A 54,886-nucleotide genomic window follows, 5' to 3' on the forward strand; every position below is an offset into this window, starting at 1 on the left:
AACTTTCGCCTGTGGCCGGGTCCTGTACCCTTTGAGTGCTCTTGCACCGAAGGAGATGGAAATTGCGCGACCCCCGCTATGATATTCTGTTCGAGCCGATGAAGATCGGCCCGCTCACCGCCAAAAACCGCTTTTACCAGGTGCCCCATTGCAACGGCGGCGGCTACCGTGACCCCTCTGCCGCGGCAGCGATGCGGGGCATCAAGGCCGAAGGCGGATGGGGCGTCATCTTCACTGAACAGTGCGAGATGCATCACACCTCTGAAATCACGCCTTTCATCGAATTGCGCCTGTGGGAGGACAAGGACATCCCGCAGCTCAGGAAGATGTCGGAGCGGATGAAGACCCACGGCGCACTGGCCGGTATCCAGCTGGCCTACTCCGGGATCAACGGTCCGAACCTCTATTCCAAGGAGGTGCCGCTGGCGCCCTCTGCGCTGCCGATCCGCACCTTCACCAACGACCCGGTGCAAGCCCGCGCGCTGGACAAGCAGGACATCAAGGATCTGCGCCGCTGGTTCGTGAATGCGGCTAAGCGGTCCAAAGAGGCCGGGTTCGACCTGATCTGCCTTTACGGCGCGCATGGCTTTGGCATCTTTCAGCACTTCCTGAGCCGGGCGACCAACCAGCGTTCGGATGAATACGGCGGCTCCTTGGAAAACCGGGCGCGTTTCAGTCAGGAAGTGATTGCCGACATGCGCGATGCTGTGGGTGACACCATGGCGATTACGCTGCGGGTGTCGCTGGACGAGACTATCGGCGAGCTGGGTTTCTCCAACGCTGAGGTGCGTGACTATATCGAGATGAACAAGGACCTGCCGGACCTTTGGGACCTGGCACAGGGCACCTGGGAAGACTGCTCGGGCCCGTCGCGCTTCAAGGAAGAAGCCGCGCAGGAACAGCTGGTGCGGGGCATTCATGAGCTGACCGACAAGCCTATCGTTGGCGTCGGCCGCTTCACCAGCCCGGATGTGATGGCCAAGATGGTGAAGTCCGGCACGCTCGATTTCATCGGCTGTGCGCGCCCCTCGATTGCTGACCCCTTCCTGCCAAAGAAGATCGAGGAGGGCCGGATCGAGGACATCCGTGAATGCATCGGCTGCAACATCTGCATCACCGGCGACATGACCATGTCGATCAGCCGCTGCACCCAGAACCCGACCTTCATGGAGGAATGGCGCAAGGGCTGGCATCCGGAGAAGATGAATACCAAGGGTGACAGCTCCAACGTGCTGGTGGTCGGCTCCGGCCCTGCCGGCCTTGAAGCCGCCTGGGCGCTGTGCCGCCGCGGTTATGATGTGGCGGTGGCAGAGGCCAAGGATGTGATCGGCGGGCGTGTGACCCGCGAGCGCACACTGCCAGGCCTCAATGCCTGGGGCCGCGTTGTGGATTACCGCGACTACCAGCTGAGCCAGCGCCCCAATGTGGAGATCTACCGCGAAAGCCCGCTGGATGCGGACAGTATCCTTGAGTTCGGTTTTGAGAACATATGTATCGCCACCGGCTCCACCTGGCGCCGGGACGGAGTCTCGCGCCAGCACGTAGTGCCAATGCCGATTGCAGAAGGGGCCAAGGTCTATACGCCGGACGACCTGATGGACGGCACCATCCCCGAAGGCCGCGTGGTGGTCTATGACGACGATCACTATTACATGGGCGGCGTTCTGGCCGAACTGCTGGCCTCCAAGGGCGCGCAGGTGACGCTGGTCACGCCCTCGGCCTTTGTCAGCGACTGGACCAACAACACGCTGGAACAGGTGGCGATCCACCCGCGCCTGGTCGAGGCCGGGGTGGAGATCGTGCTGAACCGCGGGGTGACTGAAATCCACGCGGGCCATGTGGTCAGCAACTGCACCTACACGGACCGCACCTGGAACATCGAGGCGGATGCCGTGGTGATGGTCGCCTCGCGCACCGGCAACGACAGCCTCTACGAAGAGCTGCGCGCCCGCGAGGCGGAATGGGCGGATGCCGGCATCAAGTCGGTCAAGATCATCGGCGACGCCAGCGCGCCTGGTCCGATTGCATGGGCGACCTACGCGGGCCACCGCTATGCACGTGAGCTTGACGGCCCGGACATCGGCGATGCGCTGCCCTTCCGCCGCGAGATCACCGAGCTGGCCCTGGACTGACAATGACAGCGACGCTGCACATACTGGAGCGGCTGACCGGGTTCGACACGGTCAGCCGCAACTCCAATCTGGAGCTGGCTGCCTATGTGGAGGGCTTCCTGGTTGAGCGGGGCTTTGCCGTGATGCGGCTGCCCTCGCCGGATGGCTCCAAGACCGGGTTATATGCAGAGAAAGGTCCGGGGGGGCAGGGGATTCTGCTGTCTGCGCACACGGATGTGGTGCCGGTGGACGGGCAGGACTGGACCCGCGACCCGTTCCGTCTGACCCGTGATGGCAGCCGGGTCTATGGCCGCGGGTCCACCGATATGAAGGGCTATGTTGCCAGTGCCTTGGCTTTGGCTGATCGGGCGGCGAAAGCAGAACTGAAAGAGCCGCTGAAGATCGCGCTGTCCTATGACGAGGAAGTCGGCTGCGTCGGTATCCAGGAGATGCTGGAGCGCCTGGCGCTGCTGATCGGCAAGCCGCGGGCCTGTTTCGTGGGGGAGCCGACGGAGATGAAAGTCGCCATCGGCCACAAAGGCAAGGCTGCCTTGCGTGCGGTTTGCCATGGCCAAAGCGGCCACTCCGCACTTGCCCCGAATTTAACCAACGCTTTGCATCTGGCTGGAGACTTCCTGGCCGAACTGCGGGCGCTGCAGGAGGATTTTGCTGCCAATGGCGCGCGGGATGCAGCTTACGCAGTGCCGTACTCGACCGTGCATGTCGGCAAGATGATCGGCGGCACAGCGCTTAACATCGTGCCGGACCGGGCAGAGCTGACATTCGAATACCGCCATCTGGCGGCGGACCGCGGCGAGGACATCCTGGCCCGCATCCATGCTGCCGCCGAGCGGGTCAGCAGCCGTTTCCCGGCGAAGGCCTGCATCGAGGTCGAGCAGTACAACGCCTATCCCGGCCTCGACGTGTCCGCAGACAGCCCTGTCGTCCCTTTTGCCCAGAAGCTCGCCCAGAGCCACACCACCACCAAGGTCGCCTTTGGCACTGAGGCCGGGTTCTTTGACCAGTTGGGTATCCCCACGGTGGTCTGCGGTCCGGGTTCGATGGAGGGGCAGGGGCACAAGCCCGACGAGTATCTGGAGCTGAGCCAGCTCAGCCAATGCGACGCGATGATGGACCGGATTCTGGAAGATCTGACAACTTAAGGAATGTGACATGGCAATGACCGCCTATCTGCAAACCATGGAACGCGGAGACCTGGAGCCTTGGGGCACGCCGGAGGACATCGGTTCGGAAACCATTGAAGGCACGCCTGAATGTGCGGGCAGTTTTGCGCTGGGCACTCCCGGTGATCCGGTGTTTGGCGGTTTGTATAGCGTGACCAAGGGCAAGTACCGCGTCACTTACGGCTTTCACGAGCACGCTACCTTGCTGGACGGTGAGGTGGCACTGACCAATGAAGCCAATGGCGAAACCGTGATCTATGGACCGGGTGATAGCTGGATCATTGCCAAGGGCACCCCTGTCCTATGGGACATCCGCAGCAACATTGCGCGCAAATCCTATCTGGCGGTGACCACGGATCTTCCCGTGTGATGGCGGAAATCACCTGGTTCGACGCGCTCGGGCTTGCCGGCTCGGTGATCATCGTTGCGGCCTATTATCTGGCCACGCGTGGTGCGCTGCCTGCGGACAGGATCCCGTTCAATGCCGCAAATATCGCGGGCGGTGCGCTGGTGATGCTGTCGCTGGTCTACCGCCCCAACCTCGGCGCCATCGTGATCGAGGTGATGTTCTTGCTGATTGCTGTGCTTGCCATCCTGCGGAACCTGCGGGCCAGAGCTTAACGCTCCGGCCCGTTCAGCGTGGCAGCGGGTGACAGGATTTCATAAATCCTGTCCGCAGGCAGGCTGCCCTCTTCCTCCAGTACGGCGCGGATGCTGCGGCCCGAGGACAGCGCTGCCTTGGCTATCCTGGCGGCGGCGTCGTAACCTAGATGCGGGGCAAGAGCAGTGGCCAGCACCAGGCTGTTGTCCAGCAGGGCGGCGCAGCGGTCTGCATTAGCAGTAATGCCGTTCACGCATTTCTCCGTTAGCACGTCAACGGCGTTTCTCAGGATGCGGATGGATTCTAGCAGGTTGTAGGCGACCACCGGCTCCATTGCATTCAGCTGCAGTTGCCCTGCTTCCGCAGCCATGGTGATGGTGAGGTCATTGCCAATCACCTGGAAACAGACCTGATTGACCACCTCTGGGATTACAGGGTTCACTTTGCCCGGCATGATCGACGACCCCGCCTGTACCGCGGGCAGGGTGATCTCGCCAAGTCCGGCGCGGGGGCCGGAGGACAAAAGCCGCAGGTCATTGCAGATCTTCGAGAGCTTCACCGCCACCCGTTTCAGGATGCCGGAATAGGCGACAAAGGCGCCTAGGTCGGACGAGGCCTCGATCAGGTTGCCCGCTTGCTGTAGCTCAAACCCGGACATTTCCGACAGATACTGCAGCGCCAGCGGGGCATAGCCGGGTTCGGCGTTGACGCCTGTGCCGATCGCGGTGCCGCCCAGGTTAACCTCGGTCAGCAGGCGGCTGACATCGCGCAGCCGGTCGACGTCCTCGCCCACGGTGACGGCAAAGGAGGCGAATTCCATGCCCAGAGACATCGGCACCGCGTCCTGCAGCTGGGTGCGGCCAACCTTGGGGATGCCGTCAAAGGCCTCTGCACGTTCGCCGAATGCCTGCTGCAGCCGGTGCAGCGCCTCGCACAGCGGTTCGGTGCTGGCCAGCACCGCCAGCCGGATCGCGGTCGGGTAGACGTCATTGGTGGACTGACCGTGGTTCACGTCGTCATTCGGGTGCAGATGCGCGTAGCTACCGGGCGGGTGCCCCATATGCAGCAGCGCCAGATTGGCGATCACCTCATTGGCGTTCATGTTGGTGGAGGTGCCCGCCCCGCCCTGGATCATGTCGACGCTAAAGTGCCGGTGGTGGCGGCCGCGCACAATCTCCTTGCAGACGACGGCAATTGCCTTTGCCTTCTCCGTCACCAGGCCGCCGGTTTCCTCATTGGCGCGGGCGGCGGCGGATTTCACCATCGCCAGCGCCCGCACCAGTGCAGGGAAATGCGACAACGGCACCCCGGTGATCGGGAAGTTCTGCCGGGCCCGCTCTGTCTGGATGCCGTGCAGGCAATCTGCGGGCAGCTCAACCTGGCCGATGGAATCCCGTTCCGTGCGCGTTTTTTGCATTGTCTGCTGTCCTGCTGCTGGGATGTCTTCTGTGACCTTAACAATATCTGCTGCCGCGCCAAAGCTGTGGTTTCCGCTGCGCGGATTAGGAGCTGCCGAAGCAGGCGCAGGACTGGTCTGGGAGTGGTCAATTCATTGATTTTGAAGTTATTTTAAAAGGTTAGGCAAAGGCTAACATTTGCTGAGGGAGTCAATTCTTAAGCAAGCCCCCCGGCCTTCCTATGCTGGTTCAAACGACACGCGGCAGATGGGGAGGCGCAAGTGCCTGGCAACAAGACAGATGCGATTGATGTGCGGAATGCGGTCAAACGCTATGGGGACTTCACCGCCCTTAAGCGGATCTCGCTGACCATCAAGGACAATGAGTTTTTCACTCTGCTGGGCCCTTCGGGTTGCGGCAAGACCACCCTCTTGCGGATGATCGCCGGGTTCGAGGATGTGACCGAGGGTGAGATCCTGCTTTACGGCGACGAGATCGAAAGCCTGCCGCCGCATCAGCGCCCGGTGAACACCGTGTTCCAGAACTACGCGCTGTTCCCGCATCTGACCATTCTGGACAACGTGGCCTTTGGCCTGGAGATGCGCGGCAAATCCAAAGCCGCCGCCCGCAAGCGCGCGGGCGAGATGCTGGAACTGGTCCAGCTGTCGCAATTCGCTGCACGCAAACCGTCCCAGCTCTCAGGCGGCCAGCAGCAGCGTGTGGCGCTGGCGCGTGCGCTGGCGCCACAGCCTAAAGTCCTTCTGCTGGACGAGCCGCTGTCGGCGCTCGACCTGAAGCTGCGCAAGGCCATGCAGCTGGAACTGAAACATCTGCAGCGGGAAACCGGGATCACCTTCATCTTCGTGACCCACGACCAGGAAGAAGCGCTGACCATGTCCGACCGCATCGCGGTGATGTCAGCGGGCGAGATGCAGCAACTGGGCACCCCGACCGAAATCTATGAACAACCGCGCAACATGTTCGTGGCGGATTTCATAGGCGAGACAAACCTGCTGGAAGTCTCGGTTGATCAAGTCATGAACGGCCGCGCGCTCTGCCACCTGGGCGGCGGCCACGCGCTGACCTGTAACTCGGTCGAGGGCATCGGCGAAGGCGCCAAGGTGCATATGTCTGTGCGGCCGGAACGGCTGTTTATGTCCGATGTGCCGGTGGAGACCGAGAGCCTCAAGGGCCGGGTTGCAGAGAACATCTTTGTCGGCACCGACATCAGCACGCTGGTCGATCTGGCCGAGGGGCCGCAGTTCATTGTGCGGACCTCCAATTCCGACCGCGGCAATAAGCGGATCTTTGAGCCGGGCAGCGAGATTTTCGTCAACATGGAGCTGGGGGCCGGGCGCCTCCTGATGGACTGATGGCAGCAGGCGCAGCAAGCGGCGGTTCAGCCCGCGCAGACACATACAAGGACGCCCGCGGCTGGCTGCTGCTGCCGTCCTGGGCGGTGCTCGGCATCTTTGTGCTGGGTCCCGTCTGCATGATGCTGATCTATTCCTTCCTGACCAAGGAATTCCGCGGTGGAGTGATCTGGGAGTTCAGCCTCGCGGCCTATGACCAGTTCTTCTTTGACCGCGGGTTGTTCGGGGATGAGCCCCCCAGCATCGAATGGACCTATATCACCATCTTCTGGCGTTCGATCTGGCAGGCCGGGGCGGCGACGCTGCTCAGCCTTCTGATCGGCTTCCCCACCGCCTATTTCATCGCCACGCGGCCCGAAAATGTGCGGCCTGTCTGGGTGTTCCTGATCACCATTCCCTATTGGGTGAACCTGCTGATCCGCACCGTTTCGATGAAGTTCCTGCTGCGCGATCAGGGGCCGCTGAATGATTTCCTGATCGGCACCGGGCTGATCGACAGCCCCATTCACATCGTCAACACCAACTTTGCGGTGCAGCTGGGCCTGTTCTACTCCTACCTACCGTTCATGGTGCTGCCGGTCTATGCGGCGGTGGAACGCTACAACTTCTCGCTCAGTGAGGCTGCGGCGGATCTCTATGCCAGCAAATGGACCACCCTGCGCCGGATCGTGCTGCCCGCGGTGAAACCGGGCGTCGTAGCGGGCTGCATCCTGGTGTTCGTGCCGTCGATGGGATCCTTTCTGGCGCCCGATCTGCTGGGCGGCGCCAAGAACTTCATGATCGGATCGCTGATTGAGGAGCAGTTCAAGGGCAACGCAGGCAACTGGCCGTTCGGCGCCGCCGCCTCAATGATCCTGCTGACCATGGTGCTGATCATTCTGATGTTCTCCGCCCGCCAGCAGGCCAAAGCAGACAAGACAGAGGGCTGAGCCATGGCGCATGTGAATGACAATATCAAAGCCTACAAGGGCTTCCGCTCCGTCACCCTGCTGTGTCTGGTGGTCCTATATGCCCCGCTGGTGATCGTCACCATCTACAGCTTCAACGCCTCCCAATCGATCACCAACTGGGAAGGGATTTCCCTGCGCTGGTACGCCGATGTGTTCACCGGGCCGGAAAGCGAGAAGTTCAAAGTCGCAGCCTTCAACAGCTTCACCATCGCGATCATTGCGGCCACTTGCAGCACTGCAATTGCGACACTGGCGGCCACAGCGATGGTCCGCGGCGGCAACTTCAAGCTGCGCACCGTGTCTTTCGGCCTGATCTCACTGCCGTTGATGGTGCCGGAGATCGTGACTGCGGTGGCCACGTTGATCTTCTTCAATTCGATCGGCTTCACCCGCGGCTACATGACCATCCTGGTTGCTCATATCGCCTTTTGCATACCCTTCGCCTACCTGCCGATTTCGGCCCGGATGCAGGGGATCGAGGACAGCTTCGAACAGGCGGCGATGGATCTTTACGCAACCCGCAGGCAGGCCTTCACTAAGATCCTGATGCCGCTGATGGCACCGGGTATCATCTCCGGCTTCCTGCTGGCCTTCATCGTCTCGCTCGACGACTTCATCATCACCAACTTCGTCAAGGGCGCGGGTATCGAGACACTGCCCACCGCGATCTTCGGCTCCGTCAAACAGGGCATCAAACCCAACATCATGGCGATCTCGACCATGCTGCTGAGCGTCTCCATCGTGATGGTCACCATCAGCTACTTCGTCAGCAAGTCCGACAATACAAAATGATCCAACCCGGAGGAAAACACATGAAAAACCTGCTGATAGCCAGCGCCGCAACCCTTGCTTTGAGTGTTGCCGCCAATGCCGCCGCGGCCGAGGGCAAACTGGTCCTCTACCACTGGTTCGAATACATGCCGCAGGAGGTGCTGGACAAGTTCACAGCGGAAACCGGCATCGAGGTGACAATGGACACCTACGATTCCAATGAATCCATGCTGGCAACGCTGAAGGCTGGTGGCATGGGCACCTATGATCTGGCAGTGCCGGGCGACTATATGGTCAGCATCATGGCAGGCGAGGGCCTGCTGGACACCATTGCCGACGGCGAACTGGCCAACAAGGGCAACATCGCCCCGGAGTGGGCCGACCCCAGTTTCGACCCGGGCCGCGCTTCCTCGATCCCCTACCAGTGGGGATCCACCTCCTTTGCTGTGAACCGCGACGCCTACAGCGGCGACATCCAGACCACCGACATCCTGTTCAACCCGCCGGCAGAGCTGTCGGGTAAGATCAACATGCTGGACAGCCAGGGTGAGGTGATGGCGATGGCTTCGCTGCATCTGGGGATCCCGCAATGCTCCGCCGACCGGGAACAGCTAAAGGCGCTGAATGCCATGCTGCAGGACGCCAAGCAGCATTGGGCCTCGTTCAACTCAGACACTGCCAAGGAAGTGCTGGTGTCCGGCGACGCGGCAGTCGGGCAGATCTACGATGGCTTTGCTGCCAAGGCGAGAGAGGAGGGCGCCAATGTGGAATATGCCTATCCGACCCAGGGCTACGTCGCCTGGATGGACAATGTGGTTCTGCTGAAAGACGCCCCCAACCGCGATAATGCTCTGAAGTTCATGGACTTCCTGCTGGAACCGGAAAACATCGCCGCCGTCACCAACTATGCGCAGTACAATGCCGGGGTGACCGGGGTCGCCGATTTCCTGGATCCCGCTCTGGCCGCGCAACCGGAAAAGAACCCTCATGCCGATGCGGGCGATGGCGTATTCATTGAGGTCTGCGACCAGGAGACCCAAGCGGTCTACGACCAGATCTGGACCAACCTCAAGAAGTAAGAACCTCCCCTGAATGCCCGCTAGGGCAAACTGCCCCGGGCATGCATCGCCCGGGGTCTTTTGTGTCGGATTGAGAAGCGGTGGCAGTCCTTGGATCTGTTTGGAACGGGGGCCGGTTTTCTGCTTGCTGGCAAACGGACCTGCGGACGGCACAGCAAATACAGCACGCTGCCGCATTGTTGACCGGCAGCTTGTGATCCACCATCCTGCGGTAACGTCCGCCACAAGCGGCTTGGCCCAGGGCGGATATCTTGCGGCGGTCATGACAGTGAGGCCAGCCTAATGCCAAAGGCACAGCGGAAAGGATATCTGCACGACACTCACCGGCTGTGTGATCCGGCGCAGACGCTGGCCGCTGTCCGCCCGCACCTGGCGGATATGGGCATCACCCGGATTGCAAATCTGACCGGGCTGGACCGGGTTGGCCTGCCGACGGTGATGGTGACGCGGCCCAATTCCCGCTCAGTTGCTGTGGCATTGGGCAAGGGGCTGACGCTGGACGCGGCCCGGGCATCGGGCGTGATGGAGGCCGTTGAGACCTGGCATGCGGAACGGGTCGCGCTGCCCTTGCGCGCGGCCAGCTATCAGGATCTGCGGCAGGAGGCGCGTGTCGCCGATGTCTGGCGGCTGCCGCGCGTGACCGGCGGCAGTTTCGACCCGCAATCCCGTATGCTGTGGATCGAGGGCGCCGATCTTGCAACGGGCCTTGCGCACTGGCTGCCATATGAAATGGTGGACACAGATTACACTACCCGGCCCTGTGGCGGGCAGGGCGCGTTTCCGAGAACGACCAACGGTCTTGCCTCCGGGAACAGCCTGGCAGAGGCCGCCTGCCATGCTATTTGCGAGCTGATAGAAAGGGATGCGATCACCCTGTGGCATCACGCGCCGCCGGGCCCGCGGTTAGACCCGGCAACCATTGACGACCCGCGCTGCCAGGAAGCGCTGAACCTGTTTTCTCAGGCGGGGTTGCTGGCTGGCGTGTGGAATATTGCTTCGGACATTGGTGTTGCGGCGTTTCACTGCATGATTTGCGAAGCCGGTAGTGTGCCCGGCCACATCGGCATTGGCAGCGGCTGCCATCCGGACCGTTCTATTGCTCTGCTGCGGGCGCTGACCGAAGCGGCGCAAACCCGGTTGACCTATATTTCCGGCGCACGCGATGATCTGGACCCGGAGGAGTTCACCCCGGCGGCCTCAGCAGAGCGGGCGCAGTTTGTCCGCAATCTGCTTTCCCGGACACGGGCTTTGGACCGCTTTCAGGATTGCCCATCGTTTTCATCACCTTCCTTCGAGGAAGATCAGGCCTGGCTCCTGCACCAGCTTGCCGGCGCGGGGATGGCCCAGGTCCTTATCGTGGATCTGTCACGCTCCGATTTGGGAATCTCAGTGGTAAGGGCGGTCATTCCCGGATTGGAAGCGCCGCATGACGATCCGGATTTCGTGGCCGGAGAACGGGTGCAGAAAGCAGCGGAGGCTCGGGAGTGAGTGCGGTTGTCTTCGCAGGCCCGACAATCGGGGCCAAGGACGTTCAGTCGGTGCTGGAGGCCACCGTTCTGCCGCCCGCGGGCCAGGGCGATATCTTTCGGGCAGCCCGTCTGGGGGCTACGGCCATCGGGTTGATAGACGGGTATTTCCAAGGTGTGCCCTCGGTCTGGCACAAGGAAATCCTCTGGGCACTGGAGCACGGCATTGCGGTGTTCGGGAGCGCCAGCATGGGGGCACTGCGCGCCGCGGAATTGTCAGCTTTCGGGATGATTGGCGTTGGCAGGATATACGAGGCCTATGCCGCGGGGGCGATCAGTGACGATGACGAGGTGGCGGTTCTGCACAGCCCGGCGGAACTGGGGTTCGCACCTTTGAGCGAGCCGATGGTTTCCATCCGCGCGACGGTGGAGAGCGCGGTCAGCAGTGCTGTCCTGGATGCAGATCAGGCGGCAGCGGTGCTGAAAGCCGCCAAGGCGCGGTTTTATCAGCAAAGAACCTGGCGGAACATCCTCGCGGATATTCCTGCGGCGCCCTGGCTGGACCGGTTTTCGGCCTGGGTGAAGACCGGGCAGGTAGACACGAAACGCAAAGATGCTCAGGAGATGCTTGCCCGGATGGCGGCGTTCCTAAACGGCGAAGACCGTGTGCCAGGCACAGCTGCAGAACCGATGGAGTACACCTTGGCCTGGAAGGGGCTGGTCCGGCGCGTCGAGGCGCAAGAGCGAGGTTTGCAGTATACAGACCGGCGGGTACTGGATGAACTGCGGCTGGACCCGGAGCGTTTCGGCCTGTTCCGGACCCGGGCTGCATTGCGATTGCTGGCATTGAAAGAGGCCCGCCGTGAGGGTGCCCAGGCCGAGCGGCAAGAAATCCTGACCCAACTGAACAGCCACCGGCAGGCGCAGAGACTGTTCCGCAGCAAAGACCTGCAGAACTGGCTGCAAGAGAACGGGCTGACGGCTGCGGAGTATGAAGACCAGATGGAGGAGACAGTCCTTGCCGGGGCTGCCATAGATGCCCGCCAACAAGACTTGGAGCCGCACTTGCTGGCCGAACTCCGGCAGGCAGGCGCCTTTGCCGGGCTGAAAGCGCGCGCGGCCGATAAAGAGCTGCAGATCGCCGCAATAAGTGAGCCAGGCAAGCCAGAGACTGATGCAGGCCGCCTGCAGCTGGCGGTCTGGTATTTCGAAACGCGCCTCCACCGGGACGTCCCCGAGGACTTCGGCGCTTATGCTGAGTCCATCGGCCTCAACGGTGCGGAAGAATTCTTTGAGCTGATCCGGCGTGAATTCATGTATCATCAGGGGTGCAAAACACAATCTGCTCGAAAAAGCAGGGGCTAGGCAGGGCAATCGGGCGAAACCTCCGCAGGGTTGGAGGACCGAATGGAAGACCCGTACGAGATGGCGGAGGAAGCTCCGGGAACCCGCTTTTTGCTGTTTCCGCAATCCCCTTTCCGAAACGAGGACCCGGTGCTGGAACTGGTCGAGATTTCCGCGCCGCCCGGCTCGATTGGCCCGGGGCCGTCCGGACCGCGGATGTACACGGTCAACGCATTGGGCAAGACAATCCCTTATGGCGCGATTGTACAGGGGCCTGCCGGACCGGGCATGTACCTGCCGCCCTGGCACGGAGAGCTGCAGGCGCCGCCGGAACCGGATGATGATGGGCATTTCCTTCATATCACGCCGTCCGATCCGGGGTTTGAGGCCGCGCATCTGTTTGCCGCCGCGCATTTCACCCTGGATGTGTGGGAAGAATATTTCGGTCATGAAATCCCCTGGCATTTTGCCCGAGATTACGACCGGCTGGAGTTGTCCCTGCTGCCGAGCCTGGACAATGCCCATATCGGCTGGGGGTTTCTGGAGACCGGCGGCACCAGTGAGCATGGCGGGGAGTACCGCGCATACAGCCTGAATTTCGATGTGGTTGCTCATGAAATCGGCCACGCCATCATCTACAGTATGGCCGGAATGCCGGTAACCGAGAATGTTCCGGGTGAGTATTACGGCTTTCACGAATCCGCGGCGGATATGGTGGCGCTGATCGCATCCCTGCACTTTGGTTCAGTTGTCGAGGAGCTGCTCGAAAACACCAGCGGCAACCTTTACACCTTCAACCAATTGAACCGTTTTGCAGAGCTTGCCGGGAACGCGCAGATCCGGATGGCAGCGAATACACGGACGCTGCAAGACTTTGTCCGCGGCTGGAGCAGCGAGCATGCGCTGTCTGAACCCTTGACCGGAGCGATGTTCGATATCCTGGTGGATATCTTCCATGAGCGTTTACTGGTGCATGGTCTTATCACGCCGGAGATGGAGGATCTCTCCGACCAGCTGGAGGAAAGCCCCTACTACGGAGAGGTCATGCAGGCGTTATTCGACACCCGCTATGCCGCTGATCCTGAAGGTTTTCGCTTGGCCCTGCTGGAAGCCCGGGACATTCTGGGCTCTTATCTCGCGGCAGCGTGGAGCATGCTGGAGGCGGAAACCCTCACCTATGCAGCAGTAGAGCAGGCGCTGCTTATGGTAGACCGGAAATCGACAGGCGGCGCGTTCCAGTCGATCATTGAAGGCAACTTCCGGATGCGCGGCATTGGCCTGGTCCAGGCAGGCCCCCGGCTGGATGAACCGGACGAGGACAGCCATGCGCATTCGGTGCGGACAAGAGTGCCGGGCAACTGATGGGCCTATTGGCTGTAAATTTTGGCCGTTTTGTGCTACTTTCCTCCCTAGGGGGACTTTTCCGGAAATTGGGGCAGCGCCAATCGTGCCCGCGGAAATGTGAAAAGATCTTCTGGTGTTGTTTCCATAGCCACGGGAGTGTGAACGGTGGCCGAGTCATTACTGAGTTTTTCCGAAGTGCTGTTATTTGGACGTTTGATCGACGACATCAGGCTGGTTCCTAAAATCGCAGGAGCCGCTGTTGGCACAGTTAACAATCTGCCTAACTTGCGCGGTACTGCTGTGAACGGTGAGACTGTTGCACCAGGAGACCGGGTTCTGGTTATGGCTCAGACCGACAAGGGGCAAAACGGACTCTATGAAGTCGGCAGCGGGAACAACAACCCTTGGCTGCATCAGCAGCAATTCCCCAAGGGAACCGTGATTGAGATTACGCACGGCCCCCGTCAGGGCTTGTGGAAACAGGTCGGTGATTTCAGCGCAGGGGAGCAGGAGTTTTCCCGCGCACGGAACCGGCGGCAGAAGGGGCGGGGGCGCAACAACTTCCTGGGGGATCAGCTGAGCGAAGATGCGAAGCTCGCGCGGATCTACGGGTTCTCTTATGAAGGCACATATTTTGAGCTGCCAGAGCCGGTGATATTCCTAGTGCACGGTGACGGCGAGAGTGCAACAGGTGGGAATAGTCCCGCAGGTCAGGCAGCCCGCGCTCCTCTGGATCCTTCTGTGACAGGGGTCGCCTCAGCCGAGTACCAGATCGCAAACGACATCCGGGTCTGGGACTATGACAAGGCCGATTACTCGATCCGTATGGACGTGATGACCGGCATGCTGGAGCAAGTGCTTCTGGATGTCTATTTCGGTGGTGGTCCTGATATCAGCGGCGCCAAGGTCAGCGGAGCCAAAGTCAGCGGTGCTAAGGTTAGCGGCGCCAAAGTGAGCGGCGCGAAAGTCAGCGGTGCCAAGGTGAGCGGGGCAAAGGCGCGCGGTTCAGGCGACTGAACCACTGCGTAATTAAAACCAGCGGCAGGTCGGAGGGACCGGCCTGAAGTGCTGCCGCCCGTCAAAACCCCGCTTTCTTCAACCCTTCAACGAAATGCTGGGTGTCTTCTTTGAGCCGGTCGGGCTGCACCTTGGCCCAGCGGTCCAGCGAGAAATTCGGATGTGCATCGTGGTGCCGGGCTGCCATCTCGCGTGCCAGTTCCATCTTGCCAAGCTGGGCATAGCTGGCAGCCAGCATGCGCTGGCCCTCAGTCGGGTTGTTCATCCTCGTCAGAGTGTCGATCACTGCATCATATTCTTTGAGATTGTAATATGCGCCGCCCAGGTGCCACAGATACTGATCCGGGAAATACGGGTTGAGCCGCATCGCCTGCTTCAGGTTGCTGATCGCCGTTTCATTGTCTCCGGAATGGGCCAGTGCATCGGCGTAGTCCGACAGGAGATCGGCATCATTCGGGTTGAGCGCCAGGGCGCGCCGGTAGGCACCGATCGCAGCATCATGCTCCTTGCGGTAAAGATGCACAAACCCAAGCTCGCCAAAGCCGCGGGCATCGGTCGGATCCAGCTCCACCGCTCTTTGCGCAAAAGCCAGCGCCGTATCCAGCGCATGATCGGCGTCCTTGGCCCAGGAATACCGCCAGTCAATGTTCATGGTGCGCGAAATTGCCGCCGAAGCCCGGGCATAGTCCTGGTCGCGGGCCAAAGCCCTTTCATACAGGGACTGGGCCTCTTTGTTGTCCCGCCGCGTATAGCGGAAGATATACTGCTGGCCGCGCAGGACATAGCCGTAGGCGGCCAGGTCGGAGGGGGCGGCCTGCGCCATCCGCTTGCGTTCCTGGGCCTCGATCAGCACAGCCGTCGCTGCGACGATGGCGTCAGTGACCTCATCCTGGATGGCAAAGATGTCATCGATGTCGCGGTCGTAGCGTTCGCCCCAGATCGTCCGTCCGGAATCGGCGTCAATCAGTTCGATGGCAATCCGCACCCGTGCCGCTGCCCGGCGGACGCTGCCGCGGGCGACATACCGCACGCCCAGCTCGCGCGCGGCCTCCTGCGGCGGCATCGACCGCGCCTTGAAAAAGAATGCGGAGTTGCGCGCAATAACGAAGAGGTTCTTGAATTTGGACAGGTTCAGGATGATGTCTTCTGTCAGCCCGTCGGCAAACCAGCTGTCAGACTGATCTCCGCCCAGGCTGGTAAACGGCAGAACAGCAACCGAGGGGACGTCCGGTTTTTGCGGATGCACGGGCTGGGTCGCCGGTCGCAGGGTGGCGGCCATGGCCGCGCCTTCGATCTCGCTGCGGACGCAATAGGCCGGGACCGGTTCGGCGATGTTCTTGAGCCGTTGCGGGCCAATGAATTCAAAGCCGAAGCGCAGCCGATTGCGGATCTGTTCGTAAACAGAAGAACTGACGAAGACCCGGCCCGGTTCAGCGATCTCCTGCAGCCGGGCTGCAATATTGACGTTGTCGCCGTGAATGCCGCGGTCATCGACCAGAATTTCGCCCATATGCACGCCGGCGCGAAAGCGCAGCTGCTGGTCCTCTGGACGGGAGCTGTTGTTCTGATCTGCAATGCGGTGCAGCTCGACCCCGAATTTCACCGCATTTGTGGCCGTCTCGAACAGTGCCAGAACTCCGTCGCCACGGACCGCTACAACCCGCCCATCGTGCGCTTGGCACGCTGCTTCAAGTTGTTCCAGGAGGGATTTCAGGGCGCTGTATGTGTCGATTTCGTCATTTCCCATCAGCCGGGCATATCCGACCACATCGGCAAACAGCACCGCTCCCAGCTGGCGCCGGACCTTTGTTGTCTTGCTTTTGCCGCTCACAAGCTGTCCTCCTCCTGTGAGTATGGGCTGATACCGGCTGCCATTCTGGGCCGGTGTTCTGCTGCTGCCGGGCCGGATGTTGTATCTCTGCTCACCCGGGGCGGGCTTGCGGGCCGGGCGGCCATGACCACCCGGAGACGCCGGCGCCTCGGAAGCTGGCACTGCAGCCGGCGCCAAGCTCCTGTGCCAGCCCCTCTCGGCTGGCAGTCCAGTCCCGGCGCAACAGCCCGACAGTGATCATGTCAAAGTACCGGCCTTCGGCGAACCAGGCTTCCCGCATCCTGCCCTCTGTTTTGAAGCCGGCGCGGGCGGTCATTTGCTGGCTGCGCGTGTTGTCAGCCCGGTAGTAGGATGTAACGCGATTTAGCCCGATCTGGAGGAAGGCAAAGTCCAGAAGCAATGCCATAGACCGGATGCCGATGCCTTGCCGGCGCCGGTTTTCCTCGATGAACAGCGCAATGACTGCATCCCGGTTCACTGGCGATATGCTTTCCAGCCCGGTAATTCCGCAAAGCTCACCTTTTTCCGTGGTGATGGCGAACCAGCACTTGCAGGCGTCTTTTTCCGCATCCATTGCTGGCCCCCATGACCGCTCCAGCTCCGTTGTGTTGAAGGGTGCCCGAACAGACCGGTCAAAGCGCGCCAGGTCGGCGACATTCTGGAACCACCCGGCCATGTGTGGGAGGTCACCGGTCTCCAGTGGCCTGAGCCGGAATGCCGCTGACTGCCGCTCTGGCATCTGCTGTCCCTTTCAATTTGCTTTGCGCCAAGTGTTGCGCAGCTGCTGCGGCTGAAAATGCAATGGTCGGCCAACAGTACCACATTTTCGGCCGGTTCGGGGCATTCGCACCTTGGCATCGTTCTTGCGGGGCACCGCCTATTTTGAGCCAGGCCGGAGAGGCGGTAACCAGCTTCAATGCCCGCAGCGAGATCCGGCGACCTATGCGGCAAGAATTGTTTGAACCAGCGTCTTTTGGGGTTGCGCCCGTGCCGAGCTATGATTAAACCCCGCCGCAGTGGACCGATAGCTCAGCTGGATAGAGTACTTGACTACGAATCAAGGGGTCGGGGGTTCGAATCCTCCTCGGTCCGCCACTTCCTAAATTTCCGGCGCATTGTTTTGCCTGTTGAGGCAAAATATCCTCTCTCTTGGCTTCCATCTTTAGCGATCGCCCTCCCGGCCCGCCGGTCTTGACGAGGCCGTGGTCGCCGTTTTGATCTGCTGCAATCTGCTCGAATGCAAAAAACCTGAATTGCAGCAGCTCTTGCACGTGCCGAATGCGGCGGGCGGAACTTCAGTAATCAATTCAGCTCCCTTGAAAATCGCGCGGACTCTCAGGTCTAGCGCTGCTGCCCCCTCTTCTTTGCGCAGTTGACATGAAAGTTGATTCATGTTTCATGTTTGGCAGGGATGATTTAGGGAGGAGTCCTCATGCTGCGCTATATTGCGTTGACGGTTGCCGGTGCGTTGTTGTCGTCTGCAGCCTCTGCCGAGATCCGGATTGCCCATGTCTATGGCAAAACTGGCCCGTTTGAGGCCTATGCGGCCCAGTCGCACAATGGCCTGAAGCTGGGGCTGGAGTACGCCACGGGCGGCACCATGGAGGTCAATGGCGAGAAGATTGTCCTGATCGAAAAGGACACGCAGCTGAAGCCGGATATAGGGCGTGCGCAGCTGGAGGAGGCCTTCGGCGATGATGACGCCCATATTGCTGTTGGTCCGGTGAGTTCGGGAGTGGCGCTGGCGATGCTGCCGGTTGCAGAGGAGTATGAGCGCATCCTGATCGTTGAGCCTGCCGTGGCGGACTCGATCACCGGCGCGAACTGGAACCCCTATATCTTCCGCACCGGGCGCAATTCATCGCAGGATGCGATTGCCAATGCGGTAGCCCTGGGCGGCGAGGGTGTCACCATCGCAACCCTGGCGCAGGATTATGCCTTCGGGCGCGACGGTGTTGCGGCGTTCAAGGAGGCGCTGGAAGCCACGGGTGCATCCATCGCCCATGAAGAATACGTGCCGACCGACACCACCGACTTCACGGCGGCAGCCGAGCGGATCTTCACCAAGATGGGTGAGGTCGACGGCGACAAGAAACTGTTCATCATCTGGGCCGGCGGCGGCAACCCGATGGGCAAGATCAATGCCATGGAGCCTGAGCGCTTTGGTATTGAGATTGCGACCGGCGGCAACATTCTGGCTGCTCTGAAGGCGTACAAAGAGCTGCCGGGTATGGAAGGCGCGACCTATTACTATTACGAAATTCCGCAGAACCCGGTGAACGAATGGCTGGTGAAAACACATTTCGAGCGCTTCAGCAGCCCGCCGGACTTTTTTACGGCAGGCGGCATGGCATCGGGGCTGGCGATTGTGGAGGCAATCAAGAAGGCCGGCGGCGCTGAGGACACCAATGCGCTGATAGAAGCAATGGAAGGCATGGCCTGGGAGACGCCGAAGGGAACCATGCAATTCCGCGCTGAAGACCATCAGGCGATGCAGCCCATGTATCATTTCCGTACCGAGATTCAGGACGGCAAGGACTACGGTGTGCCGGTGCTTGTGCGCGAAATCGGCATGGAAGAAATGAGCATACCGATCCGTAACCAGTAACTGGCGGGGAATTGCCCGGCAAACCCGCGGGGGGCAAGCAGCCGCCCCGCGGGCAGGACAAAGATCAATGACCCAAAAACTTCTGGAAACCCAGGCTCTGACCGTGCGGTTCGGCGGTCATGTGGCTGTCGACGCGGTGTCCTGCAGCTTTCACGCAGGTGAGCTGACGGCCATCGTCGGCCCCAACGGCGCCGGAAAGACGACCTATTTCAACCTGATCTCGGGTCAGATCCCGGCAAGCTCCGGGACGGTCAAGCTGCTGGGGGAAGATATCACCCGGTTAGGCGTTGCCGCCCGCTGCCGCCGCGGATTGGGGCGCGCCTTTCAGCTGACCAATCTGTTTCCCAGCCTGTCAGTTCTGGAAAACGTGCGTCTTGTGATCCAATCCCGCCAGCACAAGGGGTTCGGGTTGTTCTCTATGGCGGACAGCCACACCGAGCTGACCGTCGCTGCGATGGCCATTCTGGAACGGGTCCGGCTGGACACCCAGAAGGAGCAACTGGTGGCGGAACTGTCCCACGGCGATCAGCGCAAGCTGGAAGTGGCGCTGCTGATCGGACTGGACCCGATGGTTTACATGTTCGACGAGCCCACGGCAGGGATGAGCGTGGACGAGGCGCCGGTGATCCTTGACCTGATTGCCGAGATCAAGGCGGACCGCGAGCGCACGGTGCTGCTGGTCGAGCACAAACTGGATGTGATCCGCAGCCTCGCCGACCGCATCATCGTTCTGCACAATGGCGCCTTGGCCGCCGATGGCCCGCCTGCCGAGGTTATGGCATCCGCAGTGGTGCAAGAGGCCTACATGGGCAAGGAGCTGGATCATGTCTGACCCGATCCTGTCGCTGAACGCGGTGCATACCGACATCGCGCAGTACCACATCCTTCAGGGGGTCGACCTTGTTGTGCCGCGGGGGCAGGTGACGATGCTGCTGGGCCGCAACGGCGTGGGCAAGACGACCACGCTCAAGACCATTATGGGTCAGTGGGGTGCAAAGGCCGGTCAAATTCTGTTTGACGGCCAAGACATTACCCGTTTGCCGGTTCCGGTGCGCGCAAGGGCCGGCATAGGGTTCGTGCCAGAGGATATGGGGATCTTCCGTGATCTGACGGTGGAAGAGAACATGGTGCTGGGCTGTACCTCCGGCCCGCTGGCCCCCAAGCGCAAGGAATGGCTGCTGAGCGCCTTCCCGGCGCTGGGAACCTTCTGGAATAGCGAGGCGGGCAACCTGTCCGGGGGGCAGAAACAGATGCTGTCAATTGCCCGCGCAATGGCCGAAGAGCGCAAGCTTTATCTGATCGACGAACCCACCAAGGGGCTCGCCCCGGCAATCGTGTCGACCATGGCCCAGGCGTTGCGGGAGTTGAAGGCGCAGGGCGCGTCCATTCTTCTCGTGGAGCAGAACTTCTCGGTCGCCAAAGCGCTGGGTGACAGCGCTGCCGTTATGGATGACGGGCGGGTGAGCTGGGCCGGAGAAATGGCCGAACTCGCCGGAAACAAGGACCTTCAGGAACGCCTGATGGGTCTCAGCATGGAGGCGCATTGAGATGACCGCAGCCCCCGATCACAGACCGACCTTTGCGAGCATCAGCCTGACGGAACGGCTGGATGGGGCGATGCCTGTATTGCTCATCCCCTTGCTGGTGCTTCTTGGTTTCTTTGCTATCGGCGTGCCCTCGTCCTGGCTGACGCTGACTGTGTCGGGCCTGGCCATGGGGATGATGATCTTCATCATGGCCTCTGGGCTGACACTGGTCTTCGGGCTGATGGACGTGATCAATTTCGGCCACGGGGCGTTCGTGTCGGTCGGCGCGTTTGTCGGGGTTTCCGTGCTCATAACGCTAGGCGAGTGGACCGGCACCGCATCGCTGCTCCTCAACATGTCTGCCGTGTTTCTGGCCGTAGCAGCCGCCATGGCCGCCACGGGAGTCATGGGCTGGGGATTTGAGCGGATCATCGTGAAGCCGGTTTACGGGGCACATCTCAAACAGATCCTTGTCACCGTCGGCGGGCTGATCGTCATCGAGCAGCTGATCCATGTCGTGTGGGGCCCGGATGAAATCTTCATCAACCGGCCGGAAACGCTGAAGGGCGCAATCACCTTTGCCGGTGCCGCGATGGAGAAATATCGCCTGATGGCGGTGGGGATCGGGCTGGTCCTGTTCATTGCCATGCGCATGGTTCTGCGCCGCACCAAGATCGGCCTGATCGTGCGTGCCGGGGTGGAAAACGGCCCGATGGTCGAAGCGCTGGGCTACCGGCTGCGCCTGGTCTTTGTCGGCGTATTCATTGCAGGGTCTGCCCTTGCCGGGTTGGGCGGGGTGATGTGGGGCCTGTACCAAGAGGTCATCACCGCAGGGATGGGCGAAAAAATGATGGTTCTGGTCTTCATCGTCGCCATCATCGGCGGTCTTGGGTCGGTCGAGGGAGCCTTTATCGGGGCGCTTCTGGTTGGGCTGCTGCAGAACTATGTGGCCTTTCTGGAACCGAAGCTGGCGCTGGTGTCGAACATCGCGCTGATGACTGCAATCCTGATGTGGCGGCCGCAAGGCATGATGCCAGTTGTGAAGGCGAAATAAGATGATCGTCAAATTGCTCTCAGGGGACAAGCCGCGCTCCGCCGTTCTGACGGCCTTGCTGATGGTGATCCTAATCTGCCTGGCCGGGGCGCCGTTCTTGTTTGATGGTGTGCGCCCGCTCGATACTGCTGCTCGGATCTGCATTTTCATCCTGCTGGTGGCAAGCTATGACCTTCTATTGGGTTACGGCGGGATCGTCAGCTTTGCCCACACGATGTTCTTTGGCCTTGGCGCCTATGGTGTCGCGCTGGCATCCACGCATTTGGGGCGCGGGTTTGACGCACTTCTGGCCGGGACGGTGTCCGGCGCCTTGGCGGCGGTTGTTCTGGCCCTGCTGATCGGCTTGTTCAGCTTGCGGGTGCGGGCGATCTTCTTTGCCATGATCACACTCGCCGTTGCTTCAGCAGTTGCTGTCCTGGTGTCGCAGTTCTCGGGGATCACTGGCGGTGAAGACGGGCTGACTTACAAGATCCCGCGGGTGCTGACCTCCGCCAACCGCATGGGTGAGTTTCTCGGAACCCGGATCAGCGGCAAAACCCTGAACTACTATCTGGTGTTCACCGCCTCTTTGATCCTGTTCCTTTTGCTGCTGCGTATCGTGAATTCGCCTTTCGGCCGGGTGCTGCAGGCAATCCGCGAGAACGACTTCCGGGCCGAGGCAATCGGCTACCGCGTGGTCTGGTACCGCACCGCCGCAACTTGCCTGTCGGCAGCGACCGCGGCCTTTGCCGGAAGCCTCTTTGCCATCTGGCTGCGCTATGTCGGGCCGGATACCACGCTCAGCTTTGAAATCATGCTCGACATTTTGCTGATGGTGGTGATCGGCGGCATGGGAACAATGTATGGCGCTGTTGTCGGGGCAACGCTGTTTATCCTGGCGCAGACTTACCTCCAGAACTTGATGGGCACCGCCTCGGAAGCTACCTCTGCCCTGCCGCTGATCCCGGACCTGCTGAACCCTGACCGCTGGCTGATGTGGCTGGGCATACTGTTCATCCTAAGCGTCTACTTCTTCCCAACCGGCATCGTCGGCAGGCTGCGCGAACGGCGCGCGTCATGACTGTTCCTGTTCTCTTTCTGCACGGCTGGTCCATGAACGGGGCCGTGTTCGATGACATGGCGCAACGGCTGGGGACCGGCTTCACCTGTTATGCTCCGGATCTGCCTGGGCATGGAAACAGGCTGGAGGATGACGCCAGCCTGGACAGCTGCGCGGCGCTTGTAAAACGGTGGATCGACCGCCTGGACCGGCCCATTCTGGTCGGCTGGTCCATGGGGGCCGGGGTTGCCTGGCGTTATGTGGCGCAGCATGGGACATCCGGCCTGCGCGGGCTTGTCACCATTGACATGAGCCCCCGGATGCTGCCGGGCGCGGACTGGGAACATGGTTTGATTGGGCAGAGTGCCGAAGCCATCCTGGAAACTTCCGGCAGGATTGTGCCGGAGTGGCCTCGTATCGCCGGCAGCATCGTGCGCAATATGTATGCCCGCAATAGCGCTCCGGCCCTGAGCCGCGAGAGTGTTGAAGAATTTCTGCTGGTGCAAGACCCGGCGCGCCTGCGACCGCTTTGGGATGACCTGGCCACCATGGATGAGCGGCAGACGATCCCCCTGATCGACATCCCGTATCTTGTCTGCTGCGGCGCACAGAGCCGGCTTTACAGTGTTGAAACAGCGCGTTTTATCGCTTCGCAGGCACAACAGGCGCGCGTGGAATGCTTCCAGCATTCAGGGCACTCGCCCCATTTGGAAGAGCCGGAGGCCTTTTGCAATGCCATCCGAAGCTTTGTTGCGGCAGAAGGGCTCGCAACAGAAATTCAAGATAAAGAAACAACCTGATGACCAAGCCGACATCCGCCAAACCCAAAACAAAGCGTGGAATGGAGCGCCGGGCGAAGATCCTTGCCGCAGCCGAGCAAGTGATCGGCGAAAAGGGGTTTTCTGCAGCGTCCATCGCCGATATCACCCGCGCTGCCGACACCGCGCTGGGCACTTTCTACATCTATTTTTCCGGCAAGGACGAAGTCTTCCGTGAGTTGGTGCAGGACATGGGCCATGCAACCCGGTCCCAGGCTGCGGAACGGATCGCGGGTGCTGCAAACCGGCTCGAGGCCGAGCGGGCAGGCCTCGAAGCCTATCTGACCGTGGTGCGCGACCGGCCCTTGCAGTACCGCATTGTGGAAGAGGCCCGTTTCGTCGATCCCGAAGCTTACCGCGAGTATTACACCGCATTCGGCAAGGCCTATGCTGACCAGCTGGATCAGGCGGTTGAAAAAGGAGAGATATCGCCCGGCGATGCCGAAGTGCGCGCCTGGGCCCTGATGGGCATTGCCAAGACGCTGGGCGAACGGTTCGTTCTTTGGGAAGACGAGGCCGACATCGGCCGGGTCGTTGCCGAGGCCCACAAGTTCATTTGCAACGGGCTGGCGCCATGACCGCACTGGTGGCTTGTGACAAGGTAGAGCTGCAAAACGGGGAACCGTGTTTCCGGATCGCGCTCAGCGCGCCACGGGCCAATGCGCTGGAGCCTGGCCTCTTGACGGAACTGCACGAGGCGCTTGATGCGCTGGAGCAATCCGGCGTTCAAAAGGCGCTGATCATCGGCGGGCGCAACTTCTCGACAGGCGGCGATATCGGCCGGTTCTTAGAGGCGGCCCAGGCCGGCCGCGCGGAGAACTACGCAGACGTAGTGGTCCCGGTTCTGCAGGACCTGATCATGCGCATGATTGAGATGCCTGTAGTGATTGCCTCGGCTGTACGCGGCGCAGCAACAGGAGGGGCGGCAGGGATCCTGTTTGCCTCCGATCTGGCGGCAGCGGCACCAGACGCTTTTGTGCAGCCTTACTACGGTGTCATGGGATTTGCCCCGGACGGAGGCTGGACTGCGCTTTTGCCGGAACTGACCGGTGCCGGGCCGGCACAGAGCTGGCTGATGGCAAATCACCGGTTCGGGGCACTGGAACTTCAGCGCCTCGAATTGGTACAGGCGGTGGATGCAGATCCGGAAACCCGGGCTTTGGCATTGCTGGGCGGCATCGAGACGGAGTCCGCACTCGCTGCCAAGTCGATGATCTGGAATGACGCACGGCTTGACGGCGTCCGCGCAGGGCTCGACGCGGAAACAGCCGCCTTCCGCAAATTGATCGGGCGGCAGGAAACCCTGTCGCGCATGACAGAATTTCTTCATTCAAACGGATAGGCGTGATGTTTGATTTGATCCCGGATATGGCTGCAAAACGGGCGGAAGTGGCGCCTGATGCCTTGGCTTTTCATGATACCCTTACCGGGCGCGACTGGAGCTTTGCCCAGGTCAATGATGGGGCGAATGCCGTCGCGGCGGGGTTCAGAGAACGGAATCTGTCAGAAGGCGATCGTGTTGCCATCCTCTGCCAGAACCGGGCGGAGTTTTTCATTGCCCTGTTTGCGTGCCAGAAAACCGGGATCATTCTGTGCCCGCTGAACTGGCGCCAGCCGGCGCCGGAGCTGGTGGAAACCCTGGATCAGGTTGGCATCTCGCTGCTGCTGGCCGACGCGGAATTTCAGGCCACAGCCCGCCAGGTCTCGACGGACGCCGGTGCGCCGGTCCTGACAATCGAGGAAGATCTCGCCGGATGGATCAGAGACGGCGGCCCTGCTCTGAAGGCCCCTGTGCCTGCGGAACGGCCCTGGTACCTGCTGTTCACTTCCGGCACCACCGGCTTGCCCAAGGCGGTCATGCAAACCGCACGCATGGCCTGGGCCAATGCTATAAACATCGGGCAGGCCATAGATATTGCCTCAACGGACCGGGCGGTGTGTTTTCTTCCGTTGTTTCACACTGCGGGCATCAACTTATACACTTTGCCGGTTTTCCTGACCGGCGGCAGCTCGTCCATTCTTCCGAAGTTTGAGGCGGAAGCGGTGCAGCGGCTCTTGGCATCCGGGCGGATTAACCAGTTTTTCGGCGTGCCGGCGGTCTATCAGGCCCTGTCGCTGACACCGGGCATGGGGGATCTGGATTGGTCGGCGATCCGCTGCGGCTGCGGCGGGGCGCCGCTGCCCGAGCCGCTGATACGCTTCTTCGCCTCAATGGGCGCCAATGTGCTGAACGGCATGGGGATGACCGAAACCGGCCCAACCGTTTTCCTGATGGACCCGGCCCATGCGGCAGAGAAAATCGGCTCTGTCGGTAAGCCGCAAAGCCTCGTTGAGGTGCGACTGGCCGGCGTGGCGGAAGGTGCTGAAGGCGCGGGAGAGCTGCAGCTTCGCGGACCCGGTGTCACGCCCGGGTATTTCGGCAATCCGGGCGCTACGGAACAAGCTTTCACCGAAGACGGCTGGCTTGCCACCGGCGACGTCGCCCGGCGCGATGCGGAGGGCTACTACTACATCGTAGACCGGATCAAGGACATGTTCATCTCGGGTGGTGAGAACGTCTATCCGGCTGAAGTGGAACGGGTGCTGAACGGGCACCCTGCTGTTCTGGAAGCTGCTGTCATTGGGGTGCCGGACCAAAAATGGGGCGAAGCGGGCGCGGCCTTTGTGATGCTGCGCCCGGATCACACCCTTGCATCCGAAACCTTGCGCCCGTGGTGCCGGGAACGGCTTGCCGGGTACAAAGTGCCTGCGCATGTGAGGATCGTTGACGATTTCCCGCGCACGGCGGCAGGCAAGATATGCAAACCCAAGCTGCGCGAGGCCTTCAGCGATGATTGACCTTCAGGAATACTGGACCCCGACCCAAACAGAGTTCGACGCCTTTGCGGACGTGTCCGGCGATGACAATGCGATCCATGTGGATCCCGGGTTCTGCGCTTCGACGGCCTTTGGACGCACGGTGAGCCACGGGATGCTGATCTATTCCAAGCTTTGGGGAATGCTCAAACGGCATAACGGCGCAATAGCGCAGGTCAGTCAGAGCCTGATGTTCCCGAACCCCGCATTTGCGGGAGAGGAACTCAGCTTGCGGATTGCGGAACAGGCGCCCGGCCGATTGAAGATGTCCGTTATTCGGGTTGCGGATGGGGCGGAATGCCTGGTTGGAGAGGCGAAGATCAGATGCTGAGCGTTGGACAATCGGCGCGGATATCGCGCAGTTACACCCGGGAAAATCTTGCGGCCTATGCCTCGCTGAGCGGCGCAAGCGCTGAAAGCGTGCCGGAGCCGCTGATCGCGGCCCTGTTCTCGTATCTTCTTGGGGTGGAATTGCCGGGATCGGGGACCAACTACCTGAAGCAGGATCTTGCGTTCAAAGCGCCCGCGCCGCTGGACACCGAATTGGAGGCCAAGGTGGAAATCACACGGCTGCGCCCGGAGAAGCATCTTGTGGACCTCTGGGCCTCCTGCACGGCACCGGATGGCACTGTGATCTGCGAAGGGCGCAGCCTAGTCAAAGCCAGGGATGTCGCGGAAGCCTTCAAAGACTAAACCGCCTTGTCAGCTGTCCTGAGCAGGATACGCGGCAGCAAAGGCCGGGTGGTCGGCGCAGGCCGCTTCCACCGCGCAAATCCGCGGCAGGTCCGAGAAATCCGCCTCCCACCGGCGGGCATTGTAGAGCTGCGGCATCAGGCAGATGTCGGCCAAGCCGGGTGTTTCGCCGGTGCAGTAGGGTTCTTGCCTGAAGCCGGCAAGCAGAGCTTCAAACGCCTGCAGGCCGGGGCGGATGAAATGCTGCATCCAGGCTTTGGGCATGTCTTCTGCACCGCCGCTCAGGGCAGTGGCGTGTTTGGCGACCTGCAGGTTGCAGACCGGATGCACATCCACCGCCACGGAATGCGCCAGCGCCCGCGCTCTGGCGCGCTGGCCGGGGTCTTTGGGCAGCAGCCCAAGGCTGCGCGTTTCGTCCAGATAGTCGAGGATTGCCAGCGACTGCGTCAGGCGCAGGCCGTCGATCTCCAGCACCGGCACAAACCCTTGCGGATTGCGGGCCAGATGCTCCGGGCTCTTGTGTTCGCCCTTGACCAGATCGACGGTGACAGAGGTGTAGTCAATACCGGCCAGATTCAGCGCGATGCGCAGCCGGTAGCTGGCCGATGACCGCCAGTAGTCGTAAAGAACCGCGCCGCCCATCGGCGTCCTCCCGTGCTGAGAAGGCAGCCCGCCAGGCTGCCCTCGAGGTTCCGTGCATACTCAGGTCTTGTTCAATTCCTTGGCGTGCAGCCACTCGGCATGTTTGGGGGCCTTCTTGGTCTTGGACCATTCCTCCAGCATCTCCCACTTCACCGCGTCCAGTTTTTGCAGCAGCGCCTCTTCCTCCGGGTCCGGGCAAGCCAGTTCCACCCGGTGGCCATTCGGATCGAAGAAATAGATCGAGTGGAAGATCGAGTGGTCGGTGACGCCCAGCACCTCGACGCCGTTGGCCTCCAGATGCTCCTTGAACTGGATCAGGGTATCGCGGTCCTTCACCTTGAAGGCAATGTGCTGAACCCAGACGGGCGTATTGCGGTCGCGGTCCATCTCCGGCTTGGTCGGCAGCTCGAAGAAGGCCAGCACGTTGCCGTTGCCTGCATCCATGAAGATATGCATGTAGGGGTCCGGCTCATGAGTCGAGGGAACATGGTCCTCGGCAATTGCCAGGACAAAATCCATGTTCAGCATCTTGTTGTACCACTCCACCGTCTGCTTGGCGTCCTTGCAGCGGTAGGCGACGTGGTGGATCTGTTCGATTTTCAAGCGGAGTCCTCCCCGGTTTTCAGCGCGGCAGCCGCCAGCGCCTGTTTCAGGATCGCGCGTTTCCCAATGTGGTTGGCCAGCACCAGCACGAGGCGCGCATTCAGCGCATCGCTTTCGTCTTTGCTGAGGTTCTCGTGCGCGGCCAGGAGATCGGCGTAGAAATCGTCGGCCTGCTCGAGGTTGGCGGTCAGGATCAGGTCTTCTTCAATCATCTTGATCACTCCTTGCCGATGGCCCGGCGGATTGCGTGCCGGAACTGGTTGTCGTCATAGCTGGGGCGGCGGGCGGCGACATGCTGGTCCGGGCGGATCAGGTAGACCCCGCTCTCAAGCTTGCCGAGATAGCGCTCCTGCAGCGCCAATGTCTTGTCATCCTTGATCGACAGAGCCAGGCGGGTGACTTCGATACCTTCTTCCTCGATCACATCAGGGGCGTCGGCGTCGATGGTCAGCAGGACGAATTTATCCCCCAGCTTGTCCAGCAGGAACCCGTCGCCAAGCGGTGCGTCGGGGCAGGAGGATCCGGGGCGGGTGCGTTCCGGCCCGTCCAGTGCGTCTGCGGAATTCAGCGGTGAGCCGTCATAGGTGCAGGGCACCGACAAACGGCCGGAATTCACCAGCGGGCGGGCGAATTCATACTGTTCGGACAGGTCCAGAACCGCGTCGCGCAGCACCCGGCTCATCTCCGACTTGGGTGTGATGAAATCGGTGGAGCGCGAGGAGTTCAGGATGTTCTCGTCGGCGCCATGGATGCGTTCGATATCATAGCTGTCAAGCAGGCTTTCCGGCGCCTTGCCGTCCATCACCAGCTGCAGCTTCCAGCACAGGTTGTCGGTATCCTGCAGGCCGGAGTTGGCACCGCGGGCGCCGAAGGGCGAGACCTGATGCGCGGCGTCGCCGGCGAAAAGCACCCGGCCATGGCGGAATTGCTCCATCCGGCGGCACTGGAACGTGTAGATCGAGACCCACTCCAGCTCGAACTTCACGTCTTCGCCCAGCATTGCCTGCAGTCGCGGGATTACGTTCTCGGGGCGCTTTTCGCGCTCCTTGTCGATGTCCCAGCCCAGCTGCAGGTCGATGCGCCAGACGCCATCCGGCTGCTTGTGCAGCAATGCCGACTGGCCCTTGTTGAAGGGCGGGTCGAACCAGAACCAGCGTTCGGTGGGAAAGTCCGCTTCCATGATCACATCGGCGATCAGGAAGTTGTCCTCAAACACCCGGCCGACGAAATCCAGCCCCAGCATCTGCCGGGTGGGGGAGCCGGCGCCGTCACAGGCGATCAGCCACTCGGCTTCCAGATTGTAAGGCCCTTCAGGAGTGTCGACTTCCAGCGTGACGTGATGCGGGTGGGTGCCGATGGCCGAGACCTTGTTGCGGCCGCGGATCTCGATCGGCGCGCCCTGCTCCTGCAGCTCGCGGACCCGGTTCACCAGGTATTCCTCGAAATAGTACTGCTGCAGGTTGATGAAGGCGGGTCGCTTGTGGCCCTCTTCCGGCAGCAGGTTGAACTCATAGACCTGACGGTCGTCAAAGAACACCTTGCCGACGTTCCACTGCACGCCCTTGTCGACCATAGGCTGGCCGCAGCCCAGCCGGTCAAGGATCTCCAGCGGCCGCTTGGCAAAGCAGATCGCGCGCGAGCCGAAGCTCACCTTGTCGTTGTCATCAAGGATCACGACCTCGGTTCCCTGCTGCGCCAGGTCAATGGCGGCAGCCAGGCCGATGGGGCCCGCGCCGATCACCACCACCTTGCGGCGCACGGGGGCAGGGGCATCCTGATCCGCATGGCGCGCGTAGGGGTACAAAGGGACTTCAAAAATCTTGTTCATCAGGTCTCCTCCCAAAATCCGGGTGCCGTCAGGCACAGCTTCACCGTTTCCCGGCATTGGGCACGCCGGGAGGATGGTCTAGCGTCTCACAGGTTCTGCCAGGGCGATACGATCTGGATCAAACCGCCCTGGTTGTAAAAATCAGCCCTGCAGGGCCTCCCACATCTCCAGATCGCGCTGGGCGGTCCAGATCCGGGGGGTGTCGATGCCGCGCGCTTCGTCATAGGCGCGGGCAACGTTGAAAGGCAGGCAATGCTCGTAGATCGCATAGTCTGCAAACTTCGGGTCGCATTCGGCGCGCACCGCGTCCCAGGCCTCTTTCAGGGTGCCGTTGCGGGCCGCGACTTTGGCGGCCGGGCGGTAGGTGCTTTCGACGAAATCGCGGGTGTTCTCGATGGCGGCGTTGACCATTTCCTTGCCCACCAGCGCATCGCCGCGGCCCGGCGCGATGGCGTCCACGTCATAGGCCCTGATGTTGTCCAGCGTCCGGCCCCAGTCGCTGAAATGCCCGTCGCCGCAGTAGCAGGCAGAGTGGTATTCGACGATGTCGCCGGTGAACATCACGTTCTGATCGGGCACGTGAATCACGGCATCGCCGGCGGTATGGGCGCGGCCCACGTGCTTGATGTCGACGCGGCGGTTGCCCAGGTAGACCGTCATCGAGTCGCTGAAGGTGGTGGTCGGCCAGGTCAGCCCGGGGATGCTTTCATGGCCTTCGAAAAGGCGCGGGAAGCGCTGGAACTCGCTGTCCCAGTCTTCCTGGCCGCGCTCGACGACCATCGCCCGCGCCTTGTCGGACATGATGATGTTCTGCGCGCCGAAGGCGGAGGCACCCAGCACCCGCACCGCGTGGTAGTGGGTCAGCACCACGTGGGTGATCGGCTTGTCGGTCACGGACCGGACGCATTCGATCACCTTGTTCGCCAGCCGCGGGGTGGCCTGCGCCTCGACGATCATCACGCTGTCATCGCCGATGATAACGCCGGAATTCGGGTCGCCCTCGGCGGTGAAGGCATAAAGCCCTTCGCCGATCTCATCAAAGGTGATCTTCTTTTCGGTCAGGTCCCCTTGGGACGCAAAAGCTTTTGCCATGGTGGTCTTCCTTATCTTGCGTAGGGGTTTTCAAGCGCGGGCAGGACGGTGCCGGTGCAATCGCCGAACCCGATTGTGTAGCCATCGCCCTTGGCCGCGCCCTTCAGGGTCAGCGTGTCGCCATCGGCGATAAAGGAGCGCTCCTCGCCGGTATCCAGCGTCAGCGGCTCCTTGCCGCCCCAGCTTAGTTCCAGCAGCGAGCCGCGGCTTTCCTTCACCGGGCCGGAAATGGTGCCGGAGCCCAGAAGGTCGCCTGCGTTCATCGGGCAGCCCGAAGTGGTGTGATGCGCCAGCTGCTGCGCGGCGGAGTAGTACATTTCCCTGTAGTTGGTCCGCGCGATGGTTGTGGCCTCTTTGCCTTCCGGCGCCAGAGTCACTTCGAGGTCGATGTCATAGAGCATCGGACCGCAGTCCTTCAGGTGGTCCAGCAGCTCGACCTCGCGTTCCGGCGTGTCGCAGCGGAACGGCTCCAGCGCCGGCTTGGTCACGATCCAGGGAGAGATCGTGTTGGCCGTGGCCTTGGCCTGGAACGGGCCCAGCGGCTGGTATTCCCAGGCCTGGATGTCGCGTGCGGACCAGTCGTTCAGCAGCACGTAGCCAAAGATGTTGTCGTCCGCTTCCTGAACAGTGATGGGACCATCGGAGGGTGTGCCCACGATGGCGCCCATTTCCAGCTCGATATCGAACCGTGCGCAGGGCGCCCACCGCGGCTTGTCGTCGTTCGGGCCCTTCAGCTGGCCCCAGGGACGGCGCACATCGGTGCCGGACACCACCACAGAGGACGCGCGGCCGTTATAGCCGATCGGGATATGCAGCCAGTTCGGCGGCAGCGCGTTTTCGGGGCCGCGGAACATGGTGCCGACGTTAAAGGCATGGTTTTTGCCGGCGTAGAAGTCGGTGTATTCGCTGACGGCAAAGGGCATGTGCAGTTCGGCATCCGCGGCGGCAACCAGCAGAGGCTCCACCTTCTCCTGCTCGGCAGCGCCCTCGGACAGCAGCGCAGTCAGGCGGTCGCGCAGCGCGGCCCAGACGGCCGGGCCTTCCTCCATAAGGTCGTTCCAATAGGGCACGTCGAACAGCGGCGCATCGCCCAGCTGGACCAGCCCGGCTTCTTCGGCGGCCTGCATGTCCAGGATCATGTCGCCGATGGCGACACCGCAGCGCGGATCGTCTCCCTCAACGGAAAACACGCCATAAGGCAGGTTGTTCAGCGGGAACGGGTGGTTCGCATCATTGGCCGAGGCCACCCAGGATTTCAGCAGAGGCATAGTGTCTCCAGTTTCCGGATCCGAAGATCCTTTTCATCTTTCCGGAAAGACTCCGGGGGTGAATGGGCCGGACCGGCCCAGAGGGGGCAGCGCCCCCTCACCGTTTCATTTCAGGCCGGGCGTGCCGTCGAACTTCTTCTCGATGTCGCTCCAGCAGTCGATGTAATCATCCTGCAGCGGCGCGTCCTTTGCTGCAAATGCGGTCAGATGCTGCGGGAAGCGGGTCTCGAACATGAAGGACATGGTGTTGTCCAGCTTTTCCGGGCCGAGATTGGAGTTCGACGCCCCCTCAAAGGCGTTCTTGTCCGGCCCGTGCGGCAGCATCATGTTGTGGAGGGACATGCCGCCCGGCACGAAACCTTGCGGCTTGGCGTCATACTGGCCGTAGATATTGCCCATCAGCTCCGACATGATGTTCTTGTGGTACCACGGCGGGCGGAAGGTGTTCTCGGCCACCATCCAGCGCTCGCGGAACAGCACAAAGTCGATGTTGGCGGTGCCCGGCACGCCCGACGGTGCGGTCAGCACGGTAAAGATCGACGGGTCCGGATGGTCGAACAGGATCGCTCCGACCGGGCAATAGGTGGTCAGGTCGTATTTGTAGGGCGCGTAGTTGCCGTGCCAGGCGACCACATCCAGCGGCGAGTGGCCGATCTTGGTCTTATGGAACTGGCCGCACCATTTAATGGTCACGGTCGAAGGCGTCTCGCGGTCCTCGAACGCCGCCACCGGCGCCTTGAAGTCGCGCGGGTTGGCCATGCAGTTGGCGCCGATCGGGCCGCGGCCCGGCAGTTCGAACTTCTGGCCGTAGTTCTCGCAGACAAAACCGCGGCAGGGGCCTTCCAGCACCTCGACCCGGTACACCAGCCCGCGCGGGATGATGGCGATCTCCTGCGGTGCCAGGTCGATGATGCCCAGCTCGGTTGCAAACCGCAGCCGGCCTTCCTGCGGCACCACCAGCAGCTCGGAATCGGCGGAGAAGAAATAGCTGTCCACCATCGACTCGGTGACCAGGTAGATGTGGCTTGCCATGCCGACCTGGGTATTCACGTCGCCTGCGGTGGTCATGGTGCGCATGCCGGTGAGCCAGGTCAGCCCCTCATCGCTATGCGGCACCGGGTCCCAGCGGTACTGGCCCAGAGAGATCACGTCGGGATCGACGCAGGGCGCCGATTTCCAATGCGGCAGGTCGATCTTCTCATAGCGGTGCGAGTGCTTGACCGACGGGCGGATGCGGTAGCACCAGGTCCGCTCCGGCACATCGGCGGTGAAGGCGGTACCGCTCAGCTGTTCGCCGTAAAGGCCATAGTTGCACTTCTGCGGGCTGTTCATGCCTTGCGGCAGCGCACCGGGCAGCGCCTCGGTCTCAAAGTCGTTTGCAAAGCCGGGCATATAGCCCTCGTGCGGCCCCTGAAGAGAGGGGGCCTGGATCATTTTATGGGGATCGGCTGGCCGATTCATCGCGCGTTTCTCCTCTTGCTGCTTGCGGAATATTAGTTGTTTTTGTAACTAACAAGGGAGAGGGGACAAAAATGAACGAAAAAGATGATTTCGCTTTGCAGGATTTCCTGCCCTACCTGCTGAACCGCGCCGCCGAGGAAAGCTCGCTGGGGTTTCAGAAACACTATAAGAACCGCTATGGCATGCTGCGCACCGAGTGGCGGGTGCTGTTCCATCTGGGCAACTACGGCCAGATGACAGCCAAGGAGATCGGCGCCCGCGCCAAGATCCACAAGACCAAGATCAGCCGCGCCGTGGCTAAACTGGCAGAGAAGCGTTTCGTAACCCGCACCCGCGATGAAAACGACCGCCGCTCAGAGCATCTGGCGCTGACGCCCGCCGGGGAAGCGGCCTACAAGGACCTGCGGGAGCACGCGCTGGAGTTCGACACCCGGATCTGCGCCCGGTTCACCACCGGCGAGGTTGCAATTTTGCGGTATATGCTGCGCAATTTAGCAGGGATCGAACCATAGACATTGTGCAGCCCAGTCCCCAGATAAAGCAGCGGGATTGAAGGTAATGCGATGATACAGATTGATGTCAATTCAGGGCCGTTGATTGCCTGGCTGATGGAGCAGGGCCTGCACGGGGCGCCGCAGCAGGATCTTTTGCAGGGATATTGCCAGCGCCTAGTGGATGCAGGGGTGCCGCTGTGGCGGTTCCATCTGGCCCAGCGGGCCTTTCACCCGAAGTTCGGCGGTATCGGCTTCAACTGGACCCGGGCTGACGGCATCAGTCACGAGCATTACGAATACCGCGAATCCCCGCGCGAGGAATGGCTGCGCAGCCCGTTCTTCCACATTCTCGAACATAATCTGGAAGAGTTCCGTGAGCGGCTGGAAGACGGCGCACCGGAGCAGTTCCCCTTGCTGCCGGAACTGCGTGAGCGCGGGGCGACCGACTACTTCGCCAAGGGAGTGCGTTTTGCACCGCCGGATGACAAGCCCAACGATCCGCGCCATCCCAGCGAGGGGATGCTGGTCTCCTGGGCTTCCGACCGCCCCGGCGGGTTCTCCAGCCGTGAACTTGACCTGATCCGCACCACCCTGCCGCACCTGGGGCTGGCGCTGAAATCCTCCTCCAACCGGCAGATGGCCAGTGACCTGCTGCAGGTCTATCTGGGCCGCGATGCCGGCCGCCGGGTGCTGTCCGGTGAAATTCAGCGCGGCTCTTCGCAGCAAATCGGCGCGGTGATCTGCCTGTTCGACCTCAAAGGATTCACCCAGCTGTCCGAGAAACTGCCCGGGACTGAGCTGATCGAGATGCTGAACGGCTATTTCGGCTTGGCGGTGGAAACCATCCAGGCGCATGGCGGCAATATCCTCAAGTTCATGGGGGATGGCATGCTGACCATGTTCAATCTGGGCAGCATCGAGGAAGACGCCCACGCAGCGCTGGCTGCCGCCAACGAACTGTGCGGCAAGGTGCGCGCCTATAACACTGAACGTGAAGAACAGGGCCTGCCGACTGCCGGCTTCACCTTGGCGCTGCATGCAGGCGACATTCTCTATGGCAATATCGGGGCGGAGAACCGGCTGGATTTCACTGTGATCGGTCAGGCGGTGAACCAGACCGCCCGGATTGCCGGCATGCACCGCTCTGTCGGCCAGAACATCATCATGTCCGAAGACGTGAAAACCGCGGCCCGGGGCACCAATCATGACCTGGTGTCCCTGGGCCGCTACATGCTGCGCGGCGTGGCAGAGCCGATAGAGCTCTACACGATCTACCGCGGCAACTGCGGCTGCGACAGCTGACCTGCTGCCGGGGCGGGGTCAGATGCTGACCTCGACCCCCGGCAGATTCACCTCTTTCATCATGTCGCGCAGTTCCTGCCGCGCGGCGATGTTGGAGATGTTCAGCTGCTTGACGCCAATGTCCTTGAGATCCAGCAGCGTCAGCCCGCGCGGGAACAGCTCGCGGAAGATCACCCGTTCCGAAAAGCCGGGGGCGACGCGGAAGCCGATCCGTTTGGACAGCATCTTGATGGCGCGTTCCATCTTTTCCTTGTTGACCATGCGCTGAGTGCCGACCCGGTTGCGGATCACGATCCAGTCGATCGGCTTCAATCCCGCCTGCGCCCGCAGCTGGCGGGCATTCCAGACCATCTCGGAGTAGACCGACGGCCCGGTGATGGTCTCACCCTTCTGGTCCACATGTGCCAGCAGATCGAAGTCAACAAAGCTGTCATTCAGCGGCGTGATCAGCGTGTCCGCCAGCGAATGCGCCACCTGGCTGAGGCGCGTGTGCGAGCCGGGGCAGTCGATCAGGATGAAATCATGGCCCGGCTCCAGCGCCGAAACCGCCGCAGACAGGCGGTGGTCATAGATGTTTTCGCCCGGCTGCAGGCTGGCCGGATCGATCTCCGGCAGCTCGTGGATTTCCACCATCGGTAATTCGAGGCCGGATTTGGCGCAGAATTCCTTGCGGTTCTCAAGGTAACGCCCCATCGAGCGCTGCCGCAGGTCCAGATCCAGCGCCGCTACCTTATGGCCCAGCCGGGCCAGGGTGGTTGCGACGTGCATGGAAACAGTCGATTTGCCCGCGCCGCCCTTCTCGTTGCCGACGACAATGATATGCGCCATGTACAGGTCCCTTCGCTCGTGCTTTCTTGCACGTCTTTCGCTTTGGGCCCTGTATAGGCTCTGGATTCCGCCAAGAAAAGCGGCGTGCGCAGGCTGGTAAACTTAGTGTATCACCTGTGTTTTGCAGGACCCGCCGGCTTGCGCTTGGGGCGGGCGTCGCCGCCCTTGCCGCCCTTTGCGGTCAGCGCCGCTGCTGCGCGCGCCTTGTTCTTCTTGCTGTTGGGCTTGCCGACCGGCGGTTTGGGGCCTTTCGCCTTGAACGGCTTGGCCGCGGGCGCGCCGGGCCGGGTCATGCGTTTGGACGGATCCGATGCGCCTTTGGGCTTGGCGGTCACAGCCGGTTTGGGCTTGCTGGGGCGGGTGTCGCTGCGCGGCTCGCGGCGCTCTTCCCGGGCGGGTTTGTCCTTCCACTCCTTGCGCGGAGGACGGCTGTCCTCGGTGCGCTCGGATTTGGCGCGATAAGGCTTGGGGCTTTCTTCTTTGGCGCGGTAGGGCTTCGGGCCGTCGTCCTTGCCGCGGTGCGGCCTGGGCTTGCGGTCGCCTTTGAAGCCGCCTTTCGGCCCACCGGGTCCGCGGCGCGGCGCAGGGGCCAGTTCCGGCGCTTCAGCCAGCTGCGTCAGCACCGCACCCGGCTCCAGCTCTGTCTTGCCGTCCAGCGCTTTTAGGAAGCCCTCAACGGCGCCTTCGCTGATTTCGGCAAAGGTTTCGTTGTCCTGCACCCGGATCGCGCCGATGGCGTCGCGGTCGATATTGCCGGCCTTGCACAGCATCGGCAGCACCTTGCGCGGATCGGCACCGGCCTCGCGGCCGCCGGACAGGGAGAACCAGACGGAGGGCCCGAAGGCTTTGCGTTCCTTACGTTCCTTGCGCGGCTCCGGGGTGTCCGCCGGGCGCAGGTCTTCTGGTGCCGAGTGGCGGCTGCGGAACAGCCGCAGATAGGTTGCGGCAATCTGTTCGGGCGTAAACGCGTCCAGCAGGGTCTGAACGCCTGCCTGTTCGTTTTCGGCAACCGGCTCATGCCAGACGGGATCGGCCAGCATGCGCTCTTCGTCACGCGCCAGCACGTCATCGGCAGACGGGGCTTCGCAATGCTCGGCGGTCAGCTTGGCCCATTTCAGCAGACGCAACGCCTTGGAACGTGCCTTTGGCGGCGCGATCAGCGCGCTGACGCCCTTGCGGCCCGCGCGGCCGGTGCGGCCGGAACGGTGCAGCAGGGTTTCATGGTTCGAGGGCAGCTCCGCATGGACCACCAGTTCCAGCCCTGGCAGGTCAATGCCGCGGGCCGCCACATCGGTGGCCACGCAGACCCGTGCGCGCCCGTCGCGCATCGCCTGCAGCGCGTGGCTGCGTTCGGTTTGGCTCAGCTCACCGGACAGTGTCACCACCGGCAGGCCGCGGTTGGTCAGGCGCGCAGCCAGACGGTTCACGGCAGCGCGGGTGTTGGCAAAGACGATGGAGCTCGGCGCCTCATAGTAGCGCAGCACGTTGATGATGGCGTTTTCCGCGTCTGCTTGCGCCACGCTCATCAGGCGGTACTCGATATCCGCGTGCTGCTTGGTCTCGCCCGCGGTCTTGATCCGCATCGCATCGCGCTGGAAGGTCTCGGCCAGGCTGGCGATTGCCGGCGGCACGGTGGCAGAGAACAGCAGGGTGCGGCGGTCTTCGGGCGCTTCACCCAGAATGAATTCCAGATCTTCGCGGAAGCCGAGGTCCAGCATCTCGTCGGCCTCGTCCAGCACCACGCCGCGCACCTGGCTGAGGTCAATGGAGCCGCGCGCGATGTGGTCGCGCAGACGGCCCGGAGTGGCCGCCACGATATGGGCGCCGCGTTCCAGGGTCCGGCGCTCATCACGCATGTCCATGCCGCCGACGCAGGAGGCAATCCGTGCACCCGCGCCGCGGTAGAGCCAGCCCAGTTCGTGTTTCACCTGCAGCGCCAGTTCGCGGGTCGGGGCGATCACCAGCGCCAGCGGCGCCGCGGCCTCGCCGAACGCTTCCTCTTCACCCAGCAGATCCTGGGCCAAAGCCAGGCCAAAACCGACGGTCTTGCCCGATCCGGTCTGTGCAGACACCAGCAGGTCGCGCCCTTCCACGTCGGGCTGGGTCACAGCCTCCTGCACTTGGGTCAGGGTTTCATATCCGCGCTCTTGCAGTGCGTTGGCCAGGGCTTGTTTCACGAGGGGGCTGTCTTTCCCGCGGGGCGCGCATCCGGCCCCAGCGTCAGAAGAAAAAGAAAGAAGGCTGCCCGTCCGGGGCAGCCTTCGGGAGTTCTGCAAAATACGGCAGGCGGCTTAGAAGCCCAGGCCTTCGTATTTTTTCTTGAACTTGGACACGCGGCCGCCGGCGTCCAGCAGGCGCGAGGTGCCGCCGGTCCAGGCCGGGTGCACGGTCGGGTCGATGTCCAGGGCCAGCTGATCACCCTCGGAGCCCCAGGTGGAGCGCATCTTGAGGATGGTGCCGTCGGTCATTTTGACGTCGATGAAGTGGTAATCGGGATGGGTGTCTTTTTTCATGATACCGCTCCTCAGGCTTTCTTGGGCTTGTAGTTCGCATCTTCTGCGATACGGGCCGACTTACCGCGGCGGGCGCGCAGGTAGTACAGCTTGGCGCGGCGGACACGGCCGCGGCGCACCACTTCGATCGAGTCGATGTTGGTCGAGAACAGCGGGAACACACGCTCCACGCCTTCGCCGAACGAAATCTTGCGGACGGTGAACGAACCGGCAATGCCCGAGCCGTTCTTGCGGCTGATGCAAACGCCTTCGTACATCTGCACGCGCGAACGCGAGCCTTCGGTCACCTTGTAGCCGACACGGATGGTGTCACCGGCTTTGAAGTCGGGGATCTCTTTCCCCAGGGCGGCGATCTGTTCCGCCTCCAGCTGTGCGATCAGGTCCATCGCAACTCTCCTAATTTGCCTGCGGTTCACTCCGCAGAGGTTTGTGCCGTCATGAGAGCTCCTGGTCTTCACCGGGTCCCGCCAAAGGCAGCCCGCCAGAGATCACGCCGTCTGTTCCTTGCTGCTGGCAGGCAGATCCCGGGGAAAACCGAAGAAGATTTTCAGGTGGAGTGATCCAACAGCCAGCGGCCCGGAGCCGCAAATGCGAATCCAGACCGGCGGACGTATAGGCCGGAATGCCTCGCCGATCAAGCAAAAGAAGCGGCAGAAAAGCCCAGGGGCAGGGGCCTCGCGTGCGGATGCCGGGAACTTGCAGGGCCGCCGCGCGTTTTGCAAGAGCGGAGTTCCGGAGTATGGCAGATGGATCAAGTGGGCAGTGCTGATTGCCGGTGTCATGCTGGCAATAACCGTTGTTGCCCAATCCATCACGCCTGCGGATCTGTTCGCGGGTCTGGGATCGGTTCCATTGCCATCGGTTTTGCGTTCAAGGACATACTGCAAAACTTGCTGGCGGGCATCCTGATCCTGCTGCGGCAGCCATTTTCGGTCGGCGACCAGGTCGTTTCGGGCGGCCATGAGGGGACCGTTGAACGGATCGAAACGCGGGCGACCCTGATCAAGACCTGCGATGGCCGCCATGTGGTCATTACCAATTCGGACATCTACACCGACGCGGTTACGGTCAATACGGCGTTTGAACAGCGCCGCTCCCAATATGACGTGCAGATCGGCTGCAGTGACAGCTGGGATGATGCGAAAGAAATCATGCTGAAGGCAGCGAAATCTTGCGAGGGGGTGCTGGATGATCCGGAACCGGAGGCGCTGCCGTGGTCCATTGCGGACAGCGGCAACAATTTCCGGCTGCGCTGGTGGACAAAATCAGACCGGGCAAGCGTTGTGCACACATTCTCTCGGGTGGTCGAGACCGTTTACAAGGAGCTGGACAGAAACGGAATCGACATGCCCTATCCGACCCAGGTGGTGCTGTTTCACGATCAGACCGAGGAAACCGATGGCGACCGCAGTCGGCACCGCGAAGGATGGCCTGCGCGGCCGGACGGATCCAACCCGAAGCCGCGCCGGATTACGGATGCGCTGGCAGAGCGGCAACCGGACGGTGAGAACCTTGGTGGGAAGAAGGCCTGATCACGCCCCTTTGCAAGCAGCCTGCAGGGCCTTCGCTTCCCTGACCTGAACGCTTAGCCGGTCTGGTCGTCCAGCGCCGCTTCCGGAGCGTTCTTCTTGACCGACTCGATGCCGCCATCGCGGCCGGAAGCGCTGGCATAGCTTTGCGAGGTGCCAATCACCTGGCCGTTGGCGGCCTTGAGGTTGAACATATGTTTGCCGGAAGAGGTCTCTTTGCGCTCATAGCGCGCATCGTCGCCAGCATGCTTGCGCACGGACTCGATGCCGTTCTCGGCGCTGGACTTCTGCTTGTAGCCTTCGCTTGCCAGAATGTTCTCGCCGTTGCCTGCCTTCAGGCGGAAGCGGAATTCGCCTGCATTGTCGGTGTAGAGTTCAAATTTCCCAGCCACCCTGCTGTCTCCTGTCATTTAACTTATGCAGGAGGAGTAAAACACGGGTTCGGCATTGCGGCAACGGCTTCCGGCCGGGGAAAAGCCAGCCAGCCGCGTCACTTGAGTCAGTCTTTGCTGCTATCCTTGGAGCGGCAGTAGGCTTCCCACAGGTCCGGGCGGCGGACCTTGGTGATCTCTTCGCTCATCTCGTGCCGCCACTCGGCGATCTTGCCGTGATGGCCGGACATCAGCACTTCCGGGATTTCCCGGCCCTTCCACTCGGCAGGGCGGGTGTATTGCGGGTGCTCCAAGAGGCCCGAGGAAAAGCTCTCCTCCTCGGTCGAGGCCTGGTTGCCCAGCACCCCGGGGATCAGCCGGACGGTGGCATCGATAAGCGCCTGCGCTGCCAGCTCGCCGCCGGTCATCACGAAATCCCCCAGCGAGACTTCCTGGATGCCGTAATGCTCGAGCACCCGCTCATCGACACCTTCGAACCGCCCGCACAAGAGGGTGATTCCATCGCACCGGGCAAAGGTTTGCATCATCTGCTGGTTCATCGGCCGCCCGCGCGGGGTCAGGTAGACCAGCGGCCAGTTGCCGCGGGTGCCCGCCATCGTGTGTTCGATCGCCTCGCCCAGCACATCAGCGCGCAGTACCATGCCCGCACCGCCGCCGGCGGGCGTGTCATCCACGTTGCGGTGCTTGCCAGCGCCAAACGCGCGCAGATCGGTGGTCTCCAGCTGCCAAAGCCCCTCCTGCAACGCCTTGCCTGTCAGGCTTTCACCCAGCACGCCGGGAAACGCATCCGGGAACAGCGTGATGATCTTGGCCTTCCACACGCCGGCCAGATCCGGCGTCGGGGTCATCAGCTCACGCGGCTTCAGGGTCGGGCGGATGGCCTTGCGGCCATGGGATTTGCTTGGTGCTGTCATAATGATGCTGTTTAGTTCAGTCAGAATTTCACGCAATACAAAGCTTGGGTGTTTGGATGAATTCAGAAAGGCCGCCTGCAGCAGCCAGCGGCGATGCGTATGCTGCAATGAACTTGGTGCAGGCCCGCACTCAGGCTCTGTGGCCGCGTATTGCTTCTGAAACCGGTTTGCCCGAAACTCGGGCCGTATTTCGCAGGATGCAGGTCAACCGCCGGCTGGAGCATCGACGCTGTGTGTTGGAAGTCGGAATTGAAGACGGGCGAAAGTTTGTCCTGCGGGCTGATTTCGAGGATACAAATCCACTTCGGCTGAACAGATTCGTCGACCGCCAACAAAGGGCGGCAGCCAGCCTGAAGCCGGTGCCGGGCGTGTCTTCTCCGGCGGTATTGTGGCGGGACCCTGACCGGCCTTTTGTCCTGATGGAATTTGTACCGGGCGATACGGCTTTCCGTGAGCTGGCATTGACGGACTGCGGGTTGGGCGCCAGGAGCCAGGTTCTTCAGCGGATTGGGAATGCTGTGGCTGAATTTCATAAGGTGTCCGGCGTAGGTGACAGGCAATTTTGGCCGAAACCGTTTTTGACTAAGGTTTCAAACCGGGCGCAAGCCGTGCGTGAGGGGCGATTGCCGATACCCAAGCCCAACAGGTTCTTGGGGCTTTGCGCCCACTTGCACAGGACGGGACGGCGGGCGCGCGGGCACGCTTTCCGCGGCGCTCTGGAGCACGGGGATTTGCATCTGCGCAATATCCTGATGTCGGATGCAGGGATCTGCTTTATCGACTTTTCAAACCATGATGGCGTTTTTCCGCAGCGCGACATAGCCGACATATGGCTGTCAAATTGCCCTGATCATTTGGCTTCGGACGGGCGCACGCCTGGATTCGGACTGGTTGCTCAAGCGGATTGGGAGGCTTTTGAAGAGGGCTACGGTGAAGAGCTGGTGAATGACCCCATTTTTCAGTTCTTCTTCGCTTGGCGCCTGTTCAGGCTTTGGAGCAGCCTGGGGCGCAAGCCGCCAGAACAGCACTTAAAGACCGCACGGGTGGCCGCGTCGGCTGTCAGGGTTCTGGATGCGCTGCTGGCAGATGAGGCTGGCTGACCTGCCGCCTCAGAACAGCCCTTCGGGCGGGTCGGCGACGATGCGGCCCTGGGTCAGGTCGACGGTCGGCACCGCCTCCAGGGTGAAGGGCAGCAGCACCGTGGCCTTCAGGCCTGGGCCGTGGATTTCCAAGAGATCCGAGGCGCCGTGGTTCTGCACCGATTTCACCGTGCCCAGCAGGGTGCCGCCAGTGTCATAGACTTCCAGCCCGATCAGATCGGCATGGTAGAACTCGTCATCCGGCAGCTGCGGCAGCTGATCGCGGCGGGCAAACAGGCGCAGGCCCTTGATGGCGTCGGCTTCTTCCTTGGTCTCAATACCGCCGAGCAACGCGGCAAAGCCGTTCTTGATCGGGCGGGTGATGGTCAGGGAGTAGGTCTTGGACCCGTCCTCATTGCTGAGCGGCGAGTAATCCTCAATCTCTTCCGGGACCGCACAGAAACTCTTGAGCCGCACCTCGCCGCGCACCCCGAAGGATCCGGAAATGGCGCCTACGCAGATCAGATCGCTCATCGTGTCAGTCCTTTGCACAGAACCCCGCGCGCAGCCATTGGCCGCCGGATTGTTCGCAGAGTTCCACTTGGTGTTTCCGTTCAAAGAAGATGCCCGCGGTAAAGGCCACTGCAACAAAAAACACAAGCCTTATCAACCGTCCCATGACGGGCCTCAGCGGGTTTCAAGCGGCAGGTCCGCCATCCGGCTTTCCCAGCCGGTTTCTTCCAGTTCGGGCGTGTCCGACAGCCGTTCCGGGTAGCCGACGCAGAAATAGCCAATCAGCTGCCAGCCTGCGGGCGCATTGAGGTCGCGGTTCAGCTGATCCGGATCCAGCACCGAAACCCAGCCCAGCCCCAGGCCTTCAGCGCGCAGCGCCAGCCAGAACAGGGTGATGGCGGTGACCACCGAATAGCGGCGCATCTCCGGCATGGTGGCGGCACCCAAGCCGTGGCCTTGGGCGGTCTCATCGTCGCAATAGAAGGCGAGTTGCACGGGGGCTTCGCGCATGCCGGACAGCTTCAGTTCCGCATAGCGTTCGGCCTTTTCACCGGAGTATCCGGTCAGCGCCTGGGCATTGGCGGCTTCGAAATTCTTCAGCGCAGCGGCGCGGGCGGTGTCGCTTTCCACCCGCAGGATGCGCCAGGGTTCGCTCAGGCCCACGGAAGGCGCGAGCGGAATGGCAGAGAGGCAGCGCATCAGCACTGCCTCCTCCACCGGATCGCTGCGGAACCGGCGCACGTCGCGCCGGAGCCGCATCAGCAGATCAAGCTGGCTGCGGAACTCTTCGGGAAAAGCGCCCCGCAGCTCCACGGAATTATTCCGCGTCTGCAGCTGCTTCGGCAGCTTCAGCAGCCTTTGCAGCTTTCTCTTCGGCGCGCTCCTGGGCTTTCTTGCCCGGGGTGCCTTTTTTCGGGTTGCTGCGCTCGGCCTTGGCGCGGACGCCTGCGGCTTCCAGCATGCGGGCGATACGGTCGGTCGGCTGCGCGCCCTGGTCCAGCCAGTGCTGCACGCGCTCCAGGTCCATTTTCACGCGGTCTTCCGAATCTTTCGGCAGCAGCGGGTTGTAGGTGCCCAGCTTCTCGATGAAGCGGCCGTCGCGCGGCATGCGGCTGTCGGCAGCCACGATGCGGTAGAAGGGACGCTTTTTAGAGCCGCCGCGGGCCAGACGGATTTTCATTGCCATGGGTACATCTCCTTTGATGGCGTTGTCCGGGGTATGCCCCGGTTGTTCCTGTTGTTTTTTGTTATTCTTGGTGTTTCTTGTGGTGGCGGATGACTTCATCGATGATGAAGTTCAAAAATGCCTTGGCGAATTCAGGGTCCAGATCGGCCTGCTGCGCCAGGTCTTCGAGCCGAGCGATCTGCGCCGCTTCGCGGGTGGGATCGGACGGGGGAAGGTCGTGTTCGGCCTTGAGCCGGCCCACCGCCTGGGTGTGCTTGAACCGCTCGCCCAGAGTATAGACGAGGATCGCATCCAGACGGTCGATGCTTTCGCGGTGGCCCTTCAGCAGCTGGGCTGCGCGGGCAACGGGGTCTTGGGTATCTGTTGTCATCGGGGTCTCCGCAACGCAGCAGGCCGGGGTGCCGTCAAGGGGGTGCCGCGCGTGCACCAGCCGTGCACCGCCGGTGCACCGCCGCCGCGCAGCAAAAGGGTATCCGCACGCAGATCAGTCAATCGCCCAGCCCTCCGGTTTGAAGAGCGGATCAGCGTAATGGCTGATTTCCATTTCGATCCCATGCGCAATCTGGCTGTCCTTCAGGGCGTCCGGTGCGGGATGGCGGTAGACGGCATCATTGCCGTCAATGGTGGCGGCACCGTGGTCTTTCCTGGCGCCGAGCCGCTCCGCGAGCCGGATCGAGTCGAGATTCTTGGGGTCGATATAGCTGACCGCCGTCTCCCAGCCCAGTTTTGAATAGAAATGCTGGCGGGCGGCATGGGCCGCCTCCAGCGCATAGCCCTTGCCGGCCGCGCCGGGCCAGATGATCCAGGCGATCTCGCGCTCAGGCCAGCCCGCGGGCTGCCAGCCGCCGGCCATGCCGTAAGTCTCGCCGCTGTCCTTGTCGTGGATCATCCACATGCCGAAGCCGCGCACCTGCCAGTGGCCGATCTCGGCGGCATAGAGCATCCAAGCCTCGTAGGGGTTCAGCGGCCCGCCCATAAAACGCGAGCGGTAGGAGCTGAACGTGGCCTTGAAGTCAGGATAGTCCTGCGGCTCAGGGCCGCGCAGCACTAGGCGGCGGGTTTCGATCACCGGGATGTCAAACGGCATCAGCGCGCTCCTCCCAGCAGAAGGGCGCGGCAAGGCCGGGATATGACGGCAAGCAGGCGCATCAGTGCAGCAGCCCCTGTGCAGCGCTAGGGGCGGACATGCGGGACGGGGGCATGTGGCGCCAGGCCCGGATGTTGGGCGCGGGCTGCAGGCGGAAGGAAACCAGCCGCTCAGGGTGCGCGCCGATGCGGCGAGCCAAGGCGACGGAGGCGTCGTTTTCCTCTGGCACATAAGAGACAATGCTGTCCCAGCCGGCCTCGGAGAACAGCCAGTCCAGCACGCATTGCGCCGCTTCGCTGGCATAGCCCTTGCCCTGTCCGCTTTCCATCAGGTGCCAGGACAGTTCCGGTTCCGGCCAGCCCTGGGGGAACCAGGGGCCGACCAACCCGACGGTCTGACCGGTGCTGCGTTCCACAACCGCAAACAGGCCGTAGCCGTGCAGATGCCAGTGGCCGATGATGGTTGCAATCGACCACCACAGCGAGTCCGGATCGTTTGCCGCATCAATGAAGCGCGGCGTGCCCGGCGTCAGAAAGGCTGCATTGGCGTCAAATTCCGGATCGGCCGGCGACACCAGCATGAGGCGCTTGGAGGCAAGCCGCGGATACGGCCTTTGCGCGTCGTTCATTTCATACCCCTTTACCCGGGCGGCGGGCCGCCCGGCATCTTTTTCACCCATCCGGTGAAGGAGTATCGAGGAGACTGCGTAATTTTCCGTTAAACGGCGGCTTGCGGCGGTCCGGTCCGCGCGGAACTGATGGCAGGTCATGCGTAGGCCTCCATCCCGCCGTCGCAGGGCGAAACCGGGGCAGGGTGGCGGTAGACCAGCTCGCGCCCGTGTTTGGGATTGTCGAACTCCGCCTCGAAAACCGCGCCCAGACGTTCAGCCAGGGCCACCGATCGGGTGTTGCCCGGAAAGATATTGGAGCAAAGCGCCGGCAGGCCCATGACCTCGTAGGCGTGGGTGCGGGCTGCCAGTGCGGCCTCGGCCATGATGCCGCGGCCTTCGCCGGCCGGGAACGCGACCCAGCCCAGTTCCGGCTCCGGCCAGCCTTCGGGCTGCCAAATGCCGGTGATGCCAAGCGCCGCGCCTGTTTCCTTGCAGGTGATGGTCCAGAATCCGAAACCGCGCATCGCCCAGTGGCCCACCGACATGGTGAACCAGCGCCAGGCCTCGTTGCGGTCGAGCGGACCGCCAAACCCCCAGGAGCGCGCCTCATCCGCGAAGAACGCCGCCACCGGCCCGAAGTCCGCCGCCTCCGGTCCGCGCAGGACCAGGCGTTCGGTTTCAAGCTGAGGGATGGCGGGGAGCTGCATGCTTACTTCTTCTTGCCAAATCCGCTGAGGCCCGCGGGCAGGCCCATGCCGCCGCCGAGGCCGGGGAGGCCGCCGGGCAGACCGCCTTTGCCGCCCATGGCCTTGGCCGCCGCTTCCAGCGCCTTGGGGTCCATCTGGCTGGGGTCCATGCCGCCCATATCCGGCATGCCGCCCTTGCCGAACATGCCCTTCATGGCCTGTTTCAGCATCTTGCCTTTGCCCATCTTGCCCATCTTCTTCATCACATCGGCCATCTGCCGGTGCATCTTCAGAAGCTTGTTGAGGTCGGAGACCTCCATGCCGGAACCGGCCGCGATGCGTTTCTTGCGGGAGGCCTGCAGCAGGGCGGGGTTGGCGCGTTCTTTCTTGGTCATCGACTGGATCATGGCGATCTGGCGCTTCAGCACCTTGTCGTCCATGCCCGCGTCCTGCACCTGCTTGGCCATTTTGCCCATGCCGGGCATCATTTGCATCATGCCCTCCATGCCGCCCATCTGGAGCATCTGTTCAAGCTGCATCTTCAGGTCGTTCATGTTGAACTGACCCTTCATCATGCGCTTCATCATCTTCTCGGCCTGTTCGGCCTCGATGGTTTCCTGGGCCTTCTCGACCAGCGCCACGATGTCGCCCATGCCGAGGATGCGGCCGGCGATCCGGTCCGCCTCGAAGGTTTCAAGGGCGTCCATTTTCTCGCCCAGGCCGACAAAGCGGATCGGCTTGCCGGTGACCGCGCGCATCGACAGGGCGGCACCGCCGCGGCCGTCGCCGTCCATCCGGGTCAGCACCACGCCGCTGATGCCGATCTTGGCGTCGAATTCCTCGGCCACCTCAACGGCGACCTGGCCGGTCAGGCCATCGACCACCAGCAGGGTTTCGCGCGGGGAGACCACGTTGCGGACGTCCTCGACCTCCTGCATCAGAGTCTCGTCGATGTGCAGGCGGCCGGCGGTGTCCAGCATGTAGACGTCGTAGCCGCCCAAGGTCGCCTGCTGCTTGGCGCGCTTGGCGATGTCGACGGGTTTCTGGCCCGGCACGATCGGCAGGGTGTCGACGCCGATCTGGACGCCCAGCACCGCCAGTTGGTCCATCGCCGCCGGGCGGTAGACGTCGAGCGAGGCCATCAGGACCTTCTTGCCCTCTTTCTCCTTCAGCCGCTTCGCCAGCTTGCCGGTGGTGGTGGTCTTGCCCGAGCCCTGCAGGCCGACCATCAGGACGGGCGCGGGCGGGTTGTCGACCTTGAGCTTGCCGGGGTCTTCGTCGCCGCGCAGCACGTCGACCAGCGCGTCATGGACGATCTTCACCACCTGCTGGCCCGGGGTCACCGATTTGGTGACAGCCTGGCCGGTGGCCTGCTCCTGCACCTTCTTGATGAAGTCGCGGGCAACCGGCAGCGAGACGTCGGCCTCAAGCAGGGCGACGCGGACTTCGCGCAGGGCGGATTTGACGTCCTCCTCGTTGAGGGCGCCTTGCTTGGTGAGCCGGTCAAAGACGCCGGAAAGGCGTTCGGATAGATTTTCAAACATGCCTGCGGCCTCCTAATGCCGGTTTCAACGTGTGGCGCCCCCGTATGTAGGGGACAAGCGATCCATGCGCAAATGCCCCCACGGGCGTAACACGCTGGTGGGGGGCGATCCCTGGCACGGGCAGGGACCGGAAGACTCAAGGACTCCCGGATGTTTGGGCAGGCCTTACGCGGAATGGCCGCCGGAGTCAACCATTGCGGGGCCGGCGGCGGGAAGCCATGCGTTGATTGCATCACTCAGGCGCTGCGGGCCGCGGCCGTTGGTGTAGGCCTCGACCACCGGGTGGCGGCCGGCGCTCATGCCGCCGTCCAGCACCAGGACGGGGCGGAAGAGCGTGCGGGTGCGGCCCTCGCTGCGGCTGGTGGTGCTTTCCACTTCGGCATGGGACAGGTCGGCAAGGCGGTGCTCCACCCGGCTGTAGCCGAACACCGACTGGCGCCGGATCAGGATGCTGCCGCCGGGCCGGTCGAGGATCACCTGCACCCGGCGCACGAACAGGCAGAAAGCCAGCGCCCCCATGCCGCCGCCAACAAGGGCGAAGATGAGCCCGGGCAGGATCAGGTCGCCGCCCTGGCTGAGCATACCAATACCGGCGCCGGCAAAGGCCAGAATGAATAGGACAAGCATGATGCCGATCAGCCAGGGGGTGTCGGACAGTATCAGCTGCTCAGGCGTGTTGCGGGTGATTTTCATGAGGCCAGCTTACCTTGGGGAAGTTCCGGTAGGAGGGGAAAGTGGCGCCCGAAACGTCAAAACCATGCGCGAGGGCCGCCGCTACGCCCTCTGCGTGCTTGACTCGGCAGGGGCTGCTTGGCCAACATCAGGAGGTTGGCCCTTTGCCGTCCGCTTACCGGCCAGGGGCTGCCCGCGAGGGCACCGAGGCAGATCTTCAGCACAGGCACGTCACGCGAACCTCCGGGTCCGCGCTCCTCTCCGGGCAGCCGCATCAGCTAAGGGAGGATCTGAGAACATGCGCGTTTTCACTATTCTGGGACCGTCGCAGTCCGGCAAATCAACGCTGGCTTCGGCGCTGGCCCATTTGGACAGTGCCGCTGGCAAACGGCAGGAGGTTGCAGGCGTCGCCGCTTTGCAGCCTTTTTCATTTATGGGGGAAGACTGGGCCGCGATCGACATCGCGGGCGGTGCCGACAATCTGGCGCAGGCAGGGCCGGCGCTGGCCGCCAGTGATGCCGCCGTCCTCTGCGTTCCGGCCGATGCCGGCGCTGCGGTGCTGAGCGCGCCGTATCTGCGCAAGCTGGAGGAGGCGGGGATCCCCGCCTTTATTTTTGTCAACCGGATGGACCAGGCAGCGGACCGGGTGGCGGAAATCGTTGCCGCGCTTCAGGCCTATTGCAGCCACAACATCATCCTGCGGCAGGTGCCGATCCGCGAGGATGGCCAGGTTGTGGGTGCTGTGGATCTGATCTCCGAACGCGCCTGGCAGTATCAGGAGGGCAAGCCCTCGGCGCTGATCGAGCTGCCGGTGGCGATGTATGCCCGCGAGCAGGAAGCGCGGACCGAACTGCTGGAGGCGCTGGCCGATTTCGACGACACGCTGCTGGAGGAGCTGATCGAGGATCAGAAGGTGATGCCGGAAGAGGTCTATGACGTGGCCACCAAGGTGCTGCAGCACAATGACCTGATCCCGGCGCTGATGGGATCGGCCGAGCACAAGAACGGCATCTTGCGGCTGATGAAATCGCTGCGCCACGAGGCGCCCGATGTCGGTGTCGCGCTGGAGCGGCTGTCGCAGGGCGGCAAGGTGGTCGCTGTCGGCTGCATGGCCGATCTGGTCAAGCATCTGGGCAAGACGGTGATGGTGCGCGCATTGGATGGCAAGGTCGGCAATGGCCTTTCGGTTGGCGGCGCGGCGATTGGAGCGCTGACCGGCGTCGGATCGGCGGCCAATACCAGCCTGACGCCGGGCGACATGGGGCAAGCGGTGAAATCGGACCATCTGAACCTTGGTTATGCCTACGGGCCGGAAGGTGCAGCACCGCTGCCGGACTGGGCGCAGCCGCGGCCCTCGGTTTTCCGGCGGGTGATCACCCCGGTGAACGAGCGTGACGACGCCCGCCTGTCGGGTGCGCTGGAGCGGCTGGCGGAGATCGACCCGGCCTTGAAGGTGGGGCAGGATGAGGCCAGCGGCCATGTGCTGCTGAATTTGCAGGGGCCGCTGCACATGCGCCGCATCAAGCAGACTTTGCAGGACGAGTTCGGCGTCGAGGTCGAAGAAGCACCGGTGCCGCCGGCGCTGCGCGAGACCATAAAGAAATCCGTGCAAGTGCATCACCGCCACCGCAAGCAGTCGGGCGGCGCCGGGCAGTTTGCCGATGTGGTTATCGAGGTGAAGCCTCTGCCGCGCGGCAGCGGGTTCGTGTTCGAGGAAACGGTGAAGGGCGGCGCGGTGCCCAAGAACTACATCCCCTCGGTCGAAGCGGGCGCGCGCGAGGCGCTGGCACTGGGTCTGAACGGCCACCCGGTGGTGGATGTCTGCGTGACGCTGAAGGACGGCAAGCACCATTCGGTCGACAGCTCCGACTATGCCTTCCGCACCGCGGGCAAGAACGCAGTGAAAGAAGCTCTGGGTGAGGCCGGGCTGACCCTGCTGCAGCCGATCATGCGGGTGCATATCCATGTGCCATCGGTGTTCACCGGCGGGCTGGTGCCGGTGGTGAGCGGCATGAAGGGGCAGATCCTGGGCTTTGAGGCTGAGGAGGGCGCTGCGGGCTGGGACGTGTTCGAGACGCTCTTGCCGATGTCGGCGCAGGATGAACTGTGCAGCACCCTGGCCAGCGCCACCCGCGGCACCGGCTGGTTCAGCACCGATTTCGACCACTACGAGGAGGCGCGAAGGGCAGATTTCGCCGAGGCCTGATGCGGCCTGGCGGCGGGCGGCAGCGCCCGCCCTCCACTGCGATGGCGCAAAACGGGGTGCAAGGGGCGGAACAGCACTTGCGCCCCGGCGCTGTTTTTTGTGATCTGCACGGCAACCCGGAACGGCTTGCGGAGAAAGATCATGGATGCGTCATCGGCCTATCAGGACAGCCTGCCCATTTCCTCGGACGCGCTGCTGAAGCAGCTGGATGATTGGGGCATTGCTTATCAGCTGCATACCCATGTGCCGCTGCGCACGGTGGAGGATGCCAAGGGTGTCGAGGAGCAGTTCATGGTGCCGGGCGAAAACGCGCTGCGGCTGAAGAACCTGTTCCTGCGCGACAAGAAGAAGCGGAATTACCTGGTGACGCTGCAGCAGGACCGCGAGATCGACCTGAAGTCGCTGGGCGCGGAGATCGGCGCAGGCAACCTGTCCTTTGGTTCAGCCGACCGGCTGATGGAGAACCTCGGCATCCGCCCCGGCGCAGTCAGCCCGCTGGCGATGATCACCGGCGCGGAGAAGGGCGTCACCTTCTATATGGATGCGCAGGCGCAGGAGGCCGACGTGATCTATATGCACCCGCTGGTCAACGACCGCACGGTGGCAATGAAGCGCGATGATGTGATGGCGTTCTTTGAACGCATCGGTGTTGAGGTGCGCTGGGTTTAAGCTCCCTTTTCATCCTCCAGCGCCAGATCCAGCGCGGCGGCGACATGGGCGGCGGAGGGGTTCACGAACAGGAAGCCGCCGGCCTCGAAGCTGACGTCGTCGATGTGATCGGGAAAGGCCAGCGGCAGCTCGGTGCAGGCCAACAGGACGGCAGTGCCCGGCTGGGCGTGTTTCTGGCAGAACCGCAGCAGGCGGTCCTGTGCGCCGCTGGATGCGCCGCCGTAGAAATCCTCGTCGATCATGGCCTGCATTTCTGCGATCTCGTCCTGCGGCAGGGTATCATTTGCTTTGACGACCTGTGCGGCAAGCACGTTGGCATAGTTGCGGGCCTGCATGGTGACGGCGGTGCCCAGCACCAGTGCGCGGGTGGCGCCGGTTGCAGCGGTGGCTATTGCCGTGGCGTCGAAGATGCTGAGGACCGGCATCATCACGCCTTCGCGGATCGCGTGCAGGCGTGCGTGCGGGGTGTTGGAGGCAATGATGGCGAAGTCGCAGCCGGCCCGCTCCAGCGTCAGCATCGCCTCGCGGAAGACGGCGTCGAAGGCGGCCCAGCTGGCCTCATCCCCCGGGCGGCCGCGCAACGCGCGGGTCTGCGCCTGCACCACGGATTCGATGGTGATCGGCGGCACCGGCAGCGGCGAGCCCGCACCGCGGCCTGCAAAGAACCGCCCGGCGCCTTCGCAAAGGGCGCGGTAATAGTCGATGGTGGAAGCCCAGCCGACGCCGCCGAGAATGCCGATCTTCTTCATCAAATCACCTGACCTTGAAATGCGGATACGGGCAGAGTGGCATGGCGGCAGCCGGCCGCCAAACGTTAAAATGCCGCCAGCCGGGGGGGGGGCGGCTGACGGCAGGTGCGCAGGGCAGCGGGGGTCAGGCTGCCAGCGCCTCGATCTGGGTTTTTGCCTTTGCCAGGGCGCTGTCGGCGTCAACCATCAGGGCGTCGGCGGCGACGATCTCAACCTCGGTGATGCCGATGAAGCCCAGCACGTGGCGCAGATAGGTGGTGGCAAAGTCGATGTCGGACCCGGCCTGGGTGCCGCCGGAGGCCACCGCGATGATGGCGCGCTTGCCTTCCAGGAGGCCGATGGGGCCGGTTTCCTCGTAGCGGAATGTGACGCCGACGCGGGCGACCAGGTCGATCCAGGCCTTGAGCGTGGAGGGCACCGAGAAGTTGTAGATCGGCGTGCCGATCACGATGGTGTCGGCCTGTTTCAGCTCCTCCACCAGCGAGTCGGAGAGGGCGAGCAGCTGTTTGTCTGCCTCGCTGCGCTGGTCGGCGGGGGTGAAGTTGGCCCCGATCCAGGCGCCGTCCAGCAGCGGCAGCGGCGCGGCCAGGTCGCGGCGGATCACATTGTCCGCGCCCAGTCGGGCGGTGATCTGTGCGGAGAGGTCGCGGCTGACCGAGCCTTCGGTGCGGGCGGAGGAGTCGATGTGGAGAACGGTGGTGGTCATGGTCGTGTTCCTGTGCTTGTTGCTGACAGGAATTTGGGTTATTGCATTTTCGAACTCAACGCCGCTTTGCCCACAGGATTTGTGCGCTGGTGCGCAGTTGGTGCGTCTGGAGGCAAGGAGGCTGCCATGGACAATTGGGATGAGGTCCGCACTGCATACCAGGTGGCCAGGATGGGCACGGTCAGCGGTGCGGCAGAAGTGCTGGGCGTGCATCATGCCACGGTGATCCGCCATATCGACGCGATCGAGGCGCGGCTGGGGGTAAAGCTGTTCCAGCGCCATGCCCGCGGCTACACGCCGACGGAGGCCGGCCAGGATCTCTTGCGGGTGGCGCAGGCGACCGATGACCAGTTCAGCCAGCTGGTGGGGCGGCTGAAGGGGCAGGGCGACGATGTTTCGGGCGAGCTGGTGGTGACCTCGCTGGCGTCTTTCGCACCGATGCTGGTGCCGGCCCTGAAAGACTTTCAGGACATGCATCCCGGGCTGATCATCCGCTATCTGACCGGCGACCGGCTGTTCCGGCTGGAATACGGCGAGGCGCATGTGGCCGTGCGGGCGGGAAACGCGCCGGATCAGCCGGACAACGTGGTGCAGCCTTTCATGAAGCAGCAGGTGGGGCTCTATGCCGCCAAATCCTATGTCGAGAAATACGGCGTGCTGCAGGGGGTGGAGGACATGGCCAACCACCGGTTCATCGGCAATGACGATGAAAACAGCCGCGCCCCGTTTTCGCGCTGGCTGCGGGCCAATGCGCCGGCAGAGGCAATTTCCTTCCGCTGCTCCAACGGCTTCACCATGCAAAACGCGGTGCGCAGCGGCGCCGGGATCGGCTTCATGGCGGCCTGGGAGGCGCGGCAGCAGCCGGATATGGTGGAAATGATGGCGCCGCAGGAAGAATGGGAGGGCACCCTTTGGCTGGTGACCCATGTGGACCTGCACCGCACCACCAAGGTGCAGACCTTCCTGAAGTTCCTTAAGGAACAGGCCAAGGACTGGCAGCTGTGAGCGAGGCGCTGCGCGGGCATCTGGCGATGCTGCTGTTTTCGGCGCTGGTGGCGGGGTCGTTCTCGCTGGGCGTGATGGTGGCGAATGAGATCGCCCCCGCGGCGCTGAACGCGGCGCGGTTCGGCATTGCCGCGGTGGTGATCGGCGTTGCGGCGCTGGCGACCTCCGGGATGCAGCGCGCGCATTTCCGGGCGCCCTGGCGGTTTGCAGTGCTGGGCGGACTGTTCGGCGGTTATTTCGTGCTGA

General features: G+C 62.5%; 58 protein-coding genes and 1 tRNA gene (1 of these 59 only partly in view). 32 read left to right on the forward strand and 27 right to left on the reverse strand.

Going from position 1 to position 54,886, the window contains the following annotated elements:
* The first annotated feature begins 62 nt into the window (after window positions 1-62).
* The 4 genes from KUW17_RS17265 to KUW17_RS17280 are packed head-to-tail and all read left to right on the forward strand — an operon-like array spanning window position 63 to window position 3,916.
* Window positions 63-2,132: an FAD-dependent oxidoreductase gene (locus KUW17_RS17265; RefSeq protein ID WP_222481380.1), complete on the forward strand. Its 2,070-nt coding sequence runs from the start codon at window positions 63-65 to the stop codon at window positions 2,130-2,132.
* A gap of 2 nt (window positions 2,133-2,134) precedes the next feature.
* Window positions 2,135-3,274 (forward strand): acetylornithine deacetylase, encoded by a 1,140-nt coding sequence (gene argE / locus KUW17_RS17270; RefSeq protein WP_222481382.1) that lies wholly within the window; start codon window positions 2,135-2,137, stop codon window positions 3,272-3,274.
* 10 nt (window positions 3,275-3,284) lie between these two features.
* A complete protein-coding gene (locus KUW17_RS17275) occupies window positions 3,285-3,665 on the forward strand; it encodes a cupin domain-containing protein (RefSeq protein WP_222481384.1) in 381 nt (126 codons plus the stop codon).
* A complete protein-coding gene (locus KUW17_RS17280; protein WP_222481386.1) occupies window positions 3,665-3,916 on the forward strand; it encodes a CBU_0592 family membrane protein in 252 nt (83 codons plus the stop codon). The genes KUW17_RS17275 and KUW17_RS17280 overlap by 1 nt, the downstream gene beginning before the upstream one ends.
* Here the strand turns inward: KUW17_RS17280 and KUW17_RS17285 are convergent.
* Window positions 3,913-5,313 (reverse strand): aspartate ammonia-lyase, encoded by a 1,401-nt coding sequence (locus tag KUW17_RS17285; RefSeq protein WP_222481388.1) that lies wholly within the window; start codon window positions 5,311-5,313, stop codon window positions 3,913-3,915. The genes KUW17_RS17280 and KUW17_RS17285 overlap by 4 nt on opposite strands.
* 261 nt (window positions 5,314-5,574) lie before the next feature.
* Here KUW17_RS17285 and KUW17_RS17290 point away from each other — a divergent pair, with 261 nt between their 5' ends.
* The 8 genes from KUW17_RS17290 (at window position 5,575) to KUW17_RS17325 (ending at window position 14,637) form a co-directional block, all read left to right on the forward strand.
* Complete coding sequence (locus KUW17_RS17290; protein ID WP_222481390.1) at window positions 5,575-6,666, forward strand: ABC transporter ATP-binding protein; 1,092 nt, start codon at window positions 5,575-5,577, stop codon at window positions 6,664-6,666.
* Window positions 6,666-7,595 carry an ABC transporter permease gene (locus tag KUW17_RS17295; protein WP_222481393.1) on the forward strand — a complete coding sequence of 310 codons (930 nt, stop codon included), beginning with the start codon at window positions 6,666-6,668 and terminating at the stop codon, window positions 7,593-7,595. The genes KUW17_RS17290 and KUW17_RS17295 overlap by 1 nt, the downstream gene beginning before the upstream one ends.
* A gap of 3 nt (window positions 7,596-7,598) precedes the next feature.
* On the forward strand, window positions 7,599-8,408 hold the full coding sequence (locus tag KUW17_RS17300; RefSeq protein WP_222481395.1) for an ABC transporter permease: 810 nt from the start codon (window positions 7,599-7,601) through the stop codon (window positions 8,406-8,408).
* A 20-nt stretch (window positions 8,409-8,428) separates the two neighbouring features.
* Window positions 8,429-9,466, forward strand: a complete 1,038-nt coding sequence (locus tag KUW17_RS17305) for an extracellular solute-binding protein (RefSeq protein WP_222481397.1) — start codon at window positions 8,429-8,431, stop codon at window positions 9,464-9,466.
* 282 nt (window positions 9,467-9,748) lie between these two features.
* Window positions 9,749-10,954 (forward strand): YcaO-like family protein, encoded by a 1,206-nt coding sequence (locus KUW17_RS17310; RefSeq protein ID WP_222481399.1) that lies wholly within the window; start codon window positions 9,749-9,751, stop codon window positions 10,952-10,954.
* Window positions 10,951-12,297 (forward strand): TfuA-like protein, encoded by a 1,347-nt coding sequence (locus KUW17_RS17315; RefSeq protein WP_222481401.1) that lies wholly within the window; start codon window positions 10,951-10,953, stop codon window positions 12,295-12,297. Before KUW17_RS17310 ends, KUW17_RS17315 begins: the two co-directional genes overlap by 4 nt.
* 42 nt (window positions 12,298-12,339) lie before the next feature.
* Complete coding sequence (locus KUW17_RS17320; protein WP_222481403.1) at window positions 12,340-13,638, forward strand: hypothetical protein; 1,299 nt, start codon at window positions 12,340-12,342, stop codon at window positions 13,636-13,638.
* 147 nt (window positions 13,639-13,785) lie between these two features.
* Window positions 13,786-14,637: a hypothetical protein gene (locus KUW17_RS17325; protein WP_222481405.1), complete on the forward strand. Its 852-nt coding sequence runs from the start codon at window positions 13,786-13,788 to the stop codon at window positions 14,635-14,637.
* A gap of 61 nt (window positions 14,638-14,698) precedes the next feature.
* On the opposite strand, the gene KUW17_RS17330 is transcribed toward KUW17_RS17325, so the two are convergent.
* Together KUW17_RS17330 and KUW17_RS17335 are read right to left on the reverse strand one after the other, a co-directional pair.
* Entirely contained in the window at window positions 14,699-16,468 is a 1,770-nt protein-coding gene (locus KUW17_RS17330; protein WP_222481407.1) for an adenylate/guanylate cyclase domain-containing protein, read from the reverse strand.
* Window positions 16,469-16,559: 91 nt separating this feature from the next.
* On the reverse strand, window positions 16,560-17,207 hold the full coding sequence (locus tag KUW17_RS17335; RefSeq protein WP_222481410.1) for a GNAT family N-acetyltransferase: 648 nt from the start codon (window positions 17,205-17,207) through the stop codon (window positions 16,560-16,562).
* Between the two features lie 279 nt (window positions 17,208-17,486).
* Here KUW17_RS17335 and KUW17_RS17340 point away from each other — a divergent pair.
* The 12 genes from KUW17_RS17340 to KUW17_RS17395 all read left to right on the forward strand — a co-directional run bounded on the left by KUW17_RS17340 (window position 17,487) and on the right by KUW17_RS17395 (window position 27,062).
* A tRNA-Arg gene (locus tag KUW17_RS17340) sits at window positions 17,487-17,563 on the forward strand.
* A gap of 337 nt (window positions 17,564-17,900) precedes the next feature.
* Window positions 17,901-19,076: a substrate-binding domain-containing protein gene (locus tag KUW17_RS17345; RefSeq protein ID WP_222481412.1), complete on the forward strand. Its 1,176-nt coding sequence runs from the start codon at window positions 17,901-17,903 to the stop codon at window positions 19,074-19,076.
* Between the two features lie 67 nt (window positions 19,077-19,143).
* A complete protein-coding gene (locus KUW17_RS17350) occupies window positions 19,144-19,908 on the forward strand; it encodes an ABC transporter ATP-binding protein (protein ID WP_222481414.1) in 765 nt (254 codons plus the stop codon).
* Window positions 19,901-20,623 carry an ABC transporter ATP-binding protein gene (locus tag KUW17_RS17355; protein ID WP_222481416.1) on the forward strand — a complete coding sequence of 241 codons (723 nt, stop codon included), beginning with the start codon at window positions 19,901-19,903 and terminating at the stop codon, window positions 20,621-20,623. Before KUW17_RS17350 ends, KUW17_RS17355 begins: the two co-directional genes overlap by 8 nt.
* Window position 20,624: 1 nt before the next feature.
* The gene (locus KUW17_RS17360) at window positions 20,625-21,656 is read left to right on the forward strand and encodes a branched-chain amino acid ABC transporter permease (RefSeq protein WP_222481417.1); all 1,032 of its coding nucleotides are present in this window, start codon (window positions 20,625-20,627) and stop codon (window positions 21,654-21,656) included.
* 1 nt (window position 21,657) lies between these two features.
* Window positions 21,658-22,716, forward strand: coding sequence for a branched-chain amino acid ABC transporter permease (locus tag KUW17_RS17365; protein WP_222481419.1), 1,059 nt, complete (start codon window positions 21,658-21,660; stop codon window positions 22,714-22,716).
* Complete coding sequence (locus tag KUW17_RS17370) at window positions 22,713-23,495, forward strand: alpha/beta fold hydrolase (RefSeq protein ID WP_222481421.1); 783 nt, start codon at window positions 22,713-22,715, stop codon at window positions 23,493-23,495. Before KUW17_RS17365 ends, KUW17_RS17370 begins: the two co-directional genes overlap by 4 nt.
* Window positions 23,495-24,091 (forward strand): TetR/AcrR family transcriptional regulator, encoded by a 597-nt coding sequence (locus tag KUW17_RS17375; RefSeq protein WP_222481423.1) that lies wholly within the window; start codon window positions 23,495-23,497, stop codon window positions 24,089-24,091. The genes KUW17_RS17370 and KUW17_RS17375 overlap by 1 nt, the downstream gene beginning before the upstream one ends.
* On the forward strand, window positions 24,088-24,855 hold the full coding sequence (locus KUW17_RS17380) for an enoyl-CoA hydratase/isomerase family protein (protein WP_222481425.1): 768 nt from the start codon (window positions 24,088-24,090) through the stop codon (window positions 24,853-24,855). Before KUW17_RS17375 ends, KUW17_RS17380 begins: the two co-directional genes overlap by 4 nt.
* Before the next feature lie 5 nt (window positions 24,856-24,860).
* Complete coding sequence (locus KUW17_RS17385; RefSeq protein WP_222481427.1) at window positions 24,861-26,351, forward strand: class I adenylate-forming enzyme family protein; 1,491 nt, start codon at window positions 24,861-24,863, stop codon at window positions 26,349-26,351.
* Window positions 26,344-26,700, forward strand: coding sequence for a MaoC/PaaZ C-terminal domain-containing protein (locus KUW17_RS17390; RefSeq protein ID WP_222481429.1), 357 nt, complete (start codon window positions 26,344-26,346; stop codon window positions 26,698-26,700). Before KUW17_RS17385 ends, KUW17_RS17390 begins: the two co-directional genes overlap by 8 nt.
* Window positions 26,694-27,062: a phosphate acetyltransferase gene (locus tag KUW17_RS17395; protein WP_222481432.1), complete on the forward strand. Its 369-nt coding sequence runs from the start codon at window positions 26,694-26,696 to the stop codon at window positions 27,060-27,062. Before KUW17_RS17390 ends, KUW17_RS17395 begins: the two co-directional genes overlap by 7 nt.
* A 9-nt stretch (window positions 27,063-27,071) precedes the next feature.
* On the opposite strand, the gene maiA is transcribed toward KUW17_RS17395, so the two are convergent.
* The 7 genes from maiA to hmgA form a co-directional block, all read right to left on the reverse strand.
* On the reverse strand, window positions 27,072-27,704 hold the full coding sequence (maiA, locus tag KUW17_RS17400) for a maleylacetoacetate isomerase (RefSeq protein ID WP_222481434.1): 633 nt from the start codon (window positions 27,702-27,704) through the stop codon (window positions 27,072-27,074).
* Window positions 27,705-27,764: 60 nt separating this feature from the next.
* Window positions 27,765-28,307, reverse strand: coding sequence for a VOC family protein (locus KUW17_RS17405; protein WP_222481436.1), 543 nt, complete (start codon window positions 28,305-28,307; stop codon window positions 27,765-27,767).
* Window positions 28,304-28,519, reverse strand: a complete 216-nt coding sequence (locus KUW17_RS17410; protein ID WP_222481438.1) for a DUF2783 domain-containing protein — start codon at window positions 28,517-28,519, stop codon at window positions 28,304-28,306. Before KUW17_RS17410 ends, KUW17_RS17405 begins: the two co-directional genes overlap by 4 nt.
* A gap of 5 nt (window positions 28,520-28,524) precedes the next feature.
* Window positions 28,525-30,135: an FAD-dependent oxidoreductase gene (locus KUW17_RS17415; protein ID WP_222481440.1), complete on the reverse strand. Its 1,611-nt coding sequence runs from the start codon at window positions 30,133-30,135 to the stop codon at window positions 28,525-28,527.
* Window positions 30,136-30,276: 141 nt separating this feature from the next.
* Window positions 30,277-31,227, reverse strand: a complete 951-nt coding sequence (locus tag KUW17_RS17420; RefSeq protein WP_222481442.1) for an MBL fold metallo-hydrolase — start codon at window positions 31,225-31,227, stop codon at window positions 30,277-30,279.
* 11 nt (window positions 31,228-31,238) lie between these two features.
* Entirely contained in the window at window positions 31,239-32,495 is a 1,257-nt protein-coding gene (fahA, locus tag KUW17_RS17425) for a fumarylacetoacetase (protein ID WP_222481443.1), read from the reverse strand.
* 105 nt (window positions 32,496-32,600) lie between these two features.
* Window positions 32,601-33,956, reverse strand: a complete 1,356-nt coding sequence (gene hmgA, locus KUW17_RS17430) for a homogentisate 1,2-dioxygenase (protein WP_222481445.1) — start codon at window positions 33,954-33,956, stop codon at window positions 32,601-32,603.
* A 71-nt stretch (window positions 33,957-34,027) separates the two neighbouring features.
* On the opposite strand from hmgA, the gene KUW17_RS17435 reads away from it, so the two are divergent.
* Both KUW17_RS17435 and KUW17_RS17440 read left to right on the forward strand, forming a co-directional pair.
* Entirely contained in the window at window positions 34,028-34,468 is a 441-nt protein-coding gene (locus KUW17_RS17435) for a MarR family winged helix-turn-helix transcriptional regulator (RefSeq protein WP_222481447.1), read from the forward strand.
* Window positions 34,469-34,519: 51 nt separating this feature from the next.
* The gene (locus tag KUW17_RS17440; protein WP_222481449.1) at window positions 34,520-35,752 is read left to right on the forward strand and encodes an adenylate/guanylate cyclase domain-containing protein; all 1,233 of its coding nucleotides are present in this window, start codon (window positions 34,520-34,522) and stop codon (window positions 35,750-35,752) included.
* A gap of 18 nt (window positions 35,753-35,770) precedes the next feature.
* On the opposite strand, the gene KUW17_RS17445 is transcribed toward KUW17_RS17440, so the two are convergent.
* From KUW17_RS17445 to rplS, 4 genes are all read right to left on the reverse strand, one after another.
* On the reverse strand, window positions 35,771-36,580 hold the full coding sequence (locus KUW17_RS17445) for a division plane positioning ATPase MipZ (RefSeq protein ID WP_222481451.1): 810 nt from the start codon (window positions 36,578-36,580) through the stop codon (window positions 35,771-35,773).
* Window positions 36,581-36,690: 110 nt separating this feature from the next.
* Window positions 36,691-38,757 (reverse strand): DEAD/DEAH box helicase, encoded by a 2,067-nt coding sequence (locus KUW17_RS17450; protein WP_222481453.1) that lies wholly within the window; start codon window positions 38,755-38,757, stop codon window positions 36,691-36,693.
* Window positions 38,758-38,871: 114 nt separating this feature from the next.
* Window positions 38,872-39,093: a 50S ribosomal protein L31 gene (gene rpmE, locus KUW17_RS17455; protein WP_058286449.1), complete on the reverse strand. Its 222-nt coding sequence runs from the start codon at window positions 39,091-39,093 to the stop codon at window positions 38,872-38,874.
* Window positions 39,094-39,104: 11 nt separating this feature from the next.
* The gene (gene rplS, locus KUW17_RS17460; protein WP_019296661.1) at window positions 39,105-39,479 is read right to left on the reverse strand and encodes a 50S ribosomal protein L19; all 375 of its coding nucleotides are present in this window, start codon (window positions 39,477-39,479) and stop codon (window positions 39,105-39,107) included.
* 360 nt (window positions 39,480-39,839) lie between these two features.
* Between rplS and KUW17_RS17465 the strand changes: the two genes are divergently transcribed.
* Window positions 39,840-40,625: a mechanosensitive ion channel family protein gene (locus tag KUW17_RS17465; RefSeq protein ID WP_261397261.1), complete on the forward strand. Its 786-nt coding sequence runs from the start codon at window positions 39,840-39,842 to the stop codon at window positions 40,623-40,625.
* Window positions 40,626-40,678: 53 nt separating this feature from the next.
* On the opposite strand, the gene KUW17_RS17470 is transcribed toward KUW17_RS17465, so the two are convergent.
* Together KUW17_RS17470 and trmD are read right to left on the reverse strand one after the other, a co-directional pair.
* Window positions 40,679-41,014, reverse strand: coding sequence for a YegP family protein (locus tag KUW17_RS17470; protein ID WP_222481455.1), 336 nt, complete (start codon window positions 41,012-41,014; stop codon window positions 40,679-40,681).
* A gap of 107 nt (window positions 41,015-41,121) precedes the next feature.
* Window positions 41,122-41,928: a tRNA (guanosine(37)-N1)-methyltransferase TrmD gene (trmD, locus tag KUW17_RS17475; protein ID WP_222481458.1), complete on the reverse strand. Its 807-nt coding sequence runs from the start codon at window positions 41,926-41,928 to the stop codon at window positions 41,122-41,124.
* A gap of 107 nt (window positions 41,929-42,035) precedes the next feature.
* On the opposite strand from trmD, the gene KUW17_RS17480 reads away from it, so the two are divergent.
* Window positions 42,036-43,028, forward strand: coding sequence for an aminoglycoside phosphotransferase family protein (locus tag KUW17_RS17480; RefSeq protein WP_261397263.1), 993 nt, complete (start codon window positions 42,036-42,038; stop codon window positions 43,026-43,028).
* A gap of 9 nt (window positions 43,029-43,037) precedes the next feature.
* On the opposite strand, the gene rimM is transcribed toward KUW17_RS17480, so the two are convergent.
* The 9 genes from rimM to KUW17_RS17525 all read right to left on the reverse strand — a co-directional run bounded on the left by rimM (window position 43,038) and on the right by KUW17_RS17525 (window position 49,326).
* Window positions 43,038-43,541: a ribosome maturation factor RimM gene (rimM, locus tag KUW17_RS17485; RefSeq protein WP_222481461.1), complete on the reverse strand. Its 504-nt coding sequence runs from the start codon at window positions 43,539-43,541 to the stop codon at window positions 43,038-43,040.
* A 153-nt stretch (window positions 43,542-43,694) separates the two neighbouring features.
* A complete protein-coding gene (gene bluB, locus KUW17_RS17490; protein WP_222481463.1) occupies window positions 43,695-44,333 on the reverse strand; it encodes a 5,6-dimethylbenzimidazole synthase in 639 nt (212 codons plus the stop codon).
* A 4-nt stretch (window positions 44,334-44,337) separates the two neighbouring features.
* Complete coding sequence (gene rpsP, locus KUW17_RS17495; protein ID WP_019296654.1) at window positions 44,338-44,706, reverse strand: 30S ribosomal protein S16; 369 nt, start codon at window positions 44,704-44,706, stop codon at window positions 44,338-44,340.
* 61 nt (window positions 44,707-44,767) lie between these two features.
* Window positions 44,768-45,076, reverse strand: a complete 309-nt coding sequence (locus KUW17_RS17500) for a chorismate mutase (protein ID WP_222481466.1) — start codon at window positions 45,074-45,076, stop codon at window positions 44,768-44,770.
* 114 nt (window positions 45,077-45,190) lie between these two features.
* The gene (locus KUW17_RS17505; RefSeq protein ID WP_222481468.1) at window positions 45,191-45,793 is read right to left on the reverse strand and encodes a GNAT family N-acetyltransferase; all 603 of its coding nucleotides are present in this window, start codon (window positions 45,791-45,793) and stop codon (window positions 45,191-45,193) included.
* Between the two features lie 61 nt (window positions 45,794-45,854).
* Window positions 45,855-46,472 carry a GNAT family N-acetyltransferase gene (locus KUW17_RS17510; protein ID WP_222481470.1) on the reverse strand — a complete coding sequence of 206 codons (618 nt, stop codon included), beginning with the start codon at window positions 46,470-46,472 and terminating at the stop codon, window positions 45,855-45,857.
* 86 nt (window positions 46,473-46,558) lie between these two features.
* Window positions 46,559-47,110, reverse strand: coding sequence for a GNAT family N-acetyltransferase (locus KUW17_RS17515; RefSeq protein WP_222481471.1), 552 nt, complete (start codon window positions 47,108-47,110; stop codon window positions 46,559-46,561).
* Between the two features lie 2 nt (window positions 47,111-47,112).
* A complete protein-coding gene (gene ffh / locus KUW17_RS17520; RefSeq protein ID WP_222481473.1) occupies window positions 47,113-48,633 on the reverse strand; it encodes a signal recognition particle protein in 1,521 nt (506 codons plus the stop codon).
* 165 nt (window positions 48,634-48,798) lie between these two features.
* The gene (locus KUW17_RS17525; protein WP_222481475.1) at window positions 48,799-49,326 is read right to left on the reverse strand and encodes a hypothetical protein; all 528 of its coding nucleotides are present in this window, start codon (window positions 49,324-49,326) and stop codon (window positions 48,799-48,801) included.
* Window positions 49,327-49,603: 277 nt separating this feature from the next.
* Here KUW17_RS17525 and KUW17_RS17530 point away from each other — a divergent pair, with 277 nt between their 5' ends.
* The gene (locus KUW17_RS17530) at window positions 49,604-51,511 is read left to right on the forward strand and encodes an elongation factor G (RefSeq protein ID WP_222481477.1); all 1,908 of its coding nucleotides are present in this window, start codon (window positions 49,604-49,606) and stop codon (window positions 51,509-51,511) included.
* Window positions 51,512-51,652: 141 nt separating this feature from the next.
* Complete coding sequence (locus KUW17_RS17535) at window positions 51,653-52,180, forward strand: prolyl-tRNA synthetase associated domain-containing protein (RefSeq protein WP_222481479.1); 528 nt, start codon at window positions 51,653-51,655, stop codon at window positions 52,178-52,180.
* Here KUW17_RS17535 and KUW17_RS17540 read toward each other — a convergent pair.
* Both KUW17_RS17540 and KUW17_RS17545 read right to left on the reverse strand, forming a co-directional pair.
* Window positions 52,177-52,929, reverse strand: coding sequence for an aspartate/glutamate racemase family protein (locus KUW17_RS17540; protein WP_222481482.1), 753 nt, complete (start codon window positions 52,927-52,929; stop codon window positions 52,177-52,179). The two genes, KUW17_RS17535 and KUW17_RS17540, sit on opposite strands and share 4 nt — an antisense overlap.
* 124 nt (window positions 52,930-53,053) lie before the next feature.
* Window positions 53,054-53,635, reverse strand: a complete 582-nt coding sequence (locus KUW17_RS17545) for an FMN-dependent NADH-azoreductase (protein ID WP_222481484.1) — start codon at window positions 53,633-53,635, stop codon at window positions 53,054-53,056.
* 126 nt (window positions 53,636-53,761) lie between these two features.
* Between KUW17_RS17545 and KUW17_RS17550 the strand changes: the two genes are divergently transcribed.
* Both KUW17_RS17550 and KUW17_RS17555 read left to right on the forward strand, forming a co-directional pair.
* Entirely contained in the window at window positions 53,762-54,640 is an 879-nt protein-coding gene (locus KUW17_RS17550) for a LysR family transcriptional regulator (protein WP_222481486.1), read from the forward strand.
* Window positions 54,637-54,886, forward strand: the start of a protein-coding gene (locus KUW17_RS17555) for a DMT family transporter (protein ID WP_222481488.1). Its footprint extends 647 nt past the window's final position; the window shows 250 of its 897 coding nt (coding positions 1-250); it begins with the start codon at window positions 54,637-54,639; its stop codon lies off the right edge, out of view. Before KUW17_RS17550 ends, KUW17_RS17555 begins: the two co-directional genes overlap by 4 nt.

Origin of the sequence: Leisingera aquaemixtae, assembly GCF_019801145.1 — a bacterium.
GTDB lineage: Bacteria > Pseudomonadota > Alphaproteobacteria > Rhodobacterales > Rhodobacteraceae > Leisingera > Leisingera aquaemixtae_A.

Excerpts from the sequence above, each read along its gene's own strand:
- argE (WP_222481382.1), top strand. The coding sequence starts at position 2,135 with ATGACAGCGACGCTGCACATACTGGAGCGGCTGACCGGGTTCGACACG.
- KUW17_RS17275 (WP_222481384.1), top strand. The coding sequence starts at position 3,285 with ATGGCAATGACCGCCTATCTGCAAACCATGGAACGCGGAGACCTGGAG.
- KUW17_RS17280 (WP_222481386.1), top strand. The coding sequence starts at position 3,665 with ATGGCGGAAATCACCTGGTTCGACGCGCTCGGGCTTGCCGGCTCGGTG.
- KUW17_RS17285 (WP_222481388.1), bottom strand. The coding sequence starts at position 5,313 with ATGCAAAAAACGCGCACGGAACGGGATTCCATCGGCCAGGTTGAGCTG.
- KUW17_RS17295 (WP_222481393.1), top strand. The coding sequence starts at position 6,666 with ATGGCAGCAGGCGCAGCAAGCGGCGGTTCAGCCCGCGCAGACACATAC.
- KUW17_RS17300 (WP_222481395.1), top strand. The coding sequence starts at position 7,599 with ATGGCGCATGTGAATGACAATATCAAAGCCTACAAGGGCTTCCGCTCC.
- KUW17_RS17305 (WP_222481397.1), top strand. The coding sequence starts at position 8,429 with ATGAAAAACCTGCTGATAGCCAGCGCCGCAACCCTTGCTTTGAGTGTT.
- KUW17_RS17310 (WP_222481399.1), top strand. The coding sequence starts at position 9,749 with ATGCCAAAGGCACAGCGGAAAGGATATCTGCACGACACTCACCGGCTG.
- KUW17_RS17320 (WP_222481403.1), top strand. The coding sequence starts at position 12,340 with ATGGAAGACCCGTACGAGATGGCGGAGGAAGCTCCGGGAACCCGCTTT.
- KUW17_RS17335 (WP_222481410.1), bottom strand. The coding sequence starts at position 17,207 with ATGCCAGAGCGGCAGTCAGCGGCATTCCGGCTCAGGCCACTGGAGACC.
- KUW17_RS17345 (WP_222481412.1), top strand. The coding sequence starts at position 17,901 with ATGCTGCGCTATATTGCGTTGACGGTTGCCGGTGCGTTGTTGTCGTCT.
- KUW17_RS17350 (WP_222481414.1), top strand. The coding sequence starts at position 19,144 with ATGACCCAAAAACTTCTGGAAACCCAGGCTCTGACCGTGCGGTTCGGC.
- KUW17_RS17355 (WP_222481416.1), top strand. The coding sequence starts at position 19,901 with ATGTCTGACCCGATCCTGTCGCTGAACGCGGTGCATACCGACATCGCG.
- KUW17_RS17360 (WP_222481417.1), top strand. The coding sequence starts at position 20,625 with ATGACCGCAGCCCCCGATCACAGACCGACCTTTGCGAGCATCAGCCTG.
- KUW17_RS17365 (WP_222481419.1), top strand. The coding sequence starts at position 21,658 with ATGATCGTCAAATTGCTCTCAGGGGACAAGCCGCGCTCCGCCGTTCTG.
- KUW17_RS17370 (WP_222481421.1), top strand. The coding sequence starts at position 22,713 with ATGACTGTTCCTGTTCTCTTTCTGCACGGCTGGTCCATGAACGGGGCC.
- KUW17_RS17375 (WP_222481423.1), top strand. The coding sequence starts at position 23,495 with ATGACCAAGCCGACATCCGCCAAACCCAAAACAAAGCGTGGAATGGAG.
- KUW17_RS17380 (WP_222481425.1), top strand. The coding sequence starts at position 24,088 with ATGACCGCACTGGTGGCTTGTGACAAGGTAGAGCTGCAAAACGGGGAA.
- KUW17_RS17385 (WP_222481427.1), top strand. The coding sequence starts at position 24,861 with ATGTTTGATTTGATCCCGGATATGGCTGCAAAACGGGCGGAAGTGGCG.
- KUW17_RS17390 (WP_222481429.1), top strand. The coding sequence starts at position 26,344 with ATGATTGACCTTCAGGAATACTGGACCCCGACCCAAACAGAGTTCGAC.
- KUW17_RS17395 (WP_222481432.1), top strand. The coding sequence starts at position 26,694 with ATGCTGAGCGTTGGACAATCGGCGCGGATATCGCGCAGTTACACCCGG.
- maiA (WP_222481434.1), bottom strand. The coding sequence starts at position 27,704 with ATGGGCGGCGCGGTTCTTTACGACTACTGGCGGTCATCGGCCAGCTAC.
- KUW17_RS17410 (WP_222481438.1), bottom strand. The coding sequence starts at position 28,519 with ATGATTGAAGAAGACCTGATCCTGACCGCCAACCTCGAGCAGGCCGAC.
- KUW17_RS17415 (WP_222481440.1), bottom strand. The coding sequence starts at position 30,135 with ATGAACAAGATTTTTGAAGTCCCTTTGTACCCCTACGCGCGCCATGCG.
- KUW17_RS17420 (WP_222481442.1), bottom strand. The coding sequence starts at position 31,227 with ATGGCAAAAGCTTTTGCGTCCCAAGGGGACCTGACCGAAAAGAAGATC.
- fahA (WP_222481443.1), bottom strand. The coding sequence starts at position 32,495 with ATGCCTCTGCTGAAATCCTGGGTGGCCTCGGCCAATGATGCGAACCAC.
- hmgA (WP_222481445.1), bottom strand. The coding sequence starts at position 33,956 with ATGAATCGGCCAGCCGATCCCCATAAAATGATCCAGGCCCCCTCTCTT.
- KUW17_RS17435 (WP_222481447.1), top strand. The coding sequence starts at position 34,028 with ATGAACGAAAAAGATGATTTCGCTTTGCAGGATTTCCTGCCCTACCTG.
- KUW17_RS17440 (WP_222481449.1), top strand. The coding sequence starts at position 34,520 with ATGATACAGATTGATGTCAATTCAGGGCCGTTGATTGCCTGGCTGATG.
- KUW17_RS17445 (WP_222481451.1), bottom strand. The coding sequence starts at position 36,580 with ATGGCGCATATCATTGTCGTCGGCAACGAGAAGGGCGGCGCGGGCAAA.
- rpmE (WP_058286449.1), bottom strand. The coding sequence starts at position 39,093 with ATGAAAAAAGACACCCATCCCGATTACCACTTCATCGACGTCAAAATG.
- rplS (WP_019296661.1), bottom strand. The coding sequence starts at position 39,479 with ATGGACCTGATCGCACAGCTGGAGGCGGAACAGATCGCCGCCCTGGGG.
- KUW17_RS17465 (WP_261397261.1), top strand. The coding sequence starts at position 39,840 with ATGGATCAAGTGGGCAGTGCTGATTGCCGGTGTCATGCTGGCAATAAC.
- trmD (WP_222481458.1), bottom strand. The coding sequence starts at position 41,928 with ATGACAGCACCAAGCAAATCCCATGGCCGCAAGGCCATCCGCCCGACC.
- KUW17_RS17480 (WP_261397263.1), top strand. The coding sequence starts at position 42,036 with ATGAACTTGGTGCAGGCCCGCACTCAGGCTCTGTGGCCGCGTATTGCT.
- rimM (WP_222481461.1), bottom strand. The coding sequence starts at position 43,541 with ATGAGCGATCTGATCTGCGTAGGCGCCATTTCCGGATCCTTCGGGGTG.
- rpsP (WP_019296654.1), bottom strand. The coding sequence starts at position 44,706 with ATGGCAATGAAAATCCGTCTGGCCCGCGGCGGCTCTAAAAAGCGTCCC.
- KUW17_RS17500 (WP_222481466.1), bottom strand. The coding sequence starts at position 45,076 with ATGACAACAGATACCCAAGACCCCGTTGCCCGCGCAGCCCAGCTGCTG.
- KUW17_RS17505 (WP_222481468.1), bottom strand. The coding sequence starts at position 45,793 with ATGCCGTTTGACATCCCGGTGATCGAAACCCGCCGCCTAGTGCTGCGC.
- KUW17_RS17510 (WP_222481470.1), bottom strand. The coding sequence starts at position 46,472 with ATGGGTGAAAAAGATGCCGGGCGGCCCGCCGCCCGGGTAAAGGGGTAT.
- KUW17_RS17515 (WP_222481471.1), bottom strand. The coding sequence starts at position 47,110 with ATGCAGCTCCCCGCCATCCCTCAGCTTGAAACCGAACGCCTGGTCCTG.
- ffh (WP_222481473.1), bottom strand. The coding sequence starts at position 48,633 with ATGTTTGAAAATCTATCCGAACGCCTTTCCGGCGTCTTTGACCGGCTC.
- KUW17_RS17525 (WP_222481475.1), bottom strand. The coding sequence starts at position 49,326 with ATGAAAATCACCCGCAACACGCCTGAGCAGCTGATACTGTCCGACACC.
- KUW17_RS17530 (WP_222481477.1), top strand. The coding sequence starts at position 49,604 with ATGCGCGTTTTCACTATTCTGGGACCGTCGCAGTCCGGCAAATCAACG.
- KUW17_RS17535 (WP_222481479.1), top strand. The coding sequence starts at position 51,653 with ATGGATGCGTCATCGGCCTATCAGGACAGCCTGCCCATTTCCTCGGAC.
- KUW17_RS17540 (WP_222481482.1), bottom strand. The coding sequence starts at position 52,929 with ATGAAGAAGATCGGCATTCTCGGCGGCGTCGGCTGGGCTTCCACCATC.
- KUW17_RS17545 (WP_222481484.1), bottom strand. The coding sequence starts at position 53,635 with ATGACCACCACCGTTCTCCACATCGACTCCTCCGCCCGCACCGAAGGC.
- KUW17_RS17550 (WP_222481486.1), top strand. The coding sequence starts at position 53,762 with ATGGACAATTGGGATGAGGTCCGCACTGCATACCAGGTGGCCAGGATG.